The organism is Streptomyces sp. NPDC005262 (genome assembly GCF_042872425.1).
GTDB lineage: Bacteria > Actinomycetota > Actinomycetes > Streptomycetales > Streptomycetaceae > Streptomyces.
In genome coordinates this window covers 55251-110876 of sequence record NZ_JBIAKK010000021.1, presented here as the reverse complement: position 1 = coordinate 110876, position 55626 = coordinate 55251, and the positions used below count along the sequence as shown (strand labels likewise).

Sequence of the window (55626 nt, the reverse complement as noted above, 5' to 3'; positions counted from 1 at the left end):
GGCCCCGGGTGGCGGGGCCGCGCGGCCCCTGGCCCGCGGGGGTACTCCGTGCGGGGGCGGCCCTCGGGCGGGGGCCCCGGCCCCCCGGGCCGGGGTGTGGGGGGGGGGGGGGCCCCGCCCCCCCCCCCCCCCCCCGACCGCGCGCTGGGGCTCGTCTCAGACGCGTGGGGCGTCGTAATATTCACCGACCGCGTCGTGATAGCTCGGGTCGCCGAGGTGCCTGTCCTTGTCGAACTCGGGTGAATCCTTGATCTCGGCCTTGGTGCGCGAGACGTGGATCTTCTTCTCCGAGGCGTCGATGAGGGTGATGGTTCCGGCGGGCAGCAGTACGTGCTTACCGAAGATCCAGACGCCGGTGTCGACGACGATGCAGGAGGAGCCGACCTCATCGGAGTGCTTGTCGACCTTGCCGATGCTTCCGTCGGTCGCCTCGACCTTGTAACCGGTCAGGTTGGTGCCGGCGGTGTAGCCCGTGGTCGGTTGGTATCCCCAGATGTCACTCATGCCTAGCTCCTTCATTTGGTGCGGGTTGAGAGAGATCTGTATTTCGCCGTCGATCAAAGCCGACGTTTCCCTCTCGATCATTCGCGTGCCCGTCCTCGGAGATCTCACACGGTCGGATCCACCTGCCGACAGGCATGAACCTACGGGCCGGTCGCCGGGGGAACCGGGACCGGTCCACCAGCAGAGTCGCGTGCCGGCCCGCGCGCTCCGGCGATGCGGCGGCCGCGGGATTTGCGGGGGAGTGGCGAACTGACGAGTGCTGCGTACCGGCAGTCGTCTACGGAGGGGACGATGCTCACCGATGACACCGATGACACCGATGACACCGATGCGGACCGGGCCGTGACTCGCGTCAGGCAGCAGGCGAACCAAGTGCCTCACGCACCAGGGGGTTCGACCCTCTGGTGCCAACCGGACACAAGTGGCTGCCGAGAGGCTCCGGCAGAACATCCGCCCTTCCACTCGTTGCCAGAGCCCGGCAAACCTGGTGGGTCGTGTGCTGCTGGCAGCGGGCATGGGCGGCGATCGGCCGGCGTGCTCGAATACGCGTGCGGGGACACGTGGGATGAGTGAGGGGGCGCGGTGGGGTCGGCGGGGAACAAGGCGATACGGACGGTGTCATGGCTGCTGGTCGCTGTCGTGGCTCTCGTCCTGGGGGTGGCGTCGGCCCTCGAGATCCGTGGAGCGCTGGAGCGGGAGCGGGAGTTCCGCGCCGCGTCGGCGTGCGCCTCCGTCCCGGTGGAACCGTCGGGGTGCTTGTGGCGGCAGGAATTCACCGTCCGGAAGGCCGACGCGCACCACGGAGAGAGGAACGAGTCGCCGGAGGCCGAATTGTTGCTGCCATCCGGTAAGCCATGGAAAGTGACGTTCCGTCAAACCAGTCCAGTGGTTTCAGGGATGGAGCCGGACGACAAGGTCGTCGGCCTGATCTGGCACGGGCAGGTCGTCGAGGTCCGGGACGCCGACGGACAGCGGCAACAGACGTCCTCGGGGCCAGTGGGGTGGCCCGAAGACCGCCTCGGCGGCGCGCTCGCCTGCATCTCGTTCGGCTTGTCCGCCCTCGTCGGAGGGCTGTGGCCACTGTTCGCGCCCGGCAAGCGGCGTCACGCGACAGCAGCGACCGTGGTGCGATGGCACGGCGTCGTCATGGGTGGCGCAGCCATCCTGACGCTGTGGGCGCAGGCTGCCAACGACTGGCCGATATGGGCGATCCCGGCGATCTGGGGGCCGTTCGCGCTGCTCGTCCTGGCATCCATGGTGGCCTTCGCCATCGCTGCCCTCCGCGGCGACTTGGATGACGACGCCTCGTCCGTCTTGCAAGTACCCGCACCGCTGCCGCCGCCGTCGATGGGCCGACCGGGCGGGGCAGCAACGGGGTCGGAGCACGGTCACTCCTGATCCGGGCTGCCTCGGCCTGCGATGCACGCAAGCAGTGGGCGGAGGAGACGAGCAGCGCAACACCGTCGAGCGGTGCAGCAGCAGCCTCAAGCCATGGCTTCACCGGCGACACCCTCTCCCAGGGCGCACACGGCGAGACCAGGCGCTCGTACATCACCCCAGGGCACTGAGCCCTGACGGGTTCCGCCGTCGGACGCCGTACTCAGAGCACGCCCACCAGCACGATGACCAGGGCGGGCAGTGCGATGAAGCAGCGCGAGCCAGTTGTAGAAGTCATGGACGGTCGAGGCGCCGAGCGCCCTGCGGAACTCTGTGCGGTCGCCGATGAAGGTCAGTGCGACCAGGCTCGTCGTCACGGTGGTGCCGACGTTCGCGCCCAGAATGATGGGGATCGCGCCTTCGATGGGCAACGCGCCCGACCCTACGGCGGTCACAGCGATGGCCGTCGTCGTGGTCGACGACTGGATCAGAACGGTGCCGAGAACGCCGACGCTCAGCCCGACCCACGGGTTCGCGGCGAAGGCGAACATGGTGTGCGCCGCGTCGCTGCCCAGCCCCGCAAAGCCGCGACTGATGATGCTCACGGCACAGATCAGCAGGTAGATCAGCCCAGCGACACCGCTCCAGCCGAGGGCTTTGGTCCATACGGGGAGCTGGATGGCTCCGGCGCCGCTCTCGGCCGCGGGGGCCGTGAGCGCCGAGCCGCCGGAAGGGGTTCGCCCGGAGACGTCACCCTTTTTGTGGTTGTTGTCCGGCCCGCTGTCGGATGTGGCTTCCGCCATGAACCAAGGCTACGAGTTCCTGACGAGGGGCGCGCGTGGCTGAGCGCCGTACGTGTGTAACGGACGGCTGGTGCTGTCAGCGACTGCGGTTCTCCTGGCCCGACGCCAGGTGGCCATGGTCGCGCTCGCCGGCCGGGGCCCCCTTTGCGGGGGGCCGGCCGCATGTTGGTGGGCCCGCACGATCGTGCTGTCCACCGACACCGCCCAAGCCAGGTCCCCCTCGGCGTCGGCCTGGGCCATCAGTACGGTGAACACCGGCTCACGCGAATTTGCGGCGTCGAGGGTTCGCTCTCGCCGCCGTGTCGGTGCCTGGACCTCAGTCTGTGGGCTCCCTTATGACCGGCCCGTACGGAGGGAAGCGTAAGGACCGCGGTGACAGCCGTGACCTGGCACGGGGCGCCGAAGCCCAGAGCAGGCAGGCGGGACAGCACGTGCTGAACAATGCCGTCGCCTGCGGCACCGGGGGAGTGCGAACGCGCCCTGCCACGGCGGCGGAGCGACGTGACGACCGGAGCGCCGGCCCCGCTTCGGCAGTCAAGGGCGTGAGCTGCCTCGCTTCGCCCGACCCCGTGTCAGGTCGTCTTGATCTGGCCTCCGTCAATGACGAATTCGGCACCGGTGATATTGCCGGCACGCGGGGACGCCAGGAAGACAGCGAGGTCGGCCACCTCCTGGGGTTCGGTGATCCGTCCGGTGGAGATGCCCATCTGCTGGGGCACCACCTTGTCCAGGGCCTCCTTCGCCGTACCGCCTGCGCCGGCCGCGACGGTGTCGGCGAAGGCGCCGGGGGCGGTCCAGAACGGGGTGCGTACGGGGCCGGGAGCGATGGCGTTGACGCGGATACCGCGCGGGGCGAACTCCTCGGACAAGGCCTTGGTGAGATTGCTAAGGGCGGCTTTGGCTGCCGAGTAGTCCACAATCATGGGGAAGGGCAGTCGGGCATTGATGGAGCTGATGTTGACGATCGCCCCTTCGTCTTGGGCCAGCAGGTGCGGCAACGCCGCGCGGCTGGCGCGCACCGTACTCAAGAACGTCATGTTGAGGGCACGTACCCATGCCGCGTCATCGACCTCGAGGAAGCTGGACCGTGGGCTGGTGGCCCCGACATTGTTGACCAGCACGTCGATCCTGCCGTGTCGGTCCGCCGCCTCCTGGATCAGAGCGTCCGCACCGTCGGAATCGGCCAGATCGACCGGATGGAAGGCGACGTCGAACCGCTCGCGCAAGGCGGCCAGCTCAGGTGTTTCCGTGCGGCTGCCGACAACGACGCGCGCGCCTTCACGGCCGAATGCCTCGGCGACGGCCAGGCCGATGCCCTTGCTTCCTCCAGTGATGACGGCGACCTTGTCCGTGAGATTCAGCTCCACCGGATTCTCCTCCACGGCATACATCGGCACGATAAAGCAACCCGAAATGGGTGCTTTGAGTGAGTATCGGGCCTGGGTTCGGTGCAGGTGTCCAGCGCCACGCGGCGACCGCTGAGGACTGCCGCGCGGCGGCGTCCGAGCCAGGGATGTCCCCATCTCCGAGCGCCTTGCCCGGCACGCCGCCAAGCCCAGGTGGCCGAGTGCGGCGAGATGGAGCGCGTTTCGGATGCCGGTCGTCGGACCCGGCAACTTCGAGACCGGCGGCGGCAACCGACCGCACCGTGGACGGGACCCGCATCGTGGGTGTGTCCGGCGGCCCTGCGGGAGGCTGGGCAGTTGTGTGACCAGCCCCCCGAGACGCCCAGATCGCGCGTCTGAAGGCCCAGCACGCCGAGCTGAACCACTGCGTCGCCGACCGGGAAGCGACCGTCGAGGAGCTGACCGCGCTCAAGAAGCTCGCGCTGTCCCGACTTGCCGCCCAGCACGACGAGATCATGCACCGGCGCAGCCTGCAGTGGTCCCCCGAGCTACCTCCATCCGTCAGCCGGCAACCGTGCCCCGCGTCAGGACCACCGTCGTAGGCAACGGCACCCTTCACAAGGTGAGTTCGGAGCGAAGGAGAAGCCGAGCGCCGGCCAGCCGAACGAGCAGGAGCAGTCAGCGCTTGACCAGGCAGAAGGGATGCCCAGCCGGATCGGTGAAGACCCGCGCCCTGGCCTCATCATGAGGCTGGTGATCCGGCTTGCCCGCACCCAGCTCCAGCAGCCGGGCCTCGGAGTCGTCCAGGTCGTCCCCGACGTCGAAGCAGATGTGAAGCTGCTGGGGAAGGGTTTGGTCCGGCCAGCTCGGAGCTCGGTAGTCGTCGACTCTTTGAAAGCCGATGAGAAGTCCGTCCTCACCGTTGAGACCGGCGAAGTCGGCGTCCGACTTCGGGTGAGGTTCGAGGCCGGTGGCCTGCTGATAGAACGCCGCCAGAGCCGGCGGATCAGGGCAATCGAGTGTGATCGCACCCAACTTCATCTGCAGAGGCATGGCATCTCCGGGCCGATCGGTGGAGCTTCTTGATGCACACCCTAGAGGCGCTCTTCCTCTTGCCGGCCTGCAGGCCGTGGACAAGAGCACCCGGTCCTCCTCGGGGACCCCGCTGTGACCACGCTTTCGTGCCTCGGTCACAGACTTGAGACGAGGCCGTCGAGCGGGGCCGGTACTTCGCCGAGGTCGAGGGTCTCCACCAGGAGACGGCCGTAGCGGATCTTGCGACCCTTCTTCGTGCCGAGGAAGCGTCGCAACTGTTGCTGCCGGGGCCGACCGTGGTGTGCAGGCTGGCGCAGGAAGGTCTGCCAGGCCCGCAGATCACCCTCGGCCCGGATGATCTCCTCCACCCGAGACGTGCCCAGCGCGCGGATGAGTTCGTCCTCCAGGTCCGCCACGCACACGAAGAAGCCCCCGTGCGGCGCCCGGGCCCGCTCCAGGCCGCGGGTGTAGAAGCGCTGCTCGCGCTCGTCGCACAGTCCCGTCAGACGCAGGCCAAGACCGGGTGGCCCGAGAAGGCCGGCGTAGCGGCCGACACTCATCGCCCCGCCCATCGGTACGACGCACACCCCTTCGGCGGCCAGGTCCCTGCCTCGCCGTGCGGTCAGCGCCTCGACGGCTTCAAGGTCACTCGGTCCTTCCAGCACCACCGCCGTCCGCAGCCCCAGTCGCACCGCCAGATCACTCGCCGGCTCGCCGGCACCGCCGGCCGCCCAGCAACTGACCGTGTCCCGGAATGCCTGCACGTCCGCCATGGAGCGAGTCTGCACCCCACCGACCGGCACTGCACGGAATATTCGACGGCCCCCGCGCGACATGCCCGGCACCCTCGTCACGTAGGCCTGCCGGCCCACGTCGTCACTTGTGGCACTGAGCCGACGGAGCCTCGGGGTGCCGATGCCGGAATGGCCGGCCATCTCTGACAGCGCTGCCCTGGGGCGCGGAGCCGGTGCGATCCGGCCACCGACCGAAACGTGCCCGCCACGCACCATCAAGGACAGCCATTCACCGTCGAGCGCGGCTTCACCCGCGCCTCGTCCTCCCATACCTCTACGGCTCATCAGCCCCAAATGGTCAGGCCGCATGAGGTACTTGACGGTGGACCGCCTCGGCGTCCGGGAGAACGCGGCTGCCACGACGTCCGCGCCTGGGAAGAACAGTGCTGCACCCACCAGGAGCACGCAGGCGACGGGCCACCCCCGCACCGTGACCGCGCCCCAGGCGCTCGGACAGTCAACAACCGCGGGACAGGGCCGGGACCGATGCTGACGGCTCGCTGAGCGACGCCCCGCAAAGTGGCTCTGACCTGCATGAATGCCAAGACGGACCGACCAGCCCATGACCTGTGACCACCAGGCCGCGGCTTGGGCCGGCCGTCGGTCACCAGCCGGAGGTGTGGTCGTCGCTGCGGGTGACGCCGGGCCGCGTGTTCACTGACCACATGTGTGTGCACCGCGGACACTGAAGGTGAACGACCGGTCCGTTGCTGGATATCAGATAGCGCCAGTGCTCACCGCAGTTACGGCGGGAGGCGCAGGGTTCGCAGTGGCGGGCGTCGTCGCAGACGGGGCAGGCGAGCCAGGCGCGGCGGGCGACGTCCGCCTGTGGATCAATGGGCAGCCGCACGGCCCGGCTCCCCTCCTGGCAGGACTCCGGCCGCCACGAGCAGGTCGTAGGTGCGCTGCTGCTCGGCGTCGAGGTTCGAGTAGAGGAGCGTGTAGGCCTCGTCCTCGCTCTGGAGAGCGGCGACCGGGTCCCAGTCGGGCCCGAGTGCGGTCACGACCTCCGCCCGTCGTCGAGCTTCCTCGAAGGTCAGATCGATGGTGAAGGGTATGTGACCGGTGAGATTTTCCTCGTTCATTGTGCGACTTTCGATGAGCTGGCGGAATTCCACATCTATCAGGCGATCGCAGCGGCAGGGAAGGGTGGCCTAAGTCGATCCGGAGCGGCGCAGTGTCCTGCGCATCGACGGGGAACCCTCAGATCGGCAGACAGCGATGGGCCGTTGCCGGCACCGGGAAGCCACAACGCGCACGATTCCGCACACGGCAATGTGACGTACTTCATGGGGGTTGCCGCGCGGACCTGGGCGCGGTGACGCGCGAGCAGGCGGTGCAGGACCGGTGAGCTCGGCCACGGACCTGGCAGCATCCGGCACGGCCGTCAAGGGCAGGTTGCCGAGGAGCGGGTCCTTGTCCTGCGGGGCGTGGTGCGGTAGTCCCGGGCCCGCCTCCGACAGCGAGATGACACGAGCGCTGAACGGCCGGGCGACTACCAGGGCATCATGGGCAATCCGCCCACGCTAAGCACCCTCTTGGCGGGGTAGCCGCAGCTCGCCCGCACGCATTCCGGCCTGGAAGCGGGAACCGGCCTCGAGCTTGGCCATCAGCTCGGCGACGCGCCGCCGGTAGGTGCGTAGCGAGACGCCGAGCCGTTTGGCCGCCGATTCGTCGGTCAGTCCCGAACCGAGGGCTTCAAGGATCATGCGGCCGTCGGCATCGAGGTGGGGGACGTCGCTGCGCAGATAGGTGTCGAGATCGACGGCGCTGTCCCAGATCGCCCGGAACAGCGAGTGGACGCCGTCGACGAGGATCTGCGACGTCGTCACCGTGTACTCGCGGCCGGTGGGGGTTTCGCGTCCGGCAAGGATCATCACTCGCCGGTCGATGAGGATGGTCTCGTGCGGCAGCGACGAGCCGCTGATCCGAACGAGAGCGCCCTCGCTCTGCACCAGCCGCAGATGAGCTCGGGCCTCCTCGTCGGCGAGCGCGAGCGGACTGAGCAGCTTGTGAGCGGTGAAGTCCGAGGAATCCGTAGCACTCATCCGGTTCCGGATCGCGACCCGGGCCTCCGGCTGCGACCAGGTCTTGAGGTCCCGAACGGCGCACAGGAACTCGGTCTGCGCGGCCTCGAAGAGATGACCGGCACGCGCGATCAACTCTGCGTCCCCTTGGACTGAAAACACCTGTTCGCTCCGCATCCAGCCAGTCTGGCAGCAAGCTGCCACGAGCTCGCAGGGCATCGTGGCTGCGGGCAGCATGAGCGTCATGACGATCAAAACCTTCTCCCTCGGCGGAGACCTGACCATCAACCGGCTCGGCTTCGGGGCGATGCGCCTGGCGATGGGCACCTTCGACGGCCCGTCGCGAGACCCCGAGAGCGGCATCGCGGTGCTCCGGCGTGCCGTGGAGCTGGGCGTGAACCACATCGACACGGCGGCTTTCTACGGAAGGGGAGCCGTGCGGGCCAACGAGCTGATCCGTACGGCATCGGCCCCCTACCGTGACGACCTGGTCATCGCGACCAAGGTCGGGCCGCTGCCCGGACCGAACGGTGTGCCGAGCGAGCAAGCGACGCCTGACCAGCTGCGTGGCCTGGTCGAGGCAGATCTGCGTTCCCTCGGACTGGACCGGCTCGACCTGGTCTATCTGCGGGTGGGCGGGGTGACCGGACCGGGCGGCGAGTCGATCGCCGAACGGTTCGCGGTACTGGAGGACCTCCGCGCGGAGGGGCTGATCCGGCACCTGGGTGTGAGTAACGTCGACGCCGCCCAGTTCGCCGAGGCCCGGGCGATCGCGCCCGTCACGGCGGTACAGAACCAGTACACCGGTGACATGGGGCTGCTCGCGGAATGCGAGGAAGCGGGCATCGCCTACGTGCCGTACTTCCCGCTCGGCGGTGGCGGCAACCCACTGGACACCGAACGGCTCGGCAAGGTCGCAGCACGCCTGGGCGCGACCACCGCGCAGGTCGCGATCGCCTCGCTGCTCGCGACCTCGCCGTCGGTGCTGGCGATTCCGGGCACCGGTTCTCTCGACCACCTGGAGGAGAACCTCGCGGCGAACGATCTCAGTCTCAGTGAAGAGGACCTCTCTGACCTGCGAGGCTGACGCGTCGGCTCCGGAAAGCGGCTGCCCGCCATGCCCGCTTCGACCTGGACGGTGTGCCGGCCAGGCTCGACCGGCACACCACCGATCACCAGGAGGAGCCCCCCTCACGCCCGCAGCATGAACGGCCCCGCAGAACTTCCGGAGCCGACCGCTTGCAGCTCCTGACGGAATGACTCCGGAGACCTGTCGCCGGGCACTGGGGAGGCAGGTTGTGGCCGGCTGCGAGGATGCTGTCGAGTGGGGTGCGATCGACGCGGTGAACCGGCGGCAGGACCGGGGCTTCCCGGCTGGTACGTACCGAACGCCTCATCTGTGGGCGGATGATCGAGCAAGCGAGACCGGCATGCCTGCACTGCTTCACGCGGCGGCCGGACACGTACGCGTGGGCCACCGGGCGGCTGCGATGCGGTCGGGCGGGGGCGAGCCACCTCCCTTATGAGGGAGGGCGGCGCGCGACTGGCCCGCGGCCGTGGGCTGTGAGCGAGCGCAGCGCCAGCAACAGGAACCCGATGTCGTCGAGATAGACGGGGTCGGGGATCAGGTCGACGGGACACACGGTGTAGATCGCCGCCGCCCACACCAACGCCTTGTTCCGCAGCGGAATCCCTGCGTCGAGCAGCAGTTTTCTTGCCCGGATCAGCCGGATCAGGAGGACGCCGGCGACCCCCATGGTGAGCAGTGCGGCGACCGCGCCGACGAGAAGCCAAGCCGTGGAGTCCATGGGTTCATCGTCCATCCTTATCCGGATTCCTGAGCCCGCCTGCGGGTGCGGCGCCTCAGTGCACGCCGTTCGGCCTCACCCAGGCCACCCCATACGCCGGAGTCCTGACCGTGCTCCATGGCCCACTCCAGACACAGCTCGCGAACCGGGCATCCGCCGCACACCGCCTTCGCTTCTTCCGTCTGCACGAGCGCCGGGCCGGTGCTTCCGATGGGGAAGAACAGATCGGGGTCCTCGTCACGGCAGGCCGCTTGCATACGCCAGTTATCCATGTGCCTCACTCCCGATGGTCGTCCTCGTTCGGTTGGTACGTTGCGGGTGACCTACAACAGGCCCCTGAAACCCCATTGGCTTCTGCTCACCGCAATGCAGGCCCGCGTACAGGTGCGCCGTGCATGCCGCAGCGGGCCGAGCGCGACCAGCGGGATGCCGAGCGGTCTGCCGTCGTCCACCAACCTGACGGCCGGCATCGACGGCTCGATCCGGGGCCCATCGCTTCAGTGATCAGCAGGTGCTGAATCAGTTCATAAATCCTGGCCCCACCTGCGCAGATTCGGGATACGATCCCGATCTCGAACGAATCCCGGGGGGGACGATGACCACCGAAGTGCTGCCGCCATCTGTTGAAGTGCCCGCGGTACCCGCCATGCCGAGGGCGCCCGCCGCACCGCAGGCCGAGCGGCAGGTGAATCCCGCAATCACAGGTCACGCAGGCCTGGTCGTGGGGGGCAGGCATCGTCGGGGCTGCCTGGGCCGTCGTGGCCGGTAGCTGCGACGACGAACCGGCCACCTTCTCACTCGCCGGCGCATTCGCCCTCACCGACACAGTCCTTCGCACCGCCGACACCGGCTGCAAGTGACCCGGAGGCTTCGACGACATCGGCAGGGGAATTTCTTCCGGTACGCGGAGGAGTACTGCATCTTCGAAGTCGCCGTCGACGACGTCCCGAAGAGCGAGAAGTTCTATCAGGTCGAGGTGTCACACCGGGGGACGGCTCAGCTCGGCGGCGTGGAAGCCGCAAGCTCGCCACCACACCTGGCTGGACCTCACCGCACGACTGGGTCCCGGACCTCATGCCCCGGGCCCAACTGCGGCCGCTGCTGACCGCCGCGCTGCCGCTGACGAGAGGACGACACCCATGACCAGGCACACCGAGCCCTGCGGCGAGACCGGTTGCACCTGCTACTGCTTCAGCGCCGCCCACGGGTGCGGCTGCGACTGCGGCCATGCCGGTGAGTGCGACTGCCTCGACTGCCTCGAAGAGGACGAGTAACCCCTCACCGCACTGCTGGGGCCCCGGACCTCGTCGGTCCGGGGCCTTCGCCGTTCCGGTGTGGCGCGTGCTCGCCAAGGGCTGTCCCGTCATTCCTGGTGGATCAGCGCGCGGCGTCGGATGCGGTGCATCGCACGGCGGAGGGGCGTGATCGTACGTGGGCACATTCAGGCGTTTCGGCAACGCAGCGATGCGCTGTGGCTGTCGTCGTGCGCCCGCCAGGGACTACGGGACAGCCCTCAGGGCCTTCTGCCCCGCCTTCTTCGCGTTGCCCGCGGACTTCCTGACGGACCTGTACTACCTCCCTGACCGGACATTTCCGACAGTGGACGAGGAGATGGGATCGCGGTGTGCGAAATCCCCTGGTGGGATGCCGGGATGGTGTTCGCTGCGCGCCTCGGGTACGGCGGGCGCGGGACCAAGGGTGATCCGGGAGACGATGCGGTAGCGGTCGCCGCGGTAGAGCGAGTGGACGTATTCGACGGGGTGCCCACTGGTGTCGGTGGTGAGCCGCTCGAAGAGCAGGGCGGGGGAGAGTTCGGGCACACCGAGCAGAGCGGCCTCCGCCTGCGTGACGACCGTGGGCTCGATGGCTTGGACCGCCTCATGGACCTGTACCTGGTGATGCTCCCTCAGGTGCTCGTACAGGTCGCCGGCCTCCAGTTCCTGTTCCGACAGATAAGTTCTTGACCGGTCACGGAGGCAGCGATGAGTTCCCCCGGCCCGGCAAGTCTTACCACTGTTGTCGACAGCACAGGAGGAACACGTGGCTCAGCTACTGAGAGTCCAGAACTTCAACGTATCGAGTGACGGGATCGGTGCCGGTGAGGACCAGTCCCTCGAGAGGCCGTTCGGTCATGTCGAGCCCGAGAGGCTGTTCGCCTGGGCCGGTGCCACGGCGAGCTGGCCCATGCGCACCGACCCCGGGGGGAGCCGGGGCCTGGACGACTACCTCACGCGGGATTACTCGCGCAACATCGGTGCCGAGATCATGGGCCGTAACAAGTTCGGGCCCCAGCGCGGGCCCTGGCAGGACCATGAGTGGCAGGGCTGGTGGGGTGACGAGCCCCCGTTCCGCACCCCGGTATTCGTCCTGACCCACCACAAGCGTCCTTCGGTCACGCTCTCCGACACCACGTTCCACTTCGTCGACGACGACCCTGCCACGGTCCTCGAGCGGGCCCGGGAGACGGCGCAGGGCAAGGACGTCCGACTCGGCGGGGGAGTCACCACCATCCGGCAGTTCCTCGACGCCGACCTGGTCGACACCATGCATGTGGCGGTCTCGCCGGTGAAGCTCGGGTCCGGACTACGACTCTGGGAGTCCCCCGATGAGCTGCTCGACCGGTTCCACCTGGAGGTCGTTCCCAGCCCGAGCGGGGTGACGCACCACCTGTTCTGGCGAAAGTGACCGGTCCTCAGGGCGGCCCCGGCCGGCAGTTCCGCCTCCTGGGGCCGCCCTGAGGCGGCCCGTCGAGTCGCGCCACGGGCGGTCGGCTGGGCGCCGTCGATGCCCAGGCGGCAGTAGAAGCTACTCGATGTCGAAGTGAGAGCGGAGGGCGATCCACCGCCTCGTGTCCTGGCGGGTGGGTCCTCGGCACGAACGCTTCCACCGGTACGTTGCCCGAGCCGGCGAGGATCTCCGGCTGCCGGTCGGAGACGTAGCGCCGCACCATCCGGTAGGACACATCGGCACCGTGCTCCATGACGAGCCGGTGGAAAAGTGCGGGGCGCCGAGCGGGCACCGAGCCTTCCGGATGTCCTGCTGGTCGGCCGTCGCTCGCTGGTCCGGCCTGATCGGCCGGAAAGGATCCGGTCGGGCGTGCCCGAGACGAGCCGCACATTGAGGCGGTCCGCACCCCGCGCTGCCGCCTTGGCAGGGCTCCGCGGCTGTGAAACGCTCGTTCTATGCCATATCTGTCCCGCGTCTGCACATCGATCTCGAACGGGTGAGCACGGCTGCCTGCGGGAGTCCCACGGTCCCGGGCTCCCGTTCGGGAGTGAGGAACAGCCATGACGACGGCCGAGCACGCTCACGACCGCGACGACCACAGTGACCCGACCTTGTACCGCACTCCGGCGGAAGCCGTCGCCGCGCCCCCGGAGCAGCTCGCGTATGTCGTCGGTTTCGACCCGACCGCTCAGCGCGCGGACGCGCTGTTCACTGTCGGCACCGACCCCAAATCCCCCGCGTACGGCCGCGTGATCTCCCACGTCGACCTTCCCGGCCTGGGCAACGAACTGCACCACTTCGGCTGGAACGCCTGCTCGAGTGCGCTGGCGCACGCCGGTCACCATCACGCTGTGCGGCGCTACCTCATCGTCCCGGGACTGCGCTCTTCCCGGTTGCACATCTTCGACACCGGCCTCGATCCCGCCCGCCCCCGACTGGTGAAGGTGGTCGAGCCCGAGGGGCTGGCAGCCAAGGCTGGATATTCGCGTCCGCACACACTTCACTGCGGCCCTGACGGAGTTTTCCTGTCCTGCCTGGGCGGCACGGACGGTAGGGACGGGCCTGGCGGCGTCGCGCTGCTGGACCACGAGAACTTCGAAGTACTCCGAGCCTGGGAGAGCGACCGCGGACCGCAGCGGCTCGCCTACGACGTCTGGTGGCATCTGCGCCAGAACGTCGCCATGACCAGCGAGTGGGGGTTCCCCTCGATGATCGAGGACGGCCTTGTCCCCGAACTGCTGCTGGGTCGCCGGTACGGCCACTCGCTGCACTTCTGGGAGCTGGACTCCGGCCGACACCTGCAGCGCGTCGATCTGGGTGATGAGAACCAGATGGTGCTGGAGCTGCGTCCCGCGCACGACCCCGAGGCAACGTGGGGGTTCGCAAACACCGTGGTCGACGTGGAGGACCTTTCGGCGTCGGTGTGGCTGTGGAACCGTGAGGGCGAGGAGTTCGTGATCCGCAAGGTGATCACCATCCCTGCCCGGCCAGCGCGGACGGAGGACCTGCCCCCGGCGCTGCAGCCGTTCGGTGCAGCGCCCCCAATGATCACCGACATCGACCTTTCGGTGGACGACCAGTGGCTGTACGTATCCGCATGGGGAACCGGCGAGCTCGTCCAGTACGACGTGAGTGACCCGTTCCACCCGAGGCAGACCGCGTCCGTGCGTCTCGGCGGCATCGTTGACAGGCAGCCGCATCCTGCCGAGCCGGACGTTCCGCTGACCGGCGGAGCGCAGATGGTCGAGATCAGCCGAGACGGGCGGCGTGTGTACCTGACGAACTCCTTGTACTCCGCCTGGGACGCGCAGTTCTATCCGGCGGGCATCGAGCCGTGGATGATCAAACTCGACGCCGACACCTCGCGCGGCGGGCTCTCCGTCGACAACCGATTCTTCCCGCACGGCCCGGACTTCCTGGGCTTGCGCGTGCACCAGACGCGCCTGCAAGGCGGCGACGCCTCCTCGGATTCGTACTGCTACCGCCGCTGACCGCTTGTGCTCCGCGACCGCCCGGTCATGGAACGCAGCCGCGATCGCATGTTGCCCTCACGGAAGGGGGGCGCCGTCCGCCTGAGTGCCGCAGAGCCTGTGGGTGAGCACGGTGCGGCGCTTGTGTACTCGGTCAAGAACAGCGGCCGCAAGCGCTGCACCGACCATCGGGGCCAGCAGGTATACCCACAAGAAGTCGAGTCCGCCGGAGACCACCGCCGGGCCGAACTGGCGGGCAGGGTTGACGCTGCCTCCCGTGGTGGTGCCCAGAAGCGCAATTGCCGCTCCGATCAGGCATCCGACGAGCCAGGGAACCTTCGGTGCCAGCCGGGGAGTCTGCAGGAAGTAGCCGACGAGGTACACGATGACGGCCATCCCTGCCGCCTCCACTGCGAACAGCGCACCGGCCGTCCACCCGGGGCCGGGCTGCAGCGTGGCGTCGACTACCGGGAGACGGCTGACCGTTGGGCCCCATACGGCGCGCGCCGTGAGTACTCCGAGTACGGAACCGATGAGCTGCGCCACGATATAGGGCACGACCGACACCCCGGGGAAGACTCCGAAACGCCACATGGCCAGGGAGATCGCGGGGTTGATGTGTCCGCCGGAGATCCGTCCCGGCCGGCTGAGGATCAGTGTTGTCAGGAGCAGACCGACCGCTCCGCCGATGATCAGCAACTGCAGGTGGATTTGCGTGACCGCCTCGGAGATGGGGGAGGGCCCCACGACCCAGCGCACGATTGTGGCGACGCCGAAGAGCAGCACGAATGCCAGAAGGCACTCCAGCGCGCTATGCCCTGCGATTGCCGCCGGGCCGGGTGAAGCGTTCCCCGGTTCATCGGGCGGTCCCGGTCTGCTGGGCGATGCGGGAGTTCGGGTCATGGCCGATGGCACCTCCTGCCGAGCGGGCGACGAGCCGGCCGCACCGGCTCGCCGACCGACGAGTCGTCGCGGACGCCGATACCCGCCATATGGCCAGGACTTCGTCGACCGAGGCACGGTGCCGAGGTGCGGCCCGGATGTGCTGCCGGTCCGGAGGAAGACGACGTCCCCCGGTGCAAGGTCTCATGAATCTGCACGGTGCGGCTCAGCCAGGACTCTGCTTACGCGCCGGAAGGTAGTGGGAAACCTGGAAGGGGTGCTCGGGGTCCACCAGGGCCCGTGCCCGTTCTTCGGTTTCCTTGTCGAAGCCGGTGAGCCGACCGCTGTGCTGTCGCAGGTGCTCTTCCCAGGAGGCCACCAGGAAGACCTCCAAGTAGGTGCCAGGCCGCGCTGCATCCTGGTACAGGTCCCAGTGCAGCGCGCCGGTCCGTAGACGGGAGCGACCCATGGCTGCCATGGACTGGACGAAGAGGTCGGCATTGTGCGCCGGTACGCGATACTCGATGGTGATCAGGACCTGCCCGTTCGTATCCGGTGGTTCCAGCACCATCGTGGGCGTTGCCCAGTGCATCGAGGGTGACCGGTCCAGGGTGGTGTCGGGCACGGAGAGGAACAGCCCGATCAGCGATCCGGCCGCCAGCACCGCCGCGGACACCAGCAAAGCCGCTACCAGGCCGATCCCGTCAGCGACTGTGCCCCATACGGCTGCCCCGACCGCCATACCCCCCTGAAATACCGTCAGGTAGAAGGCCAGGGCTCGCGCCCGCACCCACTTGGGTACCGTCACCTGCATCTGGGCGTTCAGAATGGACAGAACCCCCATCCAGGCGATCCCGGAGAACACCAGGACCACCCCGGCGATCCAGGGGATGCGCACCAGCCCCAGCAGCGCCAGGGTGACCGCAAACAGGATTCCTCCGCCTGCCAGTGCCGTATTGCTCGACCAGCGGCCGCGCACTTGCGGTAGTAGCGCGGCCCCCACTGCCGCCCCCACACCGACCGCTCCCAGGAGCAGACCGTAACCCCCGGCCCCCATACCCAGTTGCTGCCGCGCGGCCACAGGTAGCAGGGCCCACAGGGCCGCGGCGCAGGGCACGAAGAGCAGTGACCGGCCCAGCACCCGGCGAACCCTGGGCGCGTGGCGCACATAGCGGCTGCCCGCTCTCAGAGCGGGGAGGATCCGCTCGGGCCCGACCGGGTCCGGCTCGGTCCGGCGGTGCCATGCGGCCAGCGCGGCGAGTGTGACCAGGAACGACACGGCGTTGATGGCGAAGACCGCAGCCGTACCTGCCAGTGCCACGACGAGGCCGCCGAGTGCCGGGCCGATCGCGCGAGCGAGGTTCATGTTCACACCGCCGAGGGCGGCGGCGGCAGGAATCTGGTCCCGGGGCACGAGCTCGGGCTGGATGGCTTGCCATGCCGGGCTCATCAGCGCGGTGCCGCAACCGAGTACGAAGGTCAGTGCAAGGACCCCGTAGGAGTTCATGCGCCCCATCGCGGTCAGTGCGGCAAGGAGTCCGGCGGCCGTGAACATCAGCATCTGAGCGCACAGAAGCAGCTTGCGGCGGTCCACGATGTCTGCCAGGGCGCCGGCCGGGATGCCCAGCAGAAGGACGGGAAAGCTGGCCGCGGTTTGCACCAGGGCGATGAGTCCCGCCGAACCCGACTCCTGAGTGATCAGCCACTGGGCGCCGACCGTCTGCATCCAGCCACCGATGTTGGAGACGATCTGCGCGATCCACAGAGTTCGGAACGCCCGCAGTCGCAGCGGCTTCCAGGTCGATCCCGCAGCGGATTGCGGAACCGGCGGCCGGGACCCGGCCGCCGTGCCGCCGTCCACAGGAGGTGTCATCCGTTGTCGCTCCCTGAAGGAGGCCGAGGAGGAATCAGGAACGCGGGCCGGCGGGCGGCCGTTGAGGGCCGGGCCCGCGTACGCGGGTCAGCCGGCCGAGTGCCCGCCGAGCATCGCACGGGCGTAGACGACGCCGATTCCATAGGCACCGGCGTGCTGCGTGACGAGCTCGGTGACCGGATCGTAGGTCTCGGTGCGACCCCAGTCGCGCTGCCACTCGAGCAGGGTGGTCAGCCACGTCGTGGGTACGACGCCGTTCTGCACCATGCGTCTGACAGCGTTCTCGTGCGCGTCGACCGACACCCCGCCGCAGGCATCGGTGGGTACATGCACCTCGTAGCCCTGCTCCACGGCGGACAGAGAGGCGAGCGCGATGCACACCTCCGTCCACAGACCTGCCATCACGATCTTCGGGCGGCCGGTCGCCTTGACGGCATCGACGACGCGCTGGTCCTCCCAACAGTTCATCGTGGTCCGGTCGATGGGCTGGATGTCGGGGTAGACCTCGGCCAGCTGGGGCAGCATCGGACCGGAGAAGCTCTTGGACGCGACCGTGCTCAGGACGACCGGTACATCGAACACCTTGGCGGCCTTGGCGAGCCCCACGGTGGCGTTGATGATTTCACCCCGGTCGGCGCTGGTCGTGGCGAAGAACATCTGAGGTTGATGGTCCACCAGCACCAAGACGCTGTTATCGGGGCTGAGGAGCGACGATGCGGGGTTCGCCTTTACGGCTGCGGTGTTCACCACGTTGCGGAACCTTCCCTATCAAGCTGTCTGTCGGGACCCGGCGGCCCTCTTGGCCGGCGGGCAGTGGGGCCTGCTCGGGGTCACAGGACGAAGCAGGCATCGAAGATCTCTGAAGCGGAGGAGCCGTCCTGGGCAAAGCCCCTGGTGATACGCCACTGACGGTGTTCCTCGGACTCGGCCACGGCCTCGACCAGCGCCTGCGCCTGTTGCACCCCGGAGGGCGGGGTGGGGAACATCGTCCGGTGGTATCCGCCGTAGTAGGCGACCGGGCTCCAGGACGGTTCCACGTCCGGCAGCGGGGCGGCCAGTCCCTCGAACTCCCCGGCCGCGTAGACGATTCGGCCGCCTACGACGGTCAGCAGGGACTCGATGTGCGAGATGTCTTCCTCGGGCACCGAGAAGAAGTCCTCCGAGAGCACCGCCAGATCGGCGTAGTAGCCCTCTTTGAGCCTCCCCTTGACGTCGTTCTCACCGCTGAGTTCGGCACTTGCCGCGGTGTACATGTGCAGTGCGGTGGCCCGGTCGATCCTGTTCTCCGCAGAAGCCAGCTGCTGCCCGCCGATGGTGCGTCCGCGTACCAGCCACTCCAGGGACAGCCATGGGTTGTAGCTGGAAACCCTGGTGGCGTCGGTGCCCGCGGCGACCGTCAGGCCGCAGTCGAGCATCTGGCGGATCGGCGGAGTGTTGGCTGCGCGAGCAGCTCCGTAGCGGTCCTTGAAGGCCCCGCCCTGGAACATCATGCGGTTCTGGATGGAGAGGGCGCCTCCCATGGCCGAGATGCGGTCGAGGCTGGCCTCGGACACCGTTTCGGCGTGGTCGAAGAACCACGGCACGCCGCGCGGGAAGCCGCCGTCGGCCGCCACCTTGTCGAACACGTCGAGGTTGGCGTGGATGGTCTCCTCGTACGTGGCGTGCAGACGGAAGCCCCAGCCGTTGTCGAGCAACAGGCGTACCGCAGCTTCGAGTTCGCTGTCCGCCTGCTTCGGTCGCGATGGCCTGGGCTCGGTGAAGTTCTCGTAGTCGGCGGGCGACCAGGCGAGGTTCTCCCCGGCTCCGTTCAGCCGCAGCCATTCGTCGCCGTCTCCCGGCCGGACCATTCCGATCCACCGCCGCAGGTCGTCGAGTTCCTGCCCGGCGGTCTGCGGGAAGAGATTGTACGATATGCGCATGGTCAGCAGGCCCTGCTCGGCAAGCTTCATCACGGCCCCGTAGTTCTCGGGGAAGTTCTGAAAGCCGCCGCCGGCATCGATGGCGCTCGTCAGACCGAGCCGGTTGAGCTCGTGCAGGAAGTGCCGGGTGGAACCGACCTGTTCCTCGTCCGCCAGCTTCGGCCCCTTGCCGAGCGTGGCGTACAGAAGTCCGGCAGCCGGGGAGGCCAGGAGCATGCCGGTCGGCTCTCCTGAGTGATCGCGGACTATCTGTCCTCCGGGGGGCGCCACGGTGTTCTTCGTGAAGCCGACTGCCTTCAACGCAGCCCTGTTGACGATGGCCGACTGGTAGAGATGCAGGACGAAGACGGGGGTGTCGGGGGCAGCGGCATTCAGCTCCGACACAGTGGGCAGGCGCCGTTCGGCGAACTGCTCGCCCGTCCAGCCGCCCACCACGCGCACCCACTGGCCCTTGGGCGTGCGTGAGGCCTGCTCACGCAGCATCCACAACGCGGTGCGCAGCGAGGGAACACCGTCCCAGCGCAGTTCCAGGAGGTAGTTCACTCCACCGCGGATCACGTGCAGATGTGAGTCGTTGAGGCCGGGGATGATCCGCCGGTTGAGAGCGTCGACCACCCGGGTCTCCGGGCCCACGAAGGGGGCGATGTCCGCGTCGTCGCCCATGGCGGTGATACGGCCGTCCCGGACGGCGAGGGCCGCGGCGTCGGGTCGTGCGGTGTCTCCGGTATGAATGCGGCCGTTGCGTATGACCAGGTCGGCCGGCTCCCGTGCGTCGGGGTGAGCGGTGATGCCGTCCACTGGCATGACGTTGATCATTCGAACGCTCCATGGCCTTGAGGCGGGAAGAGTTGCCCTGGCCCGTCGGTCCGGCGGGTACTGGTCCGGATCAGGTGTGACACTGGCCGGCCTGCGGGCCGGTCTTGCCGAATGGCTGGTTGCTGCGACTGTTCACCTGCTCCGTGGCCTTCGTCACTGCCGGACCCACCTTCTCCACGACGTCGGAGAAATAGGCGGCACCGGCCTCGTAGTACCAGTGCTTCAGGGCGAAGCAGGGGTTCAGATCCTGCTGTTGCAGCCGTGCCTCGGTGTCGTAACCGAGGATCGCTCCCGTGATGAATTCAGCCCCCACCTGTCCGGTGTCCAGCTTGTCGAAGCTCTGGTCACGCAGCGTGGGTGCGAACGCCACCGTGGGAGCACGCAGCCGGACCGCTTCACGGGCGACGACCGCACCCACCTTGTTCATCAGATCCAGCGACGCCTTGCTGGAATCACCAAGGCCGACGAAGAGCAGCCGACGGGCCGCGATCGCTCCCGGGGGCGGGGTGATCACGAGCGTGTCCAGGGCATTGGCCTGGAACTGGCCGCTGTCGCGAACCTTGGTGACGAAACCTCCAAGGCGGCTGTCCAGGTCCGTCATCGACTCGACGAACTCCTGCTTGGATGCCTGGTCGAACAACGTCACGACCTGCAGGTCGACCGGCTCCTCGGCGGGACCGATCTCCTTCACGGTGACAGGCAGACCGTGCGGGGCGGCGAAGGTGGCCTGCGGTGGGGCGGATGTCTGGTCCTTGGCGGGCTGCGCCTCCGACTGCCGACCGGGTGTCGCGGGCGCGGCGGGAGCAGCGGGAGCAGCGGGAGCGGTTCGCGCGGCGGGTGTGGAAGCGCACCCTGCGGTCACAACGGCCAGGCAGGCGGCGATCAGGGCCGCACGACACCGTTTGAGCGGGTAGTCCATCGATTCTCCGACTGTGTCCGGGGCCGAGGCCATGAAGTGGGACCTGAGGTGCGTATCTCGGCTTCGACGCTAGTTACGTCCAGGCACAGTGGCATCTCGAGGTGCGTACGGGCCCCGCAGAGCAGGGTCCGTACCTGCACACCGTTCTGAGCTCCCGCGCGCCCGTGTGAGGGCAACGGACAGTGCGTTCCGGTGGGGACGGGGCATCCTGCCGGACGTGGGCGCACTCCGGGACAGGGTCGGCCGGGTGAAAGGTTCTGAGAGGATCGGTTCCTTGAGTCGACATCGGCAGCTCCGCCGAGGTGGTTCGCTCGCGTCTTCGCCCAGCTGTCCGTGAGCCAACCGGGTGGTGAGGCGCAAGCAGACGCACTTACGGCGGTGATGCTTCGCCAGGGGGCTCACGCACCCGGCCGAAGAAGAGACAGACGACCCCGTCCACCCGGATCAGCAGCAGGCCGTCCGCCAGATCCTGCGACGCCTCAAGCACCACCGGTCACCGCCGTACCGGGTGCACTGTTTCGCCGGCCGGGCACACCCCACCGTGGCCGGCGTCGTGGTGGGTGTCGACGGGGGCTTCACGTTCCCGACGCGCCTCGACAACGACCGGGACTGGGGCGGGGACGGCACGGTGCCTGGCGGGTCGGCCTTCGCCTCGTGGGTGCTGGAGCGCGAGGACGACGCGCTGTGGAACGGCGAGCGCCATGCCGGGATGGCCGGCGCGGAGGCTCTGCGGCAGCAGCTGATGGCGATCCGCCACAGCAGGCCTGCCCGGCAGATGCTCGCGGGCGACGCCGGCTTCGGTCTCGAGGTGCCCGACATGGCGCTGGCGGGTGAGCCTTTCACCATCCGCGCGAGCGGTCCGACGGTCACGGGCCGGACGCTCCGGGCGCGACTGACCGCTCCGGGGCTGCCGGAGAGCGACGCGAAGCCCGTGACCCTGCTGCCGGACGGGACGGGTGAGCTGGTCGCCGAGCTGACGGCGGCCGAGGGGACGTGGGTGCTGGAGGTCGAGGCGGATCGCCCGTACGGGGTGTGCCACGACGTCGTCACCGTCGCCGGGGCGTGAGGCTTCCCGGTCCTCGTCGACCCGGTTCTGTCAGGTGGGACTCGGTGCGGGTTCCGGTTCGGAGTGTGGTGCTGCCGCGCGGCGGGGGAGCAGCAGCGGGGTTGCGAGAAGGAGCACGCCGGCCAGGCCGATGGCCGTACGCGGGCCGAGCAGCACGCCCAGCACGCCCCAGACGGCTGTCAGGAGTGCGGTCGTGGCCTTGGTCGTCACCGTCCAGGCGGACAGTGTGCGGGTGACCCGGTCGGTCGCGGTGCGTTCGAGGCGGTAGGTGGCGTAGACGGGGTTGAAGACCCCGCAGCAGAAGATGAGCCCGAGCTCGATGCTCATCACCAGCAGCAGCCCGCCGGTGCCCGGTCCCAGGAAGGCCAGGCCGATGGGCCAGAGCGCGCGCAGTGCCCCGGTCACGACCAGGACCTGGTGCTGCCCGAACCGGGAGACGAGGGGCCGGGCCAGCCGTGAACCGAGCAGTCCGCCGATCGAGGGCGCGGCGAAGGCGAGGCCGTACTGCCAGGGTGTGAACCCGAGTCGGCCGAGCATCAGGACGGCCAGCAGCGGCTCGGCAGCCATCACCAGACCGTTGAACAAGGCGGTGTTGAAGAAGAGGGGACGCAGTGTCGTGTCGGCGAGGATGTACCGCCAGCCGTCGAGCAGGTCCCCCGCTCGCATGCGCGTGGCCTCACGGCGCTCGGGCCGCGGCTCGTGCCCGCCCGCCGCGCGGATGCCCAGGGCCGAGAGCAGGTAGCTGGCCGCGTCGGCGACCACCGTCACCACCGGACCGAGGAGCCCGATCGCTGCGCCGCCCAGCGGTGGTCCGATGATCGTGGTCGTCCAGGCCGTGGACTCGAACCGGGCGTTGGCGACGAGCAGGTCCTCGGCCGGCAGCAGCGTCTTCAGGTACGCGCCGGAGGCGGCGCGGAAGGTGATGTCGGCCGCCGCGACGAGGACCGAGACCAGCAGGAGCTGAAGGAACGTGAGGACGCCGAGCGCGAACGCGGCAGGGATGGTCAGCAGTGCCGCGAACCGCACCAGGTCCATCGCGATCAGCACCGGCCGCTTGCGGCGGAACTCCACCCAGGGAGCGAGCGGTACCGCCACGGCCGCGCCCACCGCAGCCCCCACGGAGGAGAGCGCGGCGACCTCGGCCGGTCCGGCGTGCAGCACCCTGATGGCGATCAGCGGGAACGCGCCGAAGGCGAGCCATGTGCCGAGCGCGCTGGTTCCGTACGCTCCCCAGAGCCACCCGAACCGCCGCCCCAGCCGTGGTCCGAGCAGATTTCCCAGCCGGTGCCCGCTCCTCATGCCCGACGCCCCCCGACACTCCACACCCTGCACAACCGGTCCGCGATCGGAAGCATCTAAGCGAGCACCACGACCAGGAATCAAACAACCACAGAGCCGGCAGACACAACCAACGGTTGTGTCCATAGGCTCTCTGCATGGATCTCGACACCGTCCGGACGTTCGTCGTCGCCGCCGACGCGGGGCAGTTCCAAGAGGCCGCCGCCGAGCTGGCGGTCACCCAGCAGGCCGTCTCCAAGCGCATTGCCGTGTTGGAGCGCACCCTTGGCGTGCGGCTGTTCACCCGCACCGCGCGCGGCGCCGAGCTGACCATCGACGGGCAGGCGTTCCTGCCCCACGCACGCGAGCTGCTGCGCGTCGCCGAGCGCGCGGTCGCGTCCGTGCGCACCGGCCGCCGTCCGCTGCGCGTCGACGTGATCGCCTCGCGCGGCGCGGCGGCGGGCCTGCTGCGCGGCTTCCACCGCGTACACCCTGAGATCGACCTCGACGTGGTGATGCTGTTCGACATCGAGACGGCCGTCGCCGCCATCCGGTCCGGTGCGATCGACGCGTCCTTCCGTGCCGTAGCCGTGCCCGGGCGGCCTCTTCCCGAGGACATCGAGTCCGTCCGGGTGCTCGACGAGCCGCTCCAGCTCCTCACCGGCCCTGCCCACGCGCTGTCGGCCGCCCGGTCGGTGCCCCTCGCCCGGCTTGCCGGGCACCGGATCTGGATGCCCGGCATCGTCCCCGGCACCGAGTGGGCCGCCTACTACGACGACCTCGTCGCCGAGTTCGGCCTTACCATTGAGGCGACCGGCCCCAACTTCGGCTCAGACGCGCTCCTCGACACCATCGCCGACACCCCGGCCCTGGCCACCTTCATGGGCGAGCACACCCGCCTCGTCTGGCCCGCCGGCCACGGCCTGCGCCGCATCCCGGTGACCGACCCGACGCCCGTCTACCCGCACTCGCTCCTCTGGCACCGCGACAACCCCCACCCGGCTCTGGTCACCCTCCGCGCCCACCTCGCCGCCACGGCGGCCGGTCACGACGCCGCCGGGACCTGGGCGCCGAGCTGGGTGATTCCGCGCTGAACGCCGCCGCGACGTCGAGCACCGTGACCGGATCGGCGGACGGTGACTCGGGGGCAGGCGTGGCCTTCGTTCCAGGTTCCGACCTGCGGATTCACGGATCTCCGGACAGAGCCATGTGCAGGCTTCGTGGTCCGTCGCAGATTCCGGAGTCTGCCGCCTGCTGACGCTTGCCACCCGCCCCTCTGGTGCGGGCGCTCTTCATGTGTCGGGCCAGTACACCCAACTGGCCGACAGGTGTTTGGCCGGGGCTGTGCGAGCTGCTTAGCTTCCGCTGCCACCCGGGCGCAGCGTCCTCGGCCGGTGGGGCTGCGGCCGGGCGGCAATCCGCCCCCACCACTCGGGGAGGGGGCGGATTCATGCCGCTTCGTAGTGGTGGGCCCGGCCGACGCGCCCTTCGATCCAGTTCGGGTCGTCGAGGCAACGCCAGGCACCGCGGATCCCGGCCCGGCCTGCGGCAGAAGTTCGATCAAGTTGCGGTCGTCGCCGACGTCACAAGCGCCACGGGTACAGGATGGCGACATCCATTACGGCGTATCGACGAGGAGGACGGTGTGCCCAGCAGACATCTCTCGCCCGAGTCGCACGCCTTTCCCGCGTGGGCGGCCCCCCGGACGAGCTCACCGAGCGAATTGGACGCGGCGGTGACCACCTGCCGGGCCTGCCCGCGCCTGGTGGCCTGGCGGGAGGAGGCGGCACGGGTCAAGCGCAGAGCGTTCCGGGACTGGGAGTACTGGGCGCGTCCCGTGCCCGGATTCGGCCCGGCGGACGCGCCGCTGGCCATCGTCGGTCTGGCACCGGCCGCACACGGCGGCAACCGCACCGGGCGCACGTTCACTGGCGACCCGTCCGGCGATGTGCTCTACGCCGCCCTGTACGACCTCGGCCTCGCCTCCCAGCCGACCGCCACCCACCGCGGTGACGGGCTGGAACTGTACGGGGTGCGGATCACCATGCCGGTGCACTGTGCGCCACCCGACAACCGGCCCACCACCAACGAGCGCGACACCTGCCGCCCGTGGCTCGCCCGCGAACTTGAACTCTTGCGACCGACCCTGCGGGCCATCGTGGTGCTCGGCGGCTTTGCCTGGCAGGCGCTGCTGCCCACGCTGATGGAGGCAGGCTGGCAGTTGCCCCGCCCCCGTCCGGCGTTCGGTCACGGCGCCGAAGCACTGCTCACCGACGCCGACGGTGAACGGAAGGTGCACCTGGTCGGCGGGTACCACCCCAGCCGACGCAACATGTCCACGCGCACCCTGACCGCGGCCATGCTCCTCGATGTGCTGCACCGGGGCGCCGTGATCGCGGGGCTGCCGAGGGAGCCGTATCACCCGCAGTTCCCCTCTGCTCAGAGGCCGCCACCGCCGGCCTAGGGCGCGTGCAGGCTGTCACGACCAGCCGACCAGGTCGTTGCGGCCGAAGGTCTCGACCGTCCTGGTCGGTGCGGAGACCGAAGTCGTGGGTGTGGGCGCCGACGGCCTGCACCGCGGCGAAGACGGCCAGGAGGCAGGGGCGTGCGTGCCGTGGACGCGCGGCGCGCGAGCGCCGAACCCGTCCGCAGCCGGTACCGGCCCCGAGAGCGTCGGCCCTGTCCTTGAGCTCGCCACGTTCGTCGCGCACCGGCTCGAGTGCTTCGACGCCGCTGGGGAAGAGCCCGAACCAACGCGGTGATCCGCCTGCTCCGTACCGCCTCGTCCTGTGACCGGGCAGCGACGCCCCATGTCCCCGCGATGGCCGAGCGACTCGGCTGCGTCACCTGTCCGGACCGGAGCCGAGTCGCTGCCACGCTGAAGAGCGGGCACTCTGGTACTGGCGGCGTCAATTCCCGAGAATCCTGCCGACACACTTCCCGGGCTCCTGACGTCGTGTCGGCTGCAGCGGTTCCCACCAATCGCCCGTGACCGCAGGAGAGTAGATATGGCAGCACCGATCGCCGTGCTGTTCGACATCGACGAAACCCTTGTCCACACCGGGGGAGCGGGCGCACGTAGCTGGGCGTGGGCCTTCGAAAAACTGCATGGAGTCGCCGCCGATATCGGCAAGCACACATCGGCCGGGGAGACCGATCCCGAGGTCGGGTGGAAAACCTTCCGGTCCGTGCTCGGGCGCGATCCGAGCCACGACGAGATGGCCCGGCTGTACGCCGCCTACCTGTGGCACCTGGCCGATGACATCCGGACTTCGGAGCACTACCGGGTCCTGGACGGCGTCAAGGAGACACTGACGCGGATCGCGGATGCCGGGGTCATGCTCGGCGTCCTGTCGGGAGCCATGGAGGGCGCCGCGCGGACGAAGCTGGAGCCCGCTGACCTGAACCGCTACTTCGTCTTCGGAGCCTACGGCTCGGACTCCCCCGACCGGGCGGAGGTGACTCGGCTGGCCATCGCCAAGGCTGCCCGGCTGCACGGCAGTGACTTGGCGGTCCAGGACGTGTACGTCGTCGGGGACACACCGCTCGACGTGCAGGCAGCACACGCCGCGAACGCCACAGCTGTCGCGGTGGCCAGCGGGCACTACACCGTTCAGGCCCTGCAGGCCGAGACACCCGATTACGTCCTGGGCTCCCTGACGGAGCCCTTCCCCGGCCTCTGACAGGGCACCGACATTCGGCCTCACCGTCTGCGTACCGTAGCGGACTCGGTGGTGTCTCTACCTGCGCCGCCCATCACTTCGTCGAGGTGTCGGGGCCGCTGTCATGGACGTCCGTGGTTTCACGGACGATGCCGGAGATGTTCGGGACGGTGGTCCCGGGGTGCGGGTCCGGACAGTTCACGGCCGGCCCGTCTGCGGCGGCTCGGGCACTTCGAACGACTCCCTTGTCCAGGCGGGCGCTCGCAGGGACTCTGCCGGCGAGTCGCGTTGATTGCGGCCTCCAACAATAGGTTTTGCGCGGGGCGCCGTCCCGATGATGGGGTGGCACGGTGACAAACCACGATGAGGCGAGGGCCGTCCGACCGTTGACCCTGGCTTGGGTGGGCCGGCATCTGGACATCGGCGAACGGGTCGTCAAGACCGAGGCGCTGCATGGCGGCATCACCGCCGAAATGCGCGGCTGACCATCGGCACGCGGGACGGAGGCACCCGCGATCTGTGCTGCGGACGTTCGTCAATGTGGAGCACGCCGAGGACTCACTGAACAGGGAGACTGGCGCCCTGACCCTGCTCAAGGGGACCGGCGTGCCGGCTCCTGGACTGGTCGCGGTTGATCCGATTCCTTCGGCCGCTGCCCACCAGGGCTGACGAGGGACCACGGCCTGGTGGGGGCAGCACCCTGAGCAGTGGCATAGTCGCGCTGACCGCCCGCCGCCTGGCCCGAACCCTGACGTCCCAGAGGGGCGCCTTGCGGGCGTGAACGAGGGCGGCTGGTGCTCCGGCCTGCTCCGGTTATTCCTCCGGGCGAATCCAGGTCCGGGCGAGTTCCCCGACCCAGGCGGCTGCTGCGTCGGGAGCGGGCGGGGGAGCGCCGACGACGACGAGTTCGGTGACGCCCGCCGCATCGAGCGCGGGGAGGTGCTCCGGGATGCCGTCGCTCAGCGCGACGGCGACCGTGAGCTCGTCAAAAACGCGACCGTGGCGGGCGCACTCATCGGCGAGGAGGGCGAGGCGCGCCGGGACGTCGGCCGCCGGGACGTTGAAGCCGTACCAGCCGTCGGCGAGGGCGGCTGCTCGGCGCAAGGCGGCGTCGCTGTTGCCGCCGACCACGACCGGGAGCCGGCCGCCGCGCAGCGGCTTCGGGTTGACCCGGATCGCGTCGAAGCGGGTGAACTCCCCTGTGAAGGAGGCCGGGTCCTCGGACCAGAGGGCACGCATCGTGGCGAGGTACTCCTCGGCGCGCCGCCCGCGCTCGGCGAAGGGGACTCCGAGCGCTGCGAATTCCTCGGCAGACCAGCCGACCCCGATCCCGAGGCTGAACCGCCCGGCGGAGAGTAGGTCGAGTGTGGCGGCCTGTTTGGCGACCAGGACCGGGTTGTGCTCAGGCAGCAGGAGTACGCCGGTGGCGAGCTCGATCCGGCTGGTCACAGCTGCCGCGAAGGTCAGGGCAAGCAGCGGGTCCAGCCAGTCCGCGTCCGCGGGCACGGCGATCCGCCCGTCCGCGGAGTAGGGGTAGTGCGAGGCCGGCGCGTCCACGAGCACCACGTGCTCGCCGCACCAGAGCCTCGCGAAGCCGTGCGTCTCCGCGGCTGTGGCCACCGCACGGATCACCTCGGGACGGGCACCGTCACCGATACCGAGCGCGTGCAACCCCACTCGCATTCTCCACCTCCGGGCGTCACCTTAAGCGCGAAGCGCGGACGTGCTCGGGTGACGTGGCGCGCAGTCCGCGAATGGCAGCGGGGAAGTGTGACGGCCGTATCAGTGCTCCATGAGAATCTGTCGATCGCGAACGTGGATTTCGAGGATTTCGCTGAGGTCGCGTCGGCCGATCCCGAGGGTGTGCTCAGGAGCGACGGTCGTACGGGGCAGCGCGACGAAGTCCCCTTCAGTTCCGACGAGCGGGGGCTTCGCGGGTGAGTGGCACTGCCTTCAGTGTCACGAACCAGCTGTAACGGCGCTGTCTGCCGGGCCGCGCAGAACCGGTCACCCCGCGATCTACGCCGGGATGAGGACGGTGAGCCATTCCGCTTCACGTGGCCGGTATCCGTGACGGTCCCTCAGCCCCGACACGATCGCCGGAACATGCCCGGCTCCGTAGACGATGGCCACCCGGATCGGCTCGTCGCCGCGCTCCACGTGGATCTCGCCGAGCGCGTCGAGCAATCGTTGGTCGCGCCGATCGGTCAGCGCGTGGCGCACAGGGTCGTCGGCCATCATCTCTGCCCGCAGCGTCGACGGCAGATCCTCGACCACCAGGTCTTCATCGAGGAAGGCGCCCGGACCGCGCAGTGCAAACACCAGGCCCATCACGGGAGCCGCGACCATGAGCAGCAAGTACAACCACCGCGGCAGTGTCTTCAGGTCTGCGATCGCCTCCGCCGCGGTCACATCCGGGTGGATGACCTGCACGGCCTCGGGAAGGAGCAAATCTTCGCGCTGCTCCTGCAGGCCGTTGCGCCGCCGGCGTGGGGTGAACCGGTATGCAAGCGTGAGGGCGCTCACTCCGACCGACTTCCCTCGGATTCCCTCGATGACTATGAGGTCGCATTCCCTGAGCCTGATGCGGACCTGGGAGTAGAACGTCGGCGAAGCTACATGCAGCATCGGGAAGATCACGAATTCGAGTGGCGTCCCCGTCCGCCTCATGGTGATCACGGCAGATCGGACGGCATACCCGGTCACCTCGATGATCTGCATGATTCCCCCGCGAACCTCGCCCGGTGTCCCTTCCACCCGTACCAGGACACGAGCCCGCCCGGGGCCGTGGTTCCCATCCCCGGCGCAAGGTGCCACCGGGCTGCACAGACACGTCCGCGACACTGCCGGGCGGCTTCGGCGGCCCGGGATACGGAAACCGCAGAAGCGGATGTGCGCGTTCACACCTCTTACCGTGCAGCGGGCGAGGCGAAAGCTCCAGTCGGTTGACGTTGGACCGTTATGAACTAGGGCTGAACCACCTCTGGCGCTCTGGAATGCGATTTCCACGCATCCGAATGGTCAGATGCCCGCACTCAGCGGCGGCTTGTCGACTGCCTTGGCCTGTCGCCACCGCTTACCTCGGAGCGCCCGCGGCCGGGCACTCCCACAGCCGCACGGCTGCAGTACCCATTCAGTGACCTGCTGCGCCGGTCTCTCCCCCGTCGCACCCGCCTGATCGCAGGCGTCTCCGTGTTTCAGGGGCCGCCGTCGCCAGTGTGTTCAGTTCACGCGTAGAGCTGACGCTCAGGCCGATCTCCGTAGGACCAGACGCGTGGGGGTGACCACGGACGGCAGGGAGCGGGGGCCGTCTCCATGCAAGGGCTGGTGCGCCGTCCGGTTGCACAGAAGCCGCGCCATCAGCCGTCCCATCTCCTCGATGTCCTGGTGCACCGTCGTGAGCGGTGGTTCCGTGGTCTCGGCGATGGGCGTGAGGTTGTCGAAGCCGACGACGGCCACATCCCCTGGCACGGTGCGCCCCTGCTTCCGCAGGATCCGCAGAGCACCGGAAGCCATCAGGTCCGAGGCGACGAACACCGCGTCCAGATCCGGAGCCTGATCGAGCAGCAGCGCCATGGCACCAGCGCCGCCCTGCAGCGTGAAGTCACCCTCGGCGACCAGTTGGGGCGGGATGTCCAAGAGGACGTCACGGTAGCCGTCGAGGCGGTCGATCGCGGAAGCCTGGTTGAGTGGCCCGGTGATCGTCGCGATGCGTTGGCGTCCCAGCGATACGAGGTGGCGAACGGCTTCCCGGGCACCGCCACGGTTATCGGCATCGACGTACGTGTAGACGTCGCTGCGATGACCGGAGCCAAGGACTGGACGTCCTCCGAAGACAGCGGGCAGACCCATCTGTTCGACCATGTCCGGCAACGGGTCGTCGGCACGCAATGAGAACAGCAGGGCGCCGTCGACGTGACCGCCGCCCAGGAAGTTGCAGACCCGCGGATAGTCGTCTTGCTCCTCGATGAAGAGGAGGACGGGCTGGACTCCCTGCCGAGCGAGCTCTTGTCGGATGCCGCGGAGATGGCAGTCGAAGTAAGGGTCCACGAACAGGCGGTTCTGCGGTTCGGTGACCACCACGGCGACGGCGTTGTTGCGACGGGTGACGAGCCTCCTGGCGGCCTGGTTCGGTACATAGCCGAGTTCCGCCACCGCTTCCCGAATGCGTTCAGCAACTGATGCCCGCACCTTCGGCTCGCCGTTGATGACCCGCGACACCGTGGACTTCGATACCCCTGCTCTCCGCGCTACGTCCTCAAGCGTGGGGCGTTGCCCGATCAGCCGTTCAGCCAACTCCATCTCCGATGCAGCGCAGTTCACTGTTGCTGCAGGACACGTTAGCCGTCCGCCGGATCATGCTCAGCGACAGGGCGGCGAATGGCTTGACCAACTCGCCCTGAAAACGCCCACTTGCTGTGCGAGGCATCCAGGCGTTCGTGCGGCAGGTATCCATCGGAACGACGTCTCCCATGCGCGACCTCATCGCTCGAGCACTCCAGCGATCCCACCTGCAGCCACCGTGTCCTCGAGAAAGGAATTGGCTTCTCAGGCCGGTCAGGCAGCCGGCGGGTGGGCGGCGGGCGGGGGAGCGATGTGGTCGCCCTGCCTCCTGTTCACGGTGATGCAGGTCACCCGCCCAAGGAGGGGCGAGTTGGAACACCTGCTGCTGGTTGACCGTTCATCTGTATGTGGGTACGGAGGGGACAGTGTCCCCGGGCCTCACCTATAGCCCATGGGGAAGATCGTTCGGCTGAAGTCCCATGGAGCCCCTCGCCGAGAGGCGACCGCCCTCCGAACCCACGCACCTACCGCCCCGGCTGGTCTCCCCCCGACCAGCCGGGGCATTCCTGTACACGGGCGCCGGCCCACACAGGCGGGTGGGTGGACCTGGATGTACGCCGGCTGATGAAGCAGAAGTCGCTCTTGTGCAGCGCGAGCGGTGGGATTCAGGTGAGGTCGCGGGTTTCGCAACCGGGTGTGAGTCGGGGCAGGTCGATGAGTATCTGTGGCGTTCCGCAGGGTCAAACGGTGGCCGTCAGCGGTATGAACGCCCGTCGTGCTCCCGGACCCAGTGGTGAGGTCCATGGTGGTCCCGGATCCATTCGATCTGGTCACTGACCCAGCGTCGACGGTGGTCGTCGTTCGTCCGGTGACTGACTCGGTCGTGGTCCCGCATCCATTCGATCTGGTCATTGACCCAGCGTCGACGGTCGTCGTAGCTGCTCCGGCCCTCATCATGAGTGTCGGGTTGCTGCACGGAGTGGGAAACGACGGCTGCCCGGCCATCGGTGGAGAGGGCCGCCGCCGAGGCGGGACCACCTGTCCCGAGGAGTCCGGCCGCCGCGAGCGTCACAGAAGCGGCCGCTACAGCAGCGCGTCGCGCAATCCTGAAAGCCATGCTCTTTCCTCCTTGCTCACCCCGTGACCTGCACAACAGGCCGCGAGGACTTGCCTTCGATCAGGCACTGACGACAGTACCCGGAAATGGTTGAACGATGAACTATCTGGGTTGTGAGGTGCACCATGCCTCGAAAGATCGTTGCGCTGGAATACTTCCGGTAGCTCCCATCGGTCGCCTGTCGCCCCTGGGTTGGGGCAGATGGCGGGAGCTGCTTCTTCTTTGCGCCGACGCTGACAACCGGACCGCCGTCGACCAGGCGCTGCTTGACTTGCTCGTTGACGGCGCGGAATCGGGTGGTGTTGTCCGAGTGCTGCCATTCGGGGTCTTGGCTGGGCCTGGCGGCAGGCAGGGATGCGCCGGGGCCCGCACCAACGCCACCGGGCAGCCCAGCCACCCCACTGTCGGGAGCGGTATCGGTTCCCAGCAGGGCGCATACCGATGGCCCCCTCATCCGGCGCCGGTTGATCGACAACCATCGTCGGGAATCGGTCAGTGAGTGTCCGCGCGGTCCAGGTCGGCCAGCAGCCTTCCCACGTCGGTCATCAGTGAGCCGTAGACGTGCCAGGCACCCGGCTCGGTGAGGGTGCCCCGGCCGATCATGCCCGTCATGGTGTCGTGCCACGCCAGCGCGCCGTCGATTGCTCCGCGCAGGCGTTCACGGGCAGATGCGTCCGGTGAGCCGGTCGCCGGGCCCGATTCGGCGAATGCCTGGACGGCCGCTCCCGCGAGTTGGAGGGTTTCGGCGTACCGGTCGAGGAAGTGGTGCCCCAAGTGGTGATCGGTGTGGTTGTCGTGTGCGTTGTCAGCCAAGGTCCGTGCGATTCCGCGAACTTGGATCGACACACCACGCAAGGCCATGAATGTGTCGTTGAAGGTCGTCTCCTTGCGTCGTGTGTGTGCGACGCAGCGCGTGTTCCACCGCAGGCTCTCATCGGCCTGCCGCACCATTTCCTCTGCACGGGTGAGGCGTCTGTCCAGGTTGCGCGCCTGGTGCAGCCAGTTGTGGGCCTTCGAGGTGAGCTGTCGCCGGGAAAGGCCTGTACCCATGTCATGCAGCAGTGTTGCGATGGAGCGGGCGAGGTCGCGTACGGCGGAATCGGACTCGTGCAGGTAGAGCGGAGGCAGGACGAGAGCGTTCACCGCGATGCCCACGGCCGCGCCGGTGAGCGTTTGGAGCGCGGGGGAGACGAGACTGCCCATGGGGTCCGTTGCGGTGGCGGCCAGTGCGATGACTGCGGTGGAGGCGACCTGGAGGCGGTCGTCAGCGTTGCGGCGGGGGCCTGCCAGGACCGCGATGACCGCGATCACCGCGACGGCGCCCGCGGTCGGTCCCAGCAGTTGGGCCGTCGCAAGGGCGAGCATCAGCCCGGCAACCCTGGCCACTACGTTTTGTGCCGCCTTGGTCACGGACTGGTAGACCGTGGGCGCGTTGACCATGAGCAGAGCCGTGGCGACCGCCATGTAGGGCCGGCCCTCGGGGGACCAGGGGGCCACGATGCCCCAGGTGAGCAGTGCTGCGATGAGGGTTTTGGAACCGTGCACCACGTGGCCGGCCCGTTTGGTGCGGAGCCAGCCGGCGAGGCGAGGCATCATCCCTGCCGTCGTCACGGGCGTGCGTTCAAGGTAAATGGTTGAATCTGGTCTGGTGACGTCGGCCACGGTCGCCCGTGATGCCCCGTGCACCGTCTTCGCTGCTGCCGTGCCGGCTCGTCACTGTCGGCGTCGGGTGGGCAAGGGGCTCGGGTGTGTGCCGAAAAGCGCCTCCGTGGATCCCGGAATGGTTCAGGACGCTTTGTCCAGGAACTGGGCGAGGTGGGTTTCGAGGTCCAGTGCCTCGGTTTCCCTGGCGGCGGGCACGAGCTGGTAAGTACGGTGCAGCCACCGCTCGATCGCCGGGAGTGAGGCCGTGAGGTGGGCGCACCCGCGGGGGGAGGACGGGAGGAGGTGCGGGAGCGCCTCGGGGTCGGACCCGCCGGGCCAGACCTGTACGTCGCCGTCCCCGCTGAGGGTCTGGGTCCCTGTGGTGAGAAGGTCGCGCGCGAAAACCCACGGGACCGGGCCCCGGAGCCCGTCCTGGAAGAGGAGCTGAACGGCGAGCGGGTCCTGTGACCTGGAGAGCAGGTGGGTCGGCACGAGGATCCGCTCACCCAGAGGGGACGCGAGCTCCATGTCGAGCATGTGATCTACGCAACTGGTCATGTTTCAGGGTGCTTTGGGGCCGGGCGCGCCGGGCCCGGGGCGCCTGGAACGGTGCCCGGATCCGGCGCTCGCCATGGTCCGTGCGGTCAGCGGAAGATGCCGTGGTCGAAGCCGTGTGCGTTGCCGATCACGACGACCCATATCCCGCGCTCCCACTGGTAGAAGCGGTGGTTGTCGAAGCGGTAGCGGTGGCCGTGGTCGTAGCCGTACCAGTACCGGCCCTCCCGCTCCCAGCGGCGGTGGCCGTCCCAGCGCCAGTCGCCGCGGCGGTCGTCCCGGTCGCTCCAGCGGCGGCTGTCTCCGTCCCGGGCGCCCCAGCCGTCGCGGTGGTCGGTTCGGTCGCCACGGTGATCGCCGTACGGCGATGCGCCCGGGGTGTGGGAGGCGACCGCGGCATGGCCGGCCGCAGGATTCGGAGCTGCCGAGGCGGCGCCGCCCGCTGCCAGCAGGGTGCCGGCTATGGCGGCGAAAGCGACGGCCGTGGTGGCGGCGCGACGCCCGTAGGTGTACTTCATGATCTTTCTCCTTGCTCGGTGCCGGAGCTGTGTGGGTGGGGCCCTGGCGACGCCCCGGGGTGGTGGGGCACAGGTGACGCTACTCCCGAACAAGTTGAACGTTGAACTTTATTATCTCTGACATATTTCATCACCTTTAGGGTTTTCTTCGGCTCCGAGGGCGTCCCGGCGAAGTCGAGCGCCGTAGCCTGCAGCTACCTCGCACCCGCCTCGTCCGGGCGAGCAAGCGGGCCGCGGAGCAGTCGGCAGCCGGTGTCGTATCCGTGTGGTCTCCTGCCGTCCGGTTGTTCCGCCATACCGAGCGCCGCGCTGCTGCTCACTGCGCCCTGAACTCCCGCGGTTGTGGACGGCGACGTCGGATCACCTGGGGGTTCTCCTGAGCTGAGAATCCGTCATGGCTGCGGCGGGGCCCTGGATGGCTGGGCGGACAGCGGCCGACCGTCTTGGTATCCGGTTCGGCGAACAGATGCGTTGGCCGGGCCGGGGTGATGCAGGCGCCCTTCTCGTGAACCGGTGCGTGAGAGTGGAGAACCTGCTCACATGGGAGTTGATGTCGATGTCGTACCGGTGGCCGGTTTCGCCAGGACAGCGTCAACCCTGGTCAACGACCGGGGACTGCCGGTCGGTTGCACGGCCGTGGAGCGTCGAGGAAGGCCACTGCAGGACCGGTGATTTTCCAGCCATGCTGTCGCACCTCCTGGGCCCGCGGTGGCCGGCAGACCATCTTTGCTGGGGCGTGGCAGCGGGTGCCTGCCCAAGTGCTCCAGCACATCTCGAGCCTGGGACGTGGCCCGGGTGGCCACCTGCCCGGGGACCCGGCGGCTGAACCCGCCCGCCTCGCGCACACGCGACAGTTCATGCACGTTCGCGGCGGCCGAAAATCGGTTGGTCGGCCCGCACGGAGTGCCTTTCGTACAGAAGACGCCCATTCCCGTAGCGGAGGTGGCCGGCCGTGAGGCGGGACATGGTCCTCGGAGCAGGGCGGCCGACGAACCGTTGACGTCCCGCGTCGCACCCTGATCTGCTGTCTTGATCAACGTAGAGATCAACGCAGCGAACGCAGATGCCGAGCAGGGGAGCTGAGACGATGACGCCCTCGAATGCGCCAGGCCCGCCGACCGCCGTGGTCGTACAGAACACCAGGAGTGGCGGTCCCGGCCGGGTCGGGGCCTGGCTGCGCGAGGCGGGAATCGGACTCGAAGTGCTGCGCCCCTACAACGGTGAGGCCCTGCCCCAGGCGCTCGGCGGCAGGCCGCTCCTCGTACTCGGCGGCGGCTTCCTGCCGGACGACGACGAGCGCGCGCCCTGGCTCCCGGCCACTCGCCGCCTCGTTGCGCAGGCGCTGGACGACGGCACGCCCGTTCTCGGTATCTGCCTCGGTGGTCAGTTGCTCGCACAGGTCGCGGGCGGCCGCGTACGGGCGCGTCACGGGCAGCCCGAGTTCGGCAGCACGCAGATCCGGCTGCGGCCCGAAGCCGCCGACGATCCGCTGCTGTACGGGCTCGGCGCGACGGTTACCGCGATCGAGCGGCACGTCGACGCGATCACCGAACTCCCCTCGGATGCTTCCTGGTTGGCGTCCAGCGCGGCCTGTCCCCACCAGGCGTTCCGGGTCGGGGCGCGGGCCTGGGGTGTGCAGTTTCACCCGGAGGCGGAGGCCGAGCGGATCGCCGGTTGGGACCGGGATCGGCTGGCCCGGCAGGGCTTCGACAGGGACCGGCTGCACGCCGAGGCCGTGGCCGAGGAGGGCGTGACGGCCTCTGTGTGGTCGGTGTTCACGCGGAGGTTCGCTCAGGTGTGCGCGAGGCTGCCGTGACCGGATGCGGAGAAGGCGCGGATGGGGCGGCTCGGCGCCGCCGTCCCACCGACGCGATGACGCCCGTGAGCACGCCTGCGAGCAGCCCCCAGAACGCGGACCCGATACCGAGCAGCGTCACACCGGAGGCCGTGGCGAGGAAGGTGACGACGGCCGCCTCCCTGGACGCGGGGTCCGACAGGGCACTGGCCAGGGACGCCTCGATCGTGGCGAGCAGGCCGACCCCGGCGACGGCCAGGACGAGCGCGTGAGGCATCGCGGTGAGCAGCGAGGCGACGGTCGCGCCGAGCAGGCCGACACAGAGATAGAAGATGCCTGCCCACACGGCCGCGAGGTAGCGCCGCTGCCGGTCGGGGTGGGCCCCGTCGCCGGTGCAGATCGCGGCGGTCATCGCCGCCAGGTTGATGCCGAACGCTCCGAACGGCGCCAGCACCGCCTGCACGGCACCCGTCCACGTCAGAACGGGTGAGACGGGCACCTCGTAGCCGGACCCGCGTAGCACGGCGACCCCCGGCAGATTCTGCGAGGCCATGGTGACGACGAACAGCGGTACGCCGACGCTGATCAGCACCTTCCAGTCGAACTCGGGCGCTGTGAACACCGGGTGCGCGAGCGACAGTCGGACCCGTTCCAGATGCCAGCCTCCGGTGAGTACGGAGGCGACGACTCCGCCGCCGAGCGCGATGACGACCGCGTAGCGGGGCAGCATCCGACGCGCGAGGAGATACAGCACGAACACCGGAAACGCGATCGCGAAACTGCCGCCCATCTGGGAAAAGAGCCCCGTCCCGAACTCGAGGAGCACGCCGCCGAGCAGCGCCGACGCCAGCGGCACGGGGATCCGGTCCATGATCCGCGCGAACCATCCCGTCACACCGCTCACCACGATCAGTGCGGCGCTGAACACGAACGCGCCCACGGCCTTCTCCATGGACACCCCGCTCAGGCTCGTGGCGAGGAGCGCGGCTCCCGGCGTCGACCAGGAGGTGACGACCGGGGCCTTGTACCGCAGCGACAGACCCGCGGAGGTCACGGCGATCCCGACGCCGAGTGCCAGCATCCATGAAGAGACCTCTCGCGCGTCCGCACCCGCGGCCCGCGCCGCGGTGAAGACGAGGGCAGCGGCACTGGTCACGCCGACGGTAACCGCGATCAGCCCCGCCGCCACGGCCGAGGGTGGTGCGGTGGCGCGTATGCGGGCGAGCGGGGACATGCGGCATCACTTCCGGAGGGGGCGGGAGAGCAGGTACCAAGCGTTCCGTAAACGGATCGTTCTGTTTGTGGAACACTAAGGACGCAGGCGGCGGCACGTCAAAGCGCCGGTGGGCGCAGAAACGGACGGAACCGGGCGGATGGGTCTGAACGACGAGGTGGGGCGCAGGCTGAAACGGCTGCGGCAGGACGTTGGCCTGTCCCTGTCGGAGCTCTCACGCCGTGCGGGTGTCGGCAAGGGCACGCTCTCGGAACTCGAGACGGGCCGGCGCAACCCCACCCTGGAAACGCTCTACGCCCTGACCACCGCGCTGGGCCGCCCGCTCAGTGCCGTCCTCGACGACCCGGCGCCCGGCGTCGCGGCGGGCGCGGGCGGAGTCTCCGGCAGCGCCGTCACCGCGGTCCTCCTGGAGCGGTACGAGGACGAGGGTGCGGTCACCGACGTCTTCCGGGTCACCATCGCCGAGGGCGCGACCCAAAAGTCGGCAGCCCATGTCCCACACACCACGGAGAGCCTGATGGTGCTCTCCGGAACGGCGGTCGTCGGCCTGCCGGACGCGCCGCAGACGGCCGGACCCGGCGGGCACGCCCACTGGCCGGCCGACGCCCCGCACTTCTACAGCGCACCGGACGGCGAGGTCCAGGGAGTCCTCTTCGTCCGGTACCCGAAGGGTGCATCTTCGAAGGATGGTTCCTTGGAAGAAAGTTAGAGGTCCTGACAAGGGCGTCGGATCTCGACCTTCCTCGGACCCGGCTCCGGCAGCAACGGCTCGATCAGCGACCACAGTTCATCGGATACGGTCCACGGCCGCGCCTCGCGCTTCCCCATGACCACAACAAAGAGCAGCCGGCCCCGGCAGTGATCAACCACTTCTGTCAGGACCTTCGAGCCTGCTCGGGCGAGGGCAGAAGGTTGCCGGTCCAGCGTTCTTCGTGGTCTCCCGGAGGCGTTATACGTACGCGGGCCACCTCACCCGCTCGACCGGCCGGCCAGAACGCTCAGGGACCAACGACGGTGCTCAGCCACAGCTGATGCGACTGAGCGTGCGAGTGGGCGTTTCTCGCCGATGTCGACGGCGGCGTCAGGGCCGGCCGCAACTGACGCGCCTCACCCCGCCTCGCACGGTGAGCCGCGCCGGTAGCCCTCGTCGGGCGCGCCGGTGCGGTCGCCGCCGTGGGAGTGGTCGACCTGAGTCGTCATGGTGATGCACCCTTCGTTCCGTACCGGGCCCGGGTGCCTCCGGTTCCGCCCGAGGGCTTCAGGAACAGAAGTCGGCGATGGTGGCGGTGAGAATGTCGGTGAGGCGATCCAGCGACGCGAGGTCGACGTACTCGGTGGCCGCGTGGGCGCCTTCGCCGTCGACGCCGAAGAGCAGGCTCCCGAGGGCTCAGCGCACGCGCCGTATCTTCACCGTCGTGCGCCAAGGCCGCAGCCGGCATCCTGCCGTCCTCGCGTGCCGCGATGCCCTCCGCCGGGCGATCACCCTCCGATCCGACCAGGCATAGGACAACGGAGCTCACCGATGGCTTGAGCGCTCTGGTCAGGATGGTGATGGAGTGAGGGTTCCGGCGGACAAGTGGTGAAAAACCGGACGAGTGCGAGACATCGGCCCTGGGGCATCGGTCCGCCGGGGGCCGGCGCGTCACGCAAGGGGTCGTCATGGCCGGTGGCGCGGGCGGTGTCCCGGTCGGCGGCGAGCGAGTCGAACTGTGCGGCGATGAACTGGGCTGTCTCTGCTGTCCAGAGCCGCCGGCCGGCTCCTGGGTGAAGTCCCGGAAGGCGCCCGCGGTCCCGGGCGACAGGACCGGTTTGACGACCGGGCAGGGCAGGCCGCGGCGCAAGGTGGCAGTCACGGACGTACTCCAGCATGTCTGTGATGTCCGTCGGGTCGGCCCACGGGCGGAATGAGTTCTCCACGCGGAGGTGGGGCCGCCCCTCAGTGGTGTCCGCCGTGGGCGTCCCCCGCGTGTTGCCCGTGCTGCATGTGATCGCCGTGGCCCTGGCCCGCATCGGGAGAGCCGCCCATCATGTGCAACATCGTCAGCCCGCCGGTCCGCCAGAACCGCACGAGGAGCACGGCGGCGAGGATGAGGAACGCAATGTTGAGCCAGGTGGCGTAGTTCCAGCTGACGCCTTCCATGGGGACCTTCGCGTCGGCCTGGTCGGGGATCAGACCGAGGCCGCCGAAGCCGAACTCCACGATGTATCCGGCGATGACCATCGCGAGGTAGAAGGTGCCCAGGAGGAAGGCGGCCATCCTCGCGCCGTAGTACCTCCGGTAGATGCCGACGATCGGCAGGATCAGAAGGTCGGCGAAGATGAACGCCACCACACCGCCGAAGCTGATCCCTCCCTTCCACAGCACCACCGCCAGCGGCACGTTGCCGATGGAGCACACGAACGAGGCGATCGCCACAAGCGGGCCGATGACCGGCCCCCAGAGCTTGGCGGCGAGCGGATGGCCGTCGAAGAAGAAGGTGCGCCAGAAGGAGTCCGGGGCCCAGGCGGCGATGGCGCCGGCGATGAGCAGGCCGACGACCAGGTCGCGCAGGATCGCCGCCCATTCCATCCCTCTTCTTCGGAGGGAATCCCCGCCTTCAGGCGGGGAGGGAATCCGATCCTGGGCCCGGAGGCGCGGAGCGCCGGAGTTCCCTGCCTCTTCGTCGTGACGTCAGGTAGGCCGCTTCTGGTTCTCGATGTAGTCCTTCACCATCTGGAGTGGTGCGCCGCCGCATGATCCGGCGAAGTAGGAGCCGGACCAGAAGCGGCCGTGCATGGTTGCACGGTTGACGCGGCCGGTGAACTCGGCGCGCAGGTACCGCGAGCTGACGCCCTTGAGGCTGTTGACCAGGCTGGAGAGGGCGATTTTCGGCGGGTAGTGCACGAGCAGGTGGATGTGGTCCTCTTCACCGTTGAACTCGATCAGGTCCGCTCCGAAGTCGGTGCACACGGCCTGCATGATCTCTTCGCAGCGCGTCAGCATCTCGCTGTTGAAGACGTTGCGCCGGTATTTGGTGACAAAAACCAAGTGTGCATGAAGGTTGTAGACTACGTGACGGCCGCGCCGGACATCGGGATTTGGTTCCCACCGTGGTGACATGCACCAAGACTAGTGTGGTCAATGGAGCCGACGTGAAGGAGGTGGGCCAAGATGATGCGTGCGTACAAGTTCCTGATGCGGCCCACCGTCCGGCAGGAGCAAGCGCTCGGCGAGATGCTGCGTGATCACTGCTCGCTGTACAACGGGGCGTTGCAGGAACGCCGCGACGCCTACCGGCACCCGTCGAAGACAAACATCAAGTACAGGATGCAGTCCGGGCAGCTCAAGGAGATCCGGGCATTCGACCCGGAGAGCCAGGGGCGCTGGTCGTTCTCCTCGCAGCAGGCCACCCTGCGCCGTCTCGACAAGGCGTTCGCGGCGTTCTTCCGCCGGATCAAGGTCGGCGAGAAGCCCGGCTACCCGCGCTTTCGAGGGGTCAACTGGTTCGACACGGTGGACTTCCCCAAGGACGGCGACGGCTGCCGCTGGGACTCCACCCCGCACGACCCCGTCACCCGCGTCCGATTCCAGGGCGTCGGGCACGTCAAGGTGCACCAGCACCGGGCGGTTGTCGGCAACGTCAAGACCGTGTCCGTCAAGCGCGAGGGCCGTAAGTGGTTCGTCGTGCTGACCGCCGAGCAGGCCCGGCCCGAACCGCTAACGCCGACCGGTTCGGTGGTCGGCATCGATCTGGGAATCGCCAACTTCCTCGCCGGCTCGGACGGCTCCTTCGCCGCCAGCCCGCGCCACGGCCGGAAGGCCGCCGAGAAGCTCGAAGCCGCTCAACAGGTGCTGTCACGGTACCCGCGCCGCAAGGCCCACGATCGGACAGCCAACCACCAGCGTGCCGTGGAGAAGGTCGCCAAGCTGCACGGCAGGGTCCGGCGCCGGCGCCTCGACCACGCCCACAAGACCGCGCTGACACTGGTCCGTGAGCACGACTTCATCGCGTACGAAGACCTCAAGATCCACAACATGAACAAGGCCCCTGCCCCGAAGCCCGACCCCGACCACCCGGGCGGCTTCCTGCCCAACGGGGCCAGCTCGAAGGCCGGGCTGAACCGCTCGATCGCCGATGCCGGATGGGGGGTGTTCCTCGCGATCCTGAACGCCAAGGCTGAAAGCGCCGGACGGGAAGTGATGGCCGTGGACCCCCGCAACACTTCCCGACAGTGCCCCGCATGCGGGCACACCGCCAAGGAGAACCGGCCCACACAAGCAAAGTTCCACTGCGTCTCGTGCGGCCACAACGCGCACGCCGACACAGTGGGAGCGATCAATGTTCTACGGGCCGGGCTGGTCCGTCGCGAAGCCCAACCGGCATAGCGAGAAGCCACCCCCTTCAGGGGGTGGAGGAGTCACGACGAACACGTGGCTGGTGGCGGCGGTGGCGGTGAAGCCCTCGCGGGAGAGCAGGCGCCGGGTGAAGGTGCCGTCGCGCTGCACGGACATGTCCATCGCGGCGTGGCCCTCCATCGACCCGGCCAGGCCCCGCTCGGCCTGTTCGCGTGCCTGGCGCAGGAGCTTCTCGCGCAGGAACAGCCGGAACAGGACGGCCAGAACAATGATCATGATGGGGCCGCCGACGAATTCGGCGGCGGTGAACTGCCAGCCCATCAAGAGTGCCAGGATGACACCGAACTCGACGACGAGGTTGGTGGAGGCGATCTCGAACGCCATCGCTGCGGTGAAGTTTGCGCCCTTGCGGAACAGCGAGCGTGCCAGCGCCACCGCGGCGTAGGAGCAGGACGAGGACGCCACACCCAGGCCCGCAGAGACGGCCAGGGTACGGGGCCGGTCGTCGCCGAGCAGGGAGACGACGGTGGACCTGCGGACCACGGCCTGGACGACCGCGGACAGGGCGAAGCCGAGGATCAGGGCCCAGGTGATCTCCCAGGTCATGGACCCGGTGATCGACAGTGCGTGCAGTACGGCGTGCATCTGTGAAGCCTTCCCTCCCAGGTGCGGCGTACGGCCGACGGACACGCCCAATGGTGCGGGGCGCCACCGCAGGGAGCGGCGGCGCCCTGCCGGGGTCAGCCGACGTGCAGGGTCAGGGCGGCGGTGTGGAGCGTGCCGCCGGTCCGGAACTGCAGGAACAGCCGCCAGTTGCCGGACATGGGCAGTTCGGCGTGGAAGTTCAGCTCCGGGCCTCCCTGGTCGCCGGTCACTTTGGTGGTCGGGTGGAGGTGGGCGAACGTGGCGTCGCCTTCGTGGAAGGCGGTCAGGTGGGCGTAGGTGTCCAGATAGGGCTGCAGGTCGGTGGCGGGCTTGCCGCCCCTGGCGATGGAGACGGTCAGCGGGTGGTCCATCCCCGCCATGGGCTCGCCCTTGACGGTGACGGTGTACCCGTCGACCTGCGTGCTGGCGGCGGGGGCGGGCAGGGGGGTCCTCGTGTCGTTGCCGGGCACGTTGAGGGTGCGCGAGAGCACGAAGTCCTTGCCCCTGCCGGCCCCGGCGGCGGGGGTGAAGGAGGCGAACATGCGCCAGGAGCCCGGGGTGAGGGAGGCGAGGCCGGCACTCCAGGTGCCGTCGGCGGCCAAGGTGGGGTGGATGTGCTGAAAGCCGGTCAGGTCGGATCGGATGGCGTAGAAGTGCATCCGTTTGGTCTGGTCGAGGGCGAAGTCGGTGACCGGCTTGCCGTCAGGGCCCGTGACCATGAACCGGTAGGCGGCCTGCTTGCCCGACGGCAGGGTCGCGTCCTTGGAGGTGAGGCGATAGCCGTCCTTGGTGTCGGACAGGCCGTTGCCGGTGTCCGTGTGGTCCATGCCGGGCATGTCACCCATCGCTTGCGGTGCGCTGGGTGAGGAGGACGCGGAGGACGTGGCGCCGTGGTCCATGCCGGGCATGGACGAGGAGTCGCCGGAGGAGCCGCAGGCGGCCGACGTCAGCGCGAGAGCGGCTGCGACGCCGGCCGCTGCGAGGCAGCGACGGCGCGCGGTGAAACGGGAGGAGGACATCGAAGTGGTGTCTTTCCGGGTGGGCGCACCACACCGGTGATGCGCGGAAACGAGCAGGGCACGTTGCCGGCCCGGGCCAGGGCCCAGGTCCGGCGCGCACCCGTCACGTCCGCGCGATACACACCTGAAGCAGGAGATCTCGCCCGCCGGACGGTGGCCCGCGCCGCCACGCTTCGCCGGCCACCGTCCGCAGCCGGGACATCGTCCACAGGGCGAGCGCTCCGGCACCCACGACGGCGAGCAGGCCGGGGGTGGGCAGCGGAGTCCGCTCGTGGGCCGGGGACGAGACGCACAGCACCCCGGGCATCGCGGATGTGCCGGCGGCCCGTACAGCGGGGCCGGAACTGGGCACGGCCGACGCAGCTGCGTTCATCACGGCGGCGTGGCCTCCGGCCATCGGTGAGGCCGTGATTGCGGGCATGGCGCCGTGGCAGCCCTCCGCGGCCGTGGCCGGGGCGCCGTGCATGAGGAACAGGCCGAACAGCACCGCACACAGCGTCAGCAACCGGGCGATGCCTCGCCTGCCTGCCTGTGTGCTGTCCATGATCATCCCTTTCTGATTCGGCGCCCGTCAACCGACCATACCCGGTCGGGGTATCGGGTGCTCGTTCTGGGTTCGCTTCCTGCCCCGCACCGCTGTGCCCTGCACGGCGACGGGCGGGAACCTGCTCCCCACCCACTTCGCGGGCTCGGGGACGGGGCGAGCTGATCCCCTGTCCCGATGCCGAGCCACGCCTGTTGCGGTGCCAATGCGTGCCGCAGGCCTGTCAAGAACGGTCGATCCCGCCCTCACCGCTGCCGCGACCAGGGCCGCGTCGCCATGTGTCCGCCAGGAATGTAACGGCTGCTACATTCATTGATGTGCCGTACAGGGGAGCGGCGGGTCGCTGGCTCGTCCTTGTGATCAAAGTGCCCGCGGAGCCGTCCCGTCACCGGGTGGCGGTCTGGCGGGAGTTGCGGAAGATCGGTGCGGTCTCGCTCGGGCAGGGGGTGTGGGCCGTGCCGGATGTGCCGGTGTTCGCCGAGGGCGTCGCCCGGGCGATCACGCTGACCGAGAAGGCCGACGGACAGGCCATGACCCTCGCCGCGTCGGGGCGCGGTGCCGAGGACGCCGCCCGTTTCCAGGCACTGTTCACCGCCGCCAGGTCCGAGGACTGGACGGAGTTCCTCGCCGACTGCGTCAAGTTCGAGGCCGAGTTGGCGAAGGAGATACGCATCGCCAAGTTCACCCTGGCCGAACTGGAGGAAGAGGAGCAGTCGCTGGAGCGGCTGCGGCGCCGGCACCGGGACCTCACCGCGCGGGACGTGTTCGGTGCACCGGAGGCCGCCGAGGCCGGCAAGCGGCTCAAGGAGTGCGCTGCAGCCTGCGAGGACTACGCGGAGCGCGTCTTCCGGGCCCTGCACGGAACACCGGAGGACGACCGATGAGCCAGGCAACCAAGGCGCAGTTGGCACCGGCCCGCCAGATGTGGCCGCTGTACGCGGCCGGGTTCACCACCGCCTTCGGCGCGCACGGCATCGCCGCGAACCTCGGCGGCTTCTCCGAGGACGCGGTCACCTCCCTGCTCGTACTGGGTGGCCTACTCGCCTTGTACGACGGGGCCGAGGTGCTCCTCAAGCCGGTGTTCGGCACCCTCGCCGACCGGATCGGCGCCCGCCCCGTGCTGCTCGGCGGACTCGTCGCCTTCGCCGCCGCCTCCGCACTGTACGTCGTCGCGGACAGCCCGGGCTGGCTGTGGGCCTCCCGACTCGGGCAGGGCGCCGCTGCCTCCGCCTTCTCCCCGTCCGCCTCCGCACTGGTCGCCCGGCTCAACCCGGCCGCCAAGCACGGGCGCGTATACGGGAGTTACGGCTTCTACAAGTCCATCGGCTACACGCTGGGCCCGCTGCTCGGCGGCGTTCTGGTCTGGGCCGGCGGGCTTCGGCTCCTCTTCGCCGTCCTCGCGGTGCTCGGCGTGACGGTCGCCGTCTGGGCCGCTGTCGCCGTACCCCTCGTGCCCCCGCTCCCCAAGGTCCGGCAGACGGTGCTCGACCTGGCCCGGCGGCTGGCCGACCCGGCTTTCCTCGTCCCGACTGGTGCACTGGCCGCAGCGACGGCCGCCCTGTCGGTCGGCGTGGGCTTCCTGCCCGTCTCCGGCCGGGCGGCCGGGCTCGGTACGGTCGCCACCGGTGCCGCCGTGTCGGTGCTCGCCGCCTGTGCTGCGGTCGTCCAGCCGAGAGCCGGGCGTGCGCTGGACGAGGGCCGCCTCACCACCCGCGGCGGCATAGCGACGGGCCTGCTGCTCACCGCGGCCGGCCTGGCCTGCGCGATGCTGCCCGGCCTGACCGGCGTACTGACCGCAGCCGCCCTCATCGGCGCGGGCACCGGCCTGATCACCCCCCTCGGCTTCGCTGCGCTGGCCTCCTCGACCCCTCAGGAGCGTCTGGGCCAGACCATGGGCTCCGCCGAACTCGGCCGCGAACTCGGTGACGCGGGCGGACCGTTGCTCGTCGCCGGTGTCGCCACGGTCGCCACCCTCACCTACGGCTACGCGGCCCTGGCGGTGCTGATCGCCACCGGCCCCCTGGTCGTGCTCGCACGCCGGCGCCTCAGCAATTGCCCTTGACCTCCTAACGGAGGTGTGCGCGAAGGGGGGCCGGCGCCCTCACGATCCATCTCAGTGGTAGAGAACGACGAGGGAGGCGAGCAGAAGGATGGCTGACGCTGTGATCCCCAGGATCCGGTAGCGGCTCCATGCGGTCAGTGCGAGGGAGCATGACCATGCTCCGCCCGTGATGGTGGCAGTCCACCAGCCATCAGTCGCTTGTGCGGCGAGGAGAGGGAACGGTGCCAGCAGGATCGTCGGCGGGATGACTGCAAGCCGTGGCCTGATGTCCAGTTGCTTGTAGACGGTGATCAGGATGATCAAGGCAGTCGTAAAGGTGAGGGGGATGGCTGCCCAGTCCCACCAGGTCCAGCAGAGGTCGTCTGTCGTCTCGCATGCCTGGTCGCTGCGATGCTTGACCCAGGAGAAAAAGTACACGGCACCGCAGGTCAGAACCGCACCGGTGACAGCCGCTCCGGACACTTGCGGTATGACGGGACGTGGTTCTGTGCGGGAGGTGTGCATGCCTGCAGCCTCCCCTGACTGATGTCCGGGGGCCTGAGTATAAATACTCAGGCCCCCGGATCAGGCATGAACGTCTACGCGCCGAGGGCGGCGGACCCAGACATCAGCTGGTCTTCACCGACCGGGTGATCGCGACCCTGGTGATCCTGCGGTTCCAGCTTCCGCACGCCGCTCTCGCTGTCTTCTATGGCGTGGACCGCTCCACCGTCACCCGGGCCGTCCACGAGATCCGCACGCTCCTGGCGGTGCGTGGCTTTGCGGCTCCGGGAGAGATGGGACTGCGGCTGCATACCCTGGCTGATGTCTTCGCCTACGCCACCGCGAAGGGCGTGGAGCTGCGCCTGGACGGCACCGAGGTACGCGTGCGGCGACCGAAGGCGGGGCACCCCGGACGGCGTTCGTTCGTCTCCGGCAAGATGCGGCAGAACACCAAGAAGGCCACCGTCGTCACCGACGGACAGGGCCGCACCGTGTGGAGCGTCGCCATCCGGCCCGGCCGTATGCACGACCAGACGGCGGTCAAGACCGAGGGCATCGAGGCCCTCTTCGAGCAATACCCGCATCTCAGGTCATGCTCCGTCGGCACCTGCAGCAGGGTCGCTCCGCCGTCCCGAAGTCCACCAACCCCGCCCGCATCGCCGGGACTTCGACGGCTCCGACGTCGTGCCTTCCCCGGAAGAGGCCGTCGCTGTCGACGCTCTCGACACCGGCGTACGCCACGGCCCCGACCCCGACGAGTGGGACCCGCACAGCCTGGGCATCGTCATCGACGAAGCGAAATCAGCCACACCACACCCCATTGTGAGCCTTGTTCGCGTCGTCGATGCGGAGAGAGACACACCGCTCCAGCAGCACTGCGCGAACATTCAGTAAATGCAAAGCCCGGCAAGGAGATCATGATGCCCAATACGCATGAATGTGAGTTGGCCACCGGGGTGAAGGTGCCCCTTGTCGGCTTCGGAACGTATCTCATTCCGAACGAAAAGACCGCGTCCGCCGTCGAGAGTGCCCTGGCCGCCGGGTATCGACACATCGACACCGCCGAGGTGTATGAGAACGAGCGCGGCGTCGGCGAAGGGCTGCGTCGAGGAATGCGGCGAGTCGGTCTCGAACGAGGCGACGTATTCGTGACGACCAAGTTGTGGCCGCTGGTGCGAGAACGCAACAAGACGGGCGAAGAGACCCTCCGGTCCATCGAGGAGAGCCTCGACCGGCTCGGTCTGGAGCAGGTGGACCTGTACCTCATCCACGCAACGTTCGGGCGAGAGCAGCGCCTGGAGCAGTGGCAGGGGATGGTTGACGCTTACAAGAGCGGCAAGGCGCTTGCGATCGGCGTGTCGAACTTCAATGCCGCTCACATCGGTGAGCTGATCGAGGCGGGCCTCCCCGCTCCGCACGCCAACCAGATCGAACTGCATCCCTGGTCGCAGAAGCCCGAACTGGTCGCCTACTTGAACCAGAAGGGCATCACTCCTATCGCCTACAGCAGCCTGGCTCCGCTGTCGACCTGGCGCACCGCGCCCGGTCACGCAAGCGGAAAGACGCAGGAGATGCGTGCCGAGGGGGAGCGGTCAGATTCCCCCTTCAAGAAGCTGGCGGAAAAGTACGCTGTGACCGAGGCGCAGTTGCTTCTGGGCTGGGGTGTGCAGAGCGGCTATCCGGTGCTTCCCAAGAGCATCGACCCGGTCCGTATGCGTGAGAACCTGGACATTTTCTCGTTCCGCATCGATGACGCCGATATGGATTACATACGAGGGATGGACCGCGGAGCGGGGCTCGCCTGGGGTGAGGTGGACCCCACGACTTCCGACTGAGCCCACACGTGGAGGCCATGGCCCTCGAAGGGGGCCCTGAGTCGCGTCCACCTGCCACCCTCCCTGATCAACGTCCTCGCGCGCCACTGCGGCGAAGGCCGCCGCGGCGGCCTTCGCCTGCCCCTCGTTGTCAAGGACGGCTGACCGGTACCGGTCCGGGCGCATGATCGGCATTGCCGTCTACGCGACGGCAGGTCCATCCCTCGGGGCCCGATGGATCGCGGGCCGCGCGTCCGACCGCTGCGCTGTCTTTCGGACCTGCGGATTCAGTGCTTCTGGCCGGCAGTACCGGCATCCCCGTCATCCAGGGGCGACCGGTCTTCCTCCAGCCACTGGGGATGCCACGTCCTCGCCCACTTCCGTTCCACGAAGCCCGTGCGCATCCCGAGCCTTGCCTGCGGGTCCCGGTACGCCATCCTCATGTGCCCGATCAGGACGAGGACGATTGCCCAGGCCAGTACGTCGTGTACGAAGATCGCACTGGTGCGGGAGATCGGCTGCAGTACGCCCGTGAACCACATCAGCAGACCGGTGGACATCATCACCAGGACCGCCCCGGCGATCCAGCCCGCATAGAGCTTCTGGCCTGCGTTGAACTTGCCGGCAGGGCGCGCTGCGGGTGAGGTGACGTGCCTGCGGACCGCACGCAGCCACTGTTTGTCGTACACCGCGAAGCGGTTCAACCTGCGCAGAGCGGCGCGGAAGGAGGGCGAGACGAGGCCGAGGAGGAAGGGCGCCGGCAACAGGATTCCCGACCACTCGTGGACGGTGGCGACCAGGTGGCGGCGGCCTACCAGTTGGGCCAGCGGCGCCAGGTACAGACAGGCCGCGGTCGACAGACACAGCAGCATCAGCCAGCCGGTCGTGCGGTGGACCAGGCGCTCGGCCCGGCCGAAGCGCAGGATGCGCCCGGACCGCTCAGGGGGCGGAGGCGCCACTGTGCCTGTCGGCCCCGTCGAGCCAACCGTCGACGTCATAGCCGCGCTCCTCCCAGTAGCCGGGAATGACTTCGTCGGTGACGGAGATCCCGGACAGCCACTTGGCCGATTTGTAGAAATACATGGGGGCCACATAGAGCCGGACAGGACCACCATGCTCGTGAGTGATCGGTTTGTCCTGCATCTTCAAGGCCACGAGGACGTCCGAGCGGCGGGCCTGGGACAGCGTGAGGCTTTCGGTGTAGGCGCCGTCGAAGCATGTGAAGCGGATCGCTCTGCCATCGGGGCGCACCCCGGCGGCGTCGAGCAGCTCCGAGAGTTTCACGCCTTCGAAAGGGGTGTCCTTCACGCGCCAGCCGTCGGTGCATTGCACGTCGTGGACGACCCGGGACTGCGACAGCGCGCCCAGCTCGTCGAGCGTGTACGTCTTCGGCCGGTCGACCAGGCCGTCGATTCGCAGGCGGTAGTTCGTCGCGTCCTTGCGTGGCACCGAGCCCACGACGCTGTAGTAGCGAAAGCCCCCCGGATTGGGCAGCAGTCCGGTGAGCCCGGTGGAGTCGATCTGTGAGACTGCGCCCAGGGTTTGCTCCCAGCTGCGCTGCACGTACGGTGCGGCGGCGATCCCCGCGATCCCCGCGCCGAGCATCGACAGCATCGCCCGCCGCGCCACCGGCGCCCCATCGGCCGGCCGTTTCCGTCGGTCGGCCATGGTCACCACCGCCCGGGCCGGGCGATCATCCCGTGGGCCCGCTGGGCGATTTCGTAGACGGTCGCGTTCGTGTTGCCGGACACGAGGGACGGCATGACGGATGCGTCGGCGATCCGCTCGACGTAGTCGTATTCCACAGCCTCGCTCATGAAGCCTCCTTCTCGGTTTCTTGCGGAGTCGACGGGTGCCGACGCGGCATCCCAACGGTCCGGGCCGGCGGTTGCGCGCCGCTGCAACGCGTTTCGGCACACGCCGATCACCTACGTCACCCGTCAAGGTGGTGATGACGATGGCATGGACAAAAGTCACCTGTCAAGATGGTGATGAAGTCGGGTCGATGGCCCGGTGCCTGCTGTCGCTGTGTCGCTGTGCCGATGCGAGCGTTGATCGACGCATGGAACCGGCACCCGACCGCGGCGGGTGCCGCGACGGGCCTCTCGTCGTCCGTCTCCTCGGAGGCCCTGGCGATGTGGTCGTCCCGGCGCATAGGCGCGACCCGCAGGACGTCCGGTGAAGAGGGAACGGGCCGGGGTGGTTCGCCCGGAGGGGGGGCGACGGCTGCCATTTTCCGCCGCGCCGGCCGGTGCCCCGTTCCGTCCCGTGCGTGCGCTGCACTGCGCTGCGGATCATCTCCGGAGTCGAGCTGCGGAGGGGGTGTGCCCCTGCAGACGACATGGCGCGTAGTACCCACCCGTGGGTACTACGGCTGAGACTGTGCCAGAAGCGGCGTGAGCAGTGTTCCGAAGGTCGTATCGAAGAAGTCGTCGAAGGCATCCCCCGACCGGCTGGAGCGCGCGGCGATGAGCGTGCCCTCCCATGCGTTGAGGAGGAACCGTGCCGTCTTCTCGGAATCGAGGTCCGCCCGCACCGTGCCGGCCTGCTGCGCCTCGACGAGCGCACCGGAGATCATCGAGGCCCAGTGTCCGAGCGACTCGCGGACGCCGGCACGGATGGTCTCGCTGTGGTCGGCGACCTCGGCCCCGAAGTTCCCGATCAGGCAGCCGCGGGCGAATCCCGCGTTCACGGTCTCGTCGCGCAGGAACTCGAAGTGCTTACGCAGCCGCACCAGCGGCTCGACGTCGGGCGCCGCCAGATCCTGCAGCCGCCGACTCGCGCCGTAGCGGTTCAGGGCGACGACGGCCAGTGATTCCTTGCTCTCGAAGTGGTTGTAGAACGACCCCTTGGGCGTGCCGGCGGCATCGGTGATGTCCTTGACGCCTGCGGCGTTATACCCCTTCGAGTGGAACTGCGCGACTGCCGCGTCGACGATCTCTTCACGCATGCTTCGTCGGGCCATGATGCCACCTCCGCCTCGCAATATGGTCGGTCGCCTCGGCAGAGTCAAACGTCACCCGGCGCGACCGACACCTGGCGCGACGCAGCGCGCACGCCCGGCCGTCGTCGCGTGCAGCACGCGGCCCTGCCGTGGTGTCGTCCGCTCTGGGGCACCTCCGTCGCGGAGTCAGCCGGTCATGTCCAGCACGACCCGGAAACGGGCCCGGCCGGACATCATCCGCTCGTACGCCTCGGGCGCCTGCGCCAGCGACATCGTCTCCACCATCGGACGGATGCCGAAGCTGTTGCTGAAATCGAGGTTGTCCTCGTTCTCGATGGACGAGCCCGTGAGGCTGCCGCTGATGGTGCGGGTGCCGAGGACGAGGTCCGGCGTGGAGATCGAGAGGGGGTCCGTGGCGACGCCGACCACCACCATGTGCCCGCGCGGGGCAAGGCCTGGGACCAGTGGCGTCATCGAGCTGCCACTCGCCGCGGTGGCGATGACGGCTTCGGCCCCGCCCAGCTTCTGCAGCGCGGCACCGGGGTCCTCCGCCGCGCTGTCGATGTAGTGGCTCGCGCCCAGCTCCACGGCGAGTTGCTCCTTCTCGCGCCCCCTGGCGATGGCTGCGACGCGGTATCCGAGCCGGGTGGCGTACTGGATGCCGAGGTGGCCGAGACCACCGATGCCCTGGATCGCGACGAGGGCACCGGGGCGGGCGTCGAGGCGGCGCAGAGCGCTGAATGTCGTCAGGCCTGCGCAGAGCAGCGGTGCTGCGTCGACGGAGGACAGGCCGTCCGGCACCCGGACCAGGCCGCTGCTGCGCGCGACGAGCACCTCGGCGTAACCGCCGTCCGTGGTCGTTCCGGTCTGGGACTGGCTCACGCAGTTGACGAAGTCTCCGCGGCGACAGGGCTTGCACTCACCACAGTGGCCGTTCAAGAAGCCCACCCCCACCCGGTCCCCGACATGCCAGGTGCCCACCCCCTCGCCGACGGCATCGATGACGCCGACGACCTCGTGCCCGGGAACGATCGGCTGCGCCGGATCGGCCCGCAGGCCCTCCACGGCGAGTGCGTCGGAGTGGCAGACCCCACAGCTCTCCACTCTCAGCCTCACGTGCCCCGCGGGCGGTGTGGGGACCTCTCGGGTGACGAGCTCGAAGCTCCGCGCCCCTGTGACCTCGAATGCACGGTAGGTGGACATGGTTCTCCTTCATGAGTGACGGGGTGTAGGGGCCGGAGCCCCCGGATCGCACCAACGGGCGACAGGCCGTGAGCGGCTGCGCTGTGGGTCCGCGCTGCTTCGGAGCGGCGGATGCCCTCCAATATGGGCGGTCGTCTTAAATGCGTCAAGCGAGCCCGGATGCGGCTCCCGGTGGACGGTGAGCGGCGGGCCGCCGATATGCGTCCGCCCTTCCACTGATCACCTGTTTGACAGGTGACGGAACGCATGCCAAGGTCATCACCACTTGAACAGGTGACGCGCCGGGCGTGTTTGCCCGGGGCGAGCGAGAAGGGTATGAGCATGGCCGAAACGAAGTACACCGCCGTTGTCGCCGCGACCGGTGAGGGCCGCAACGGAGGTCGCGCCGCGTCCAACGACGGACTCCTCGACCTCACCCTGGCCATCCCGAAGGAGTTGGGCGGTGCCGGCGGAGCCACCAATCCCGAGCAGCTCCTCGCCGCAGGATGGGCGTCCTGCTTCCTGGGTGCGGTCAAGATCACTGCCGCCAAGCGGAAGGTGACTCTGAAGGACCTGGCCGTTGTCGCAGAAGTCACTCTGCATCACCAGCACGAGACGGGTGATTACGGACTCAGTGCCGTTCTGCACCTCGAGCTCGGCGGAGTGGACCAGCAGACGGCCGAGGAGCTCGGCGCGGGCGCCCATCGGATCTGCCCGTACTCCAAGGCACTCAACATTCCGGTCACCATCGACGCCACCGTCGCCTGAGGCCACCGAGGGGGCCGACCCACTGGCTTCGTTCACGTTCGGCAGCAGCGTTTGTCGATGAGTTTCAGCAGCAGTTGGCGATCAGCGGGCTCGCAGATGTTCACGAGAAATGACGGCGCTGTCGTCAGTGTGGGCGTTCGCGCCAGCCACGGAGGTGACCAGCACCTTCGGGAAACCATGCGCGGTAGTCTCGGGCCATGCCCGAGACATCGGTGGCGCACTTCTACGACGAACTGGCCGACGACTACCACCTGATCTATTCAGACTGGGACGCGAGCATCCGTCGGCAGGGGGGCGCCCTGGACACCCTGATCGGTCAGGATCGCGCTGCGGTGCTCGACTGTTCCTGCGGCATTGGCACGCAGGCCATCGGTCTGGCGCTGCGGGGGCACCGCGTCACCGGGACGGACCTCAGCCCCCGCGCCGCCGGCCGCGCTGCCCGTGAGGCCGCCCGCCACGGCCTGAGCCTGTGCACGGCCGCCGCCGACATGCGACGCCTCCCGTTTCCCGACGGCCAGTTCGACACCGTCGTCTGCGCGGACAACTCGCTGCCTCACCTGCTGACGGAGCAGGATGTGCATGCTGCCCTGGCCGAGATGCACCGTGTGTTGCGTCCCGCTGGCCTGCTGCTGGTCAGCACACGCCCCTATGACGACCTGCTGCGCGACCGCCCCGCTTCGACGCCTCCACAAGTCCACCAGGCTGCCGACGGCGGAGAACGGACAGTGACCTTCCAGCTCTGGCACTGGCAGGACGACGGCGAGCACTACGACCTGGAGCACTTCCAACTCCTTCCGGCAGGCGGAGAATGGCGCGTCCAGGTCCGCCGTACTACTTACTGGGCACTCGACCGGGACCGGCTGGCCGGCCTCGCAGCCGAGGCCGGGTTTGTCGACCCCGAGTGGCGGATGCCGCCGGAGACGGGCTTCTTCCAGCCGCTGCTCGTGGCCCGCGCCGGTGAGTAGGTGACCCCACCTCTCGGCGTGGGAGGGCAGGTGTCAGCCAGCCCTGGCGGGTTCCTCAGCGCGTGCTCGGGTGCTGGCGAGGCGGTAGGAGTCGGTCTCGATGATCGTGCCGTTGAAGGTCAGGCGGTCGACGATGGCCGCGCAGAGGCGAGGATCGGTGAAGGTCTTGGTCCAACCGCCGAAAGACTCGTTGGACGCGATGGCGACGCTGTTCTTCTCCTCGCGCTCGGTCAGGACCTGGAAGAGGAGTTCGGCGCCATGGCGGTCGAGTTCCATGTAGCCGAGCTCGTCGATGCACAAAAGATCGACGCGCCCGTAGCGGGCGATGGTCTTGTTCAGCTGCTTCTCGTCGGCGGCCTCGACCAGCTCGTTCACCAGCTTCGTGGCCAGCGTGTAACGGACACGGTAGCCCTTCATTGTGGCCTCGGTGCCCAGAGCGATGAGCATGTGGGACTTGCCAGTGCCGGAATCGCCGATCAGGCAGAGCGGCTGGCTCTTCTTGATCCACTCGCAGCTGGCAAGGGTGTGGACGGTGGCCGCGTCGATGTTCGGGTTGGCGTCGAAGTCGAACGCCCGAAGCGACTTCTCCCGCGGGAAGCCCGCCGCCTTGATCCGTCGTTCCGAACGGCGGCGGGCTTGGTCGTCGCACTCGGTCATCAGCAGTTCGGCGAGGAAGCCCCGGTAGGTCATCTGGTCCTTGACCGCCCGGTCGGCGATGTCGGTGAACTCGTTGCGGATCGAGGGCAGCCGCAGCAGGCGGCAGGCGGTGTCGATCGCGGCGTCGGCGGCCTGCTCGGTCAAGCCTCGCTGGCGGGGCAGGGTCACTGTGCTTCTCCCTCATGGTGGTTGCTGCCGCTGGTGCGGCGGCGTCGGAGCATAGGGGGTCACCGACGGCAGCGGCCTGGTGTCCG

The 55626-nt window shown here is 68.7% G+C and carries 52 protein-coding genes and 4 pseudogenes; 19 read left to right on the top strand and 37 right to left on the bottom strand.

Annotated features, from left to right (window positions below):
• Positions 1–156: 156 nt before the first annotated feature.
• Positions 157–504: a PRC-barrel domain containing protein gene (locus ACFYP5_RS34935; RefSeq protein WP_313941119.1), complete on the bottom strand. Its 348-nt coding sequence runs from the start codon at positions 502–504 to the stop codon at positions 157–159.
• Positions 505–1401: 897 nt separating this feature from the next.
• On the opposite strand from ACFYP5_RS34935, the gene ACFYP5_RS34930 reads away from it, so the two are divergent.
• Positions 1402–1902 carry a hypothetical protein gene (locus tag ACFYP5_RS34930; protein ID WP_389043249.1) on the top strand — a complete coding sequence of 167 codons (501 nt, stop codon included), beginning with the start codon at positions 1402–1404 and terminating at the stop codon, positions 1900–1902.
• Between the two features lie 86 nt (positions 1903–1988).
• Here ACFYP5_RS34930 and ACFYP5_RS34925 read toward each other — a convergent pair whose 3' ends face one another.
• The 7 genes from ACFYP5_RS34925 to ACFYP5_RS34895 all read right to left on the bottom strand — a co-directional run bounded on the left by ACFYP5_RS34925 (position 1989) and on the right by ACFYP5_RS34895 (position 8063).
• On the bottom strand, positions 1989–2684 hold the full coding sequence (locus ACFYP5_RS34925) for a hypothetical protein (protein ID WP_389043247.1): 696 nt from the start codon (positions 2682–2684) through the stop codon (positions 1989–1991).
• A 572-nt stretch (positions 2685–3256) separates the two neighbouring features.
• The gene (locus tag ACFYP5_RS34920) at positions 3257–4051 is read right to left on the bottom strand and encodes an SDR family NAD(P)-dependent oxidoreductase (protein WP_389043246.1); all 795 of its coding nucleotides are present in this window, start codon (positions 4049–4051) and stop codon (positions 3257–3259) included.
• A 657-nt stretch (positions 4052–4708) separates the two neighbouring features.
• Positions 4709–5083, bottom strand: a complete 375-nt coding sequence (locus tag ACFYP5_RS34915; RefSeq protein WP_389043244.1) for a VOC family protein — start codon at positions 5081–5083, stop codon at positions 4709–4711.
• A 137-nt stretch (positions 5084–5220) separates the two neighbouring features.
• On the bottom strand, positions 5221–5838 hold the full coding sequence (locus tag ACFYP5_RS34910; RefSeq protein ID WP_389043243.1) for a TOPRIM nucleotidyl transferase/hydrolase domain-containing protein: 618 nt from the start codon (positions 5836–5838) through the stop codon (positions 5221–5223).
• Positions 5839–6463: 625 nt separating this feature from the next.
• Complete coding sequence (locus ACFYP5_RS34905; protein WP_389043241.1) at positions 6464–6709, bottom strand: hypothetical protein; 246 nt, start codon at positions 6707–6709, stop codon at positions 6464–6466.
• The gene (locus ACFYP5_RS34900) at positions 6693–6944 is read right to left on the bottom strand and encodes a DUF6400 family protein (RefSeq protein ID WP_030922551.1); all 252 of its coding nucleotides are present in this window, start codon (positions 6942–6944) and stop codon (positions 6693–6695) included. Before ACFYP5_RS34900 ends, ACFYP5_RS34905 begins: the two co-directional genes overlap by 17 nt.
• A gap of 441 nt (positions 6945–7385) precedes the next feature.
• Positions 7386–8063: a DNA-binding response regulator gene (locus tag ACFYP5_RS34895; protein WP_389043240.1), complete on the bottom strand. Its 678-nt coding sequence runs from the start codon at positions 8061–8063 to the stop codon at positions 7386–7388.
• Positions 8064–8130: 67 nt separating this feature from the next.
• On the opposite strand from ACFYP5_RS34895, the gene ACFYP5_RS34890 reads away from it, so the two are divergent.
• Positions 8131–8973 (top strand): oxidoreductase, encoded by an 843-nt coding sequence (locus tag ACFYP5_RS34890; protein WP_389043238.1) that lies wholly within the window; start codon positions 8131–8133, stop codon positions 8971–8973.
• 433 nt (positions 8974–9406) lie between these two features.
• Here ACFYP5_RS34890 and ACFYP5_RS34885 read toward each other — a convergent pair whose 3' ends face one another.
• The gene (locus tag ACFYP5_RS34885) at positions 9407–9694 is read right to left on the bottom strand and encodes a YkvA family protein (protein ID WP_389043237.1); all 288 of its coding nucleotides are present in this window, start codon (positions 9692–9694) and stop codon (positions 9407–9409) included.
• A 17-nt stretch (positions 9695–9711) separates the two neighbouring features.
• Complete coding sequence (locus ACFYP5_RS34880) at positions 9712–9966, bottom strand: WhiB family transcriptional regulator (protein WP_389043236.1); 255 nt, start codon at positions 9964–9966, stop codon at positions 9712–9714.
• 867 nt (positions 9967–10833) lie between these two features.
• Between ACFYP5_RS34880 and ACFYP5_RS34875 the strand changes: the two genes are divergently transcribed.
• A complete protein-coding gene (locus ACFYP5_RS34875; protein WP_389043235.1) occupies positions 10834–10968 on the top strand; it encodes a hypothetical protein in 135 nt (44 codons plus the stop codon).
• A gap of 297 nt (positions 10969–11265) precedes the next feature.
• Here ACFYP5_RS34875 and ACFYP5_RS34870 read toward each other — a convergent pair.
• Positions 11266–11646 (bottom strand): annotated as a pseudogene (locus tag ACFYP5_RS34870) (GntR family transcriptional regulator); the annotation flags it as partial.
• Between the two features lie 88 nt (positions 11647–11734).
• On the opposite strand from ACFYP5_RS34870, the gene ACFYP5_RS34865 reads away from it, so the two are divergent.
• Positions 11735–12379 carry a dihydrofolate reductase family protein gene (locus ACFYP5_RS34865; protein ID WP_389043233.1) on the top strand — a complete coding sequence of 215 codons (645 nt, stop codon included), beginning with the start codon at positions 11735–11737 and terminating at the stop codon, positions 12377–12379.
• A 602-nt stretch (positions 12380–12981) separates the two neighbouring features.
• The gene (locus ACFYP5_RS34860) at positions 12982–14412 is read left to right on the top strand and encodes a selenium-binding protein SBP56-related protein (RefSeq protein WP_389043231.1); all 1431 of its coding nucleotides are present in this window, start codon (positions 12982–12984) and stop codon (positions 14410–14412) included.
• A 57-nt stretch (positions 14413–14469) separates the two neighbouring features.
• On the opposite strand, the gene ACFYP5_RS34855 is transcribed toward ACFYP5_RS34860, so the two are convergent.
• From ACFYP5_RS34855 to ACFYP5_RS34835, 5 genes are all read right to left on the bottom strand, one after another.
• On the bottom strand, positions 14470–15294 hold the full coding sequence (locus ACFYP5_RS34855; RefSeq protein WP_389043229.1) for an MIP/aquaporin family protein: 825 nt from the start codon (positions 15292–15294) through the stop codon (positions 14470–14472).
• Positions 15295–15499: 205 nt separating this feature from the next.
• Complete coding sequence (locus ACFYP5_RS34850; protein ID WP_389043228.1) at positions 15500–17146, bottom strand: MFS transporter; 1647 nt, start codon at positions 17144–17146, stop codon at positions 15500–15502.
• An 87-nt stretch (positions 17147–17233) separates the two neighbouring features.
• Positions 17234–17896 (bottom strand): hydrolase, encoded by a 663-nt coding sequence (locus ACFYP5_RS34845; protein ID WP_389043226.1) that lies wholly within the window; start codon positions 17894–17896, stop codon positions 17234–17236.
• A gap of 80 nt (positions 17897–17976) precedes the next feature.
• Positions 17977–19881: an amidohydrolase gene (locus ACFYP5_RS34840; RefSeq protein ID WP_389043224.1), complete on the bottom strand. Its 1905-nt coding sequence runs from the start codon at positions 19879–19881 to the stop codon at positions 17977–17979.
• A 70-nt stretch (positions 19882–19951) separates the two neighbouring features.
• Positions 19952–20800: a M17 family peptidase N-terminal domain-containing protein gene (locus tag ACFYP5_RS34835; RefSeq protein ID WP_389043222.1), complete on the bottom strand. Its 849-nt coding sequence runs from the start codon at positions 20798–20800 to the stop codon at positions 19952–19954.
• A gap of 508 nt (positions 20801–21308) precedes the next feature.
• On the opposite strand from ACFYP5_RS34835, the gene ACFYP5_RS34830 reads away from it, so the two are divergent.
• On the top strand, positions 21309–21866 hold the full coding sequence (locus ACFYP5_RS34830) for a hypothetical protein (RefSeq protein WP_389043220.1): 558 nt from the start codon (positions 21309–21311) through the stop codon (positions 21864–21866).
• 30 nt (positions 21867–21896) lie between these two features.
• On the opposite strand, the gene ACFYP5_RS34825 is transcribed toward ACFYP5_RS34830, so the two are convergent.
• The gene (locus ACFYP5_RS34825) at positions 21897–23165 is read right to left on the bottom strand and encodes an MFS transporter (RefSeq protein WP_389043219.1); all 1269 of its coding nucleotides are present in this window, start codon (positions 23163–23165) and stop codon (positions 21897–21899) included.
• A 137-nt stretch (positions 23166–23302) separates the two neighbouring features.
• Here ACFYP5_RS34825 and ACFYP5_RS34820 point away from each other — a divergent pair, with 137 nt between their 5' ends.
• The 4 genes and pseudogenes from ACFYP5_RS34820 to ACFYP5_RS34805 all read left to right on the top strand — a co-directional run.
• Entirely contained in the window at positions 23303–24238 is a 936-nt protein-coding gene (locus ACFYP5_RS34820; protein ID WP_389043218.1) for a LysR family transcriptional regulator, read from the top strand.
• A 551-nt stretch (positions 24239–24789) separates the two neighbouring features.
• Entirely contained in the window at positions 24790–25608 is an 819-nt protein-coding gene (locus tag ACFYP5_RS34815; RefSeq protein WP_389043216.1) for a uracil-DNA glycosylase, read from the top strand.
• A gap of 544 nt (positions 25609–26152) precedes the next feature.
• Positions 26153–26827 carry an HAD family hydrolase gene (locus ACFYP5_RS34810; RefSeq protein WP_389043215.1) on the top strand — a complete coding sequence of 225 codons (675 nt, stop codon included), beginning with the start codon at positions 26153–26155 and terminating at the stop codon, positions 26825–26827.
• Positions 26828–27156: 329 nt separating this feature from the next.
• Positions 27157–27466 (top strand): annotated as a pseudogene (locus ACFYP5_RS34805) (aminoglycoside phosphotransferase family protein); the annotation flags it as partial.
• 153 nt (positions 27467–27619) lie between these two features.
• Here the strand turns inward: ACFYP5_RS34805 and ACFYP5_RS34800 are convergent.
• On the bottom strand, positions 27620–28489 hold the full coding sequence (locus tag ACFYP5_RS34800) for an LLM class F420-dependent oxidoreductase (RefSeq protein WP_389043213.1): 870 nt from the start codon (positions 28487–28489) through the stop codon (positions 27620–27622).
• Here ACFYP5_RS34800 and ACFYP5_RS34795 point away from each other — a divergent pair.
• Positions 28373–28747 carry a DUF6924 domain-containing protein gene (locus ACFYP5_RS34795; protein ID WP_389043211.1) on the top strand — a complete coding sequence of 125 codons (375 nt, stop codon included), beginning with the start codon at positions 28373–28375 and terminating at the stop codon, positions 28745–28747. The two genes, ACFYP5_RS34800 and ACFYP5_RS34795, sit on opposite strands and share 117 nt — an antisense overlap.
• A 78-nt stretch (positions 28748–28825) precedes the next feature.
• Here the strand turns inward: ACFYP5_RS34795 and ACFYP5_RS34790 are convergent, their stop codons facing one another.
• The 6 genes from ACFYP5_RS34790 to ACFYP5_RS34765 form a co-directional block, all read right to left on the bottom strand.
• Positions 28826–29527, bottom strand: a complete 702-nt coding sequence (locus ACFYP5_RS34790) for a hypothetical protein (RefSeq protein WP_389043210.1) — start codon at positions 29525–29527, stop codon at positions 28826–28828.
• Positions 29528–30052: 525 nt separating this feature from the next.
• The gene (locus ACFYP5_RS34785; RefSeq protein ID WP_389043208.1) at positions 30053–31108 is read right to left on the bottom strand and encodes a LacI family DNA-binding transcriptional regulator; all 1056 of its coding nucleotides are present in this window, start codon (positions 31106–31108) and stop codon (positions 30053–30055) included.
• A gap of 736 nt (positions 31109–31844) precedes the next feature.
• Complete coding sequence (locus ACFYP5_RS34780; RefSeq protein WP_389043206.1) at positions 31845–32207, bottom strand: hypothetical protein; 363 nt, start codon at positions 32205–32207, stop codon at positions 31845–31847.
• Between the two features lie 492 nt (positions 32208–32699).
• A complete protein-coding gene (locus tag ACFYP5_RS34775; RefSeq protein WP_389043205.1) occupies positions 32700–33818 on the bottom strand; it encodes an aromatic acid exporter family protein in 1119 nt (372 codons plus the stop codon).
• A gap of 174 nt (positions 33819–33992) precedes the next feature.
• Complete coding sequence (locus tag ACFYP5_RS34770) at positions 33993–34388, bottom strand: SsgA family sporulation/cell division regulator (RefSeq protein ID WP_389043203.1); 396 nt, start codon at positions 34386–34388, stop codon at positions 33993–33995.
• A gap of 107 nt (positions 34389–34495) precedes the next feature.
• A complete protein-coding gene (locus tag ACFYP5_RS34765) occupies positions 34496–34924 on the bottom strand; it encodes a hypothetical protein (RefSeq protein WP_389043202.1) in 429 nt (142 codons plus the stop codon).
• A 1087-nt stretch (positions 34925–36011) separates the two neighbouring features.
• Here ACFYP5_RS34765 and ACFYP5_RS34760 point away from each other — a divergent pair.
• Positions 36012–36740: a type 1 glutamine amidotransferase gene (locus ACFYP5_RS34760; RefSeq protein WP_389043200.1), complete on the top strand. Its 729-nt coding sequence runs from the start codon at positions 36012–36014 to the stop codon at positions 36738–36740.
• Here ACFYP5_RS34760 and ACFYP5_RS34755 read toward each other — a convergent pair.
• Positions 36700–37953 carry a benzoate/H(+) symporter BenE family transporter gene (locus ACFYP5_RS34755; RefSeq protein WP_389043198.1) on the bottom strand — a complete coding sequence of 418 codons (1254 nt, stop codon included), beginning with the start codon at positions 37951–37953 and terminating at the stop codon, positions 36700–36702. The two genes, ACFYP5_RS34760 and ACFYP5_RS34755, sit on opposite strands and share 41 nt — an antisense overlap.
• A 139-nt stretch (positions 37954–38092) precedes the next feature.
• Between ACFYP5_RS34755 and ACFYP5_RS34750 the strand changes: the two genes are divergently transcribed.
• The gene (locus tag ACFYP5_RS34750) at positions 38093–38662 is read left to right on the top strand and encodes a helix-turn-helix domain-containing protein (protein WP_389043196.1); all 570 of its coding nucleotides are present in this window, start codon (positions 38093–38095) and stop codon (positions 38660–38662) included.
• Between the two features lie 1227 nt (positions 38663–39889).
• Here the strand turns inward: ACFYP5_RS34750 and ACFYP5_RS34745 are convergent.
• Both ACFYP5_RS34745 and tnpA read right to left on the bottom strand, forming a co-directional pair.
• Positions 39890–40522, bottom strand: a pseudogene (locus ACFYP5_RS34745) (permease); the annotation flags it as partial.
• Between the two features lie 102 nt (positions 40523–40624).
• Positions 40625–41053, bottom strand: a complete 429-nt coding sequence (gene tnpA / locus ACFYP5_RS34740; protein ID WP_389043194.1) for an IS200/IS605 family transposase — start codon at positions 41051–41053, stop codon at positions 40625–40627.
• Positions 41054–41104: 51 nt separating this feature from the next.
• Between tnpA and ACFYP5_RS34735 the strand changes: the two genes are divergently transcribed.
• Complete coding sequence (locus ACFYP5_RS34735; RefSeq protein WP_389043192.1) at positions 41105–42319, top strand: RNA-guided endonuclease InsQ/TnpB family protein; 1215 nt, start codon at positions 41105–41107, stop codon at positions 42317–42319.
• Between the two features lie 33 nt (positions 42320–42352).
• Here the strand turns inward: ACFYP5_RS34735 and ACFYP5_RS34730 are convergent.
• From ACFYP5_RS34730 to ACFYP5_RS34720, 3 genes and pseudogenes are all read right to left on the bottom strand, one after another.
• A pseudogene (locus ACFYP5_RS34730) lies at positions 42353–42934 on the bottom strand (permease); the annotation flags it as partial.
• A 95-nt stretch (positions 42935–43029) separates the two neighbouring features.
• Positions 43030–43953, bottom strand: coding sequence for a hypothetical protein (locus tag ACFYP5_RS34725; RefSeq protein WP_389043190.1), 924 nt, complete (start codon positions 43951–43953; stop codon positions 43030–43032).
• A gap of 103 nt (positions 43954–44056) precedes the next feature.
• Complete coding sequence (locus tag ACFYP5_RS34720) at positions 44057–44497, bottom strand: hypothetical protein (protein ID WP_389043188.1); 441 nt, start codon at positions 44495–44497, stop codon at positions 44057–44059.
• Positions 44498–44814: 317 nt separating this feature from the next.
• On the opposite strand from ACFYP5_RS34720, the gene ACFYP5_RS34715 reads away from it, so the two are divergent.
• Together ACFYP5_RS34715 and ACFYP5_RS34710 are read left to right on the top strand one after the other, a co-directional pair.
• Positions 44815–45381: a Chromate resistance protein ChrB gene (locus ACFYP5_RS34715; protein WP_389043186.1), complete on the top strand. Its 567-nt coding sequence runs from the start codon at positions 44815–44817 to the stop codon at positions 45379–45381.
• Positions 45382–45419: 38 nt separating this feature from the next.
• The gene (locus ACFYP5_RS34710; RefSeq protein WP_389043261.1) at positions 45420–46559 is read left to right on the top strand and encodes an MFS transporter; all 1140 of its coding nucleotides are present in this window, start codon (positions 45420–45422) and stop codon (positions 46557–46559) included.
• 51 nt (positions 46560–46610) lie between these two features.
• Here the strand turns inward: ACFYP5_RS34710 and ACFYP5_RS34705 are convergent, their stop codons facing one another.
• Entirely contained in the window at positions 46611–47063 is a 453-nt protein-coding gene (locus tag ACFYP5_RS34705; RefSeq protein ID WP_389043184.1) for a hypothetical protein, read from the bottom strand.
• A gap of 125 nt (positions 47064–47188) precedes the next feature.
• Between ACFYP5_RS34705 and ACFYP5_RS34700 the strand changes: the two genes are divergently transcribed.
• Positions 47189–48877 (top strand): aldo/keto reductase, encoded by a 1689-nt coding sequence (locus ACFYP5_RS34700; protein WP_389043183.1) that lies wholly within the window; start codon positions 47189–47191, stop codon positions 48875–48877.
• A gap of 266 nt (positions 48878–49143) precedes the next feature.
• On the opposite strand, the gene ACFYP5_RS34695 is transcribed toward ACFYP5_RS34700, so the two are convergent.
• From ACFYP5_RS34695 to ACFYP5_RS34675, 5 genes are all read right to left on the bottom strand, one after another.
• A complete protein-coding gene (locus tag ACFYP5_RS34695; RefSeq protein ID WP_389043182.1) occupies positions 49144–49854 on the bottom strand; it encodes a cytochrome b/b6 domain-containing protein in 711 nt (236 codons plus the stop codon).
• Positions 49796–50524 carry a molybdopterin-dependent oxidoreductase gene (locus ACFYP5_RS34690; RefSeq protein ID WP_389043181.1) on the bottom strand — a complete coding sequence of 243 codons (729 nt, stop codon included), beginning with the start codon at positions 50522–50524 and terminating at the stop codon, positions 49796–49798. Before ACFYP5_RS34690 ends, ACFYP5_RS34695 begins: the two co-directional genes overlap by 59 nt.
• 2 nt (positions 50525–50526) lie before the next feature.
• Entirely contained in the window at positions 50527–50673 is a 147-nt protein-coding gene (locus ACFYP5_RS34685; protein WP_389043180.1) for a GMC oxidoreductase, read from the bottom strand.
• Between the two features lie 551 nt (positions 50674–51224).
• Positions 51225–51821, bottom strand: coding sequence for a TetR family transcriptional regulator C-terminal domain-containing protein (locus tag ACFYP5_RS34680; RefSeq protein WP_389043178.1), 597 nt, complete (start codon positions 51819–51821; stop codon positions 51225–51227).
• A 165-nt stretch (positions 51822–51986) separates the two neighbouring features.
• Positions 51987–53003: an alcohol dehydrogenase catalytic domain-containing protein gene (locus ACFYP5_RS34675; protein WP_389043177.1), complete on the bottom strand. Its 1017-nt coding sequence runs from the start codon at positions 53001–53003 to the stop codon at positions 51987–51989.
• 321 nt (positions 53004–53324) lie between these two features.
• On the opposite strand from ACFYP5_RS34675, the gene ACFYP5_RS34670 reads away from it, so the two are divergent.
• Positions 53325–53750, top strand: a complete 426-nt coding sequence (locus ACFYP5_RS34670) for an Ohr family peroxiredoxin (protein WP_389043175.1) — start codon at positions 53325–53327, stop codon at positions 53748–53750.
• Positions 53751–53947: 197 nt separating this feature from the next.
• Positions 53948–54715: a class I SAM-dependent methyltransferase gene (locus ACFYP5_RS34665; protein ID WP_389043173.1), complete on the top strand. Its 768-nt coding sequence runs from the start codon at positions 53948–53950 to the stop codon at positions 54713–54715.
• 33 nt (positions 54716–54748) lie between these two features.
• On the opposite strand, the gene istB is transcribed toward ACFYP5_RS34665, so the two are convergent.
• On the bottom strand, positions 54749–55540 hold the full coding sequence (gene istB, locus ACFYP5_RS34660; RefSeq protein ID WP_389043172.1) for an IS21-like element helper ATPase IstB: 792 nt from the start codon (positions 55538–55540) through the stop codon (positions 54749–54751).
• Positions 55541–55626: the final 86 nt, after the last annotated feature.

What these genes read in the sequence shown, in the direction of transcription:
- ACFYP5_RS34935 (WP_313941119.1), bottom strand. Translation starts at nt 504, where the DNA reads ATGAGTGACATCTGGGGATACCAACCGACCACGGGCTACACCGCCGGC.
- ACFYP5_RS34930 (WP_389043249.1), top strand. Translation starts at nt 1,402, where the DNA reads ATGGAGCCGGACGACAAGGTCGTCGGCCTGATCTGGCACGGGCAGGTC.
- ACFYP5_RS34925 (WP_389043247.1), bottom strand. Translation starts at nt 2,684, where the DNA reads ATGGCGGAAGCCACATCCGACAGCGGGCCGGACAACAACCACAAAAAG.
- ACFYP5_RS34915 (WP_389043244.1), bottom strand. Translation starts at nt 5,083, where the DNA reads ATGCCTCTGCAGATGAAGTTGGGTGCGATCACACTCGATTGCCCTGAT.
- ACFYP5_RS34910 (WP_389043243.1), bottom strand. Translation starts at nt 5,838, where the DNA reads ATGGCGGACGTGCAGGCATTCCGGGACACGGTCAGTTGCTGGGCGGCC.
- ACFYP5_RS34900 (WP_030922551.1), bottom strand. Translation starts at nt 6,944, where the DNA reads ATGAACGAGGAAAATCTCACCGGTCACATACCCTTCACCATCGATCTG.
- ACFYP5_RS34895 (WP_389043240.1), bottom strand. Translation starts at nt 8,063, where the DNA reads ATGCGGAGCGAACAGGTGTTTTCAGTCCAAGGGGACGCAGAGTTGATC.
- ACFYP5_RS34890 (WP_389043238.1), top strand. Translation starts at nt 8,131, where the DNA reads ATGACGATCAAAACCTTCTCCCTCGGCGGAGACCTGACCATCAACCGG.
- ACFYP5_RS34885 (WP_389043237.1), bottom strand. Translation starts at nt 9,694, where the DNA reads ATGGACTCCACGGCTTGGCTTCTCGTCGGCGCGGTCGCCGCACTGCTC.
- ACFYP5_RS34880 (WP_389043236.1), bottom strand. Translation starts at nt 9,966, where the DNA reads ATGGATAACTGGCGTATGCAAGCGGCCTGCCGTGACGAGGACCCCGAT.
- ACFYP5_RS34875 (WP_389043235.1), top strand. Translation starts at nt 10,834, where the DNA reads ATGACCAGGCACACCGAGCCCTGCGGCGAGACCGGTTGCACCTGCTAC.
- ACFYP5_RS34860 (WP_389043231.1), top strand. Translation starts at nt 12,982, where the DNA reads ATGACGACGGCCGAGCACGCTCACGACCGCGACGACCACAGTGACCCG.
- ACFYP5_RS34855 (WP_389043229.1), bottom strand. Translation starts at nt 15,294, where the DNA reads ATGACCCGAACTCCCGCATCGCCCAGCAGACCGGGACCGCCCGATGAA.
- ACFYP5_RS34850 (WP_389043228.1), bottom strand. Translation starts at nt 17,146, where the DNA reads ATGACACCTCCTGTGGACGGCGGCACGGCGGCCGGGTCCCGGCCGCCG.
- ACFYP5_RS34840 (WP_389043224.1), bottom strand. Translation starts at nt 19,881, where the DNA reads ATGATCAACGTCATGCCAGTGGACGGCATCACCGCTCACCCCGACGCA.
- ACFYP5_RS34835 (WP_389043222.1), bottom strand. Translation starts at nt 20,800, where the DNA reads ATGGACTACCCGCTCAAACGGTGTCGTGCGGCCCTGATCGCCGCCTGC.
- ACFYP5_RS34825 (WP_389043219.1), bottom strand. Translation starts at nt 23,165, where the DNA reads ATGAGGAGCGGGCACCGGCTGGGAAATCTGCTCGGACCACGGCTGGGG.
- ACFYP5_RS34820 (WP_389043218.1), top strand. Translation starts at nt 23,303, where the DNA reads ATGGATCTCGACACCGTCCGGACGTTCGTCGTCGCCGCCGACGCGGGG.
- ACFYP5_RS34810 (WP_389043215.1), top strand. Translation starts at nt 26,153, where the DNA reads ATGGCAGCACCGATCGCCGTGCTGTTCGACATCGACGAAACCCTTGTC.
- ACFYP5_RS34800 (WP_389043213.1), bottom strand. Translation starts at nt 28,489, where the DNA reads ATGCGAGTGGGGTTGCACGCGCTCGGTATCGGTGACGGTGCCCGTCCC.
- ACFYP5_RS34790 (WP_389043210.1), bottom strand. Translation starts at nt 29,527, where the DNA reads ATGCAGATCATCGAGGTGACCGGGTATGCCGTCCGATCTGCCGTGATC.
- ACFYP5_RS34785 (WP_389043208.1), bottom strand. Translation starts at nt 31,108, where the DNA reads ATGGAGTTGGCTGAACGGCTGATCGGGCAACGCCCCACGCTTGAGGAC.
- ACFYP5_RS34780 (WP_389043206.1), bottom strand. Translation starts at nt 32,207, where the DNA reads ATGGCTTTCAGGATTGCGCGACGCGCTGCTGTAGCGGCCGCTTCTGTG.
- ACFYP5_RS34770 (WP_389043203.1), bottom strand. Translation starts at nt 34,388, where the DNA reads ATGCTCGACATGGAGCTCGCGTCCCCTCTGGGTGAGCGGATCCTCGTG.
- ACFYP5_RS34765 (WP_389043202.1), bottom strand. Translation starts at nt 34,924, where the DNA reads ATGAAGTACACCTACGGGCGTCGCGCCGCCACCACGGCCGTCGCTTTC.
- ACFYP5_RS34760 (WP_389043200.1), top strand. Translation starts at nt 36,012, where the DNA reads ATGACGCCCTCGAATGCGCCAGGCCCGCCGACCGCCGTGGTCGTACAG.
- ACFYP5_RS34755 (WP_389043198.1), bottom strand. Translation starts at nt 37,953, where the DNA reads ATGTCCCCGCTCGCCCGCATACGCGCCACCGCACCACCCTCGGCCGTG.
- ACFYP5_RS34750 (WP_389043196.1), top strand. Translation starts at nt 38,093, where the DNA reads ATGGGTCTGAACGACGAGGTGGGGCGCAGGCTGAAACGGCTGCGGCAG.
- tnpA (WP_389043194.1), bottom strand. Translation starts at nt 41,053, where the DNA reads ATGTCACCACGGTGGGAACCAAATCCCGATGTCCGGCGCGGCCGTCAC.
- ACFYP5_RS34735 (WP_389043192.1), top strand. Translation starts at nt 41,105, where the DNA reads ATGATGCGTGCGTACAAGTTCCTGATGCGGCCCACCGTCCGGCAGGAG.
- ACFYP5_RS34725 (WP_389043190.1), bottom strand. Translation starts at nt 43,953, where the DNA reads ATGTCCTCCTCCCGTTTCACCGCGCGCCGTCGCTGCCTCGCAGCGGCC.
- ACFYP5_RS34720 (WP_389043188.1), bottom strand. Translation starts at nt 44,497, where the DNA reads ATGGACAGCACACAGGCAGGCAGGCGAGGCATCGCCCGGTTGCTGACG.
- ACFYP5_RS34710 (WP_389043261.1), top strand. Translation starts at nt 45,420, where the DNA reads ATGTGGCCGCTGTACGCGGCCGGGTTCACCACCGCCTTCGGCGCGCAC.
- ACFYP5_RS34705 (WP_389043184.1), bottom strand. Translation starts at nt 47,063, where the DNA reads ATGCACACCTCCCGCACAGAACCACGTCCCGTCATACCGCAAGTGTCC.
- ACFYP5_RS34695 (WP_389043182.1), bottom strand. Translation starts at nt 49,854, where the DNA reads ATGACGTCGACGGTTGGCTCGACGGGGCCGACAGGCACAGTGGCGCCT.
- ACFYP5_RS34690 (WP_389043181.1), bottom strand. Translation starts at nt 50,524, where the DNA reads ATGGCCGACCGACGGAAACGGCCGGCCGATGGGGCGCCGGTGGCGCGG.
- ACFYP5_RS34685 (WP_389043180.1), bottom strand. Translation starts at nt 50,673, where the DNA reads ATGAGCGAGGCTGTGGAATACGACTACGTCGAGCGGATCGCCGACGCA.
- ACFYP5_RS34680 (WP_389043178.1), bottom strand. Translation starts at nt 51,821, where the DNA reads ATGGCCCGACGAAGCATGCGTGAAGAGATCGTCGACGCGGCAGTCGCG.
- ACFYP5_RS34675 (WP_389043177.1), bottom strand. Translation starts at nt 53,003, where the DNA reads ATGTCCACCTACCGTGCATTCGAGGTCACAGGGGCGCGGAGCTTCGAG.
- ACFYP5_RS34670 (WP_389043175.1), top strand. Translation starts at nt 53,325, where the DNA reads ATGGCCGAAACGAAGTACACCGCCGTTGTCGCCGCGACCGGTGAGGGC.
- ACFYP5_RS34665 (WP_389043173.1), top strand. Translation starts at nt 53,948, where the DNA reads ATGCCCGAGACATCGGTGGCGCACTTCTACGACGAACTGGCCGACGAC.